The sequence below is a fragment of the Neisseria sp. HMSC073G10 genome, from assembly GCF_001812605.1.
Lineage (GTDB): Bacteria > Pseudomonadota > Gammaproteobacteria > Burkholderiales > Neisseriaceae > Neisseria > Neisseria subflava_A.
The window spans coordinates 57,672-115,342 of the sequence record NZ_KV809503.1 but is presented as its reverse complement, the minus strand read 5'-3'; the positions used below and the strand labels follow the sequence as shown (position 1 = coordinate 115,342).

Genomic DNA, 57,671 nt, shown 5'->3' with positions numbered 1-57,671 from the left:
AACGGGCATTCGTACCGCCGATATCGGCGACCAGGCGGGGATAAGCTTCAGTGTGCATAGTAGACATGGCAGTTAATTCCTTGATGATTGAGAATCAAGCTGGTCGGATATTCGGTATCGGCCCTTGTGGCAGCTTTATCAAATACTGCTTTTTTCTCTGCGCCTTGAATAGCCAAAAACACATTCGGCGTTTTGGCAATCGCACCCAAAGTCATGCTCACACGCTCATGTGGCGCGGTAACCGGCGTAGTATGAATCAATGTCGGGTCATTGGCTTCATTGATCGCAGCCTGTAATTGAGGCGCTTGAGGGAACAACGACGCCGTATGCCCGTCTGAACCCATGCCCAACACCAGCACGTCAGGTTGCTTGTAATGTTTCAATGCATAAGCAACGACAACTTCAGGTTGTAATTCAGTTTCAGACTTTCCGTCTTCAACAACAGGAATCCATGTGGCAACGGTCGCGTTATTTTTGAGCAGATATTCGCGTACCAAGCCTGTATTGCTGTCGGCATACGTGGTCGGAACAATACGCTCGTCCACCAAAGTAATGCCGACATTTTGCCAATTTAAATCTTTTTGCGACAAAGCCTCGAAAAACGCAATCGGCGAACGACCGCCGGAAACGGCCAAAACCGCATGGCCTTTCTCATTCAACGTGGCTTGCAATGCGGCGGCAACAGCATCGGCGAGAGCTTGCGCGGCAGTTGCAGCGTTTTCTTGTTCGTGCCAAACAAACATGTTTCGTCCTTTCATGGTTTCAGACGGCCTTTTGTTGGAAAACAAGGCCGTCTGAAAGAAATATTATTGCTCTTCGTGCCACTTGTTGCCGTCACGGGCCAACAGCGCGCGCGCAGCTTCAGGACCCCAAGAATGGGCTTCGTAAGCATGTGGAGGCGTTGTATTGTTCGCCCAGTTTTCCAAAATCGGCATCACATATTCCCAAGCTGCTTCGAGTTCGTCACGACGGTTGAACAAAGCGAGTTTGCCGTTAATCACATCCAGCAGCAGGCGCTCATAAGCCTCGGCACGGCGACCCTCTACGGCTGTGCCCAAGTCCACACCAATCGGTGTCACTTCGACTTTGTTGCCAGCACCCGGGGTTTTCACTTGTGTGTAAAGACGGACGGATTCGGTCGGTTGTAGTTCAATAACCAAACGATTCGGCGCAGGTTGGCTGTTGTCAAAAATATGGTTTTGCAGCGGACGGAAGTTCAACACGATTTCCGCCACTTTGTCTGCCATGCGTTTGCCGGTACGCAGGTAGAAAGGTATGCCTTTCCAACGCTCGTTTTCGATTTCGGCTTTGATGGCGACATAGGTTTCAGTGAAACTGTCTTTCGGCACATCGACTTCTTCCAGATAGCCGTTCATGCCGTTTGCTGCAACATATTGGCCGCGAATAACATTTTCGTTGACGGATTCGATGGTCAGCGGTTTCAGCGATTTGATGACTTTCACTTTCTCGTCGCGTACGGCATCGGCATCCAAGCTCGCCGGTGCTTCCATCGCAGTCATACAAAGCATTTGCATCAAGTGGTTTTGCACCATGTCGCGCAATGCGCCGGTAATGTCGTAAAACTCGCCGCGTTCTTCCACGCCCAACTGCTCGGCGATGGTCAGCTGTACACTTTCAATATATTTGTTGTTCCACAAAGGCTCGAACATCACATTGGCAAAACGCAAGGCCAGCAGGTTTTGCAGGCTTTCTTTACCTAAATAATGGTCGATGCGGTAGATTTGTTCTTCTTTGAAATAACGGGCCACATCTGTATTGATTTGCTGTGAAGAGGCCAGGTCTGTACCCAGCGGTTTTTCTAAAACCACGCGCACGTTATCGGCATTCAAACCGATTTCGGCAAGGTTTTCACAGGCTTGCGCAAAGAATTTCGGCGCAGTTGAGAGGTAGATCACGACATTCTCAGTATTCTTGCGCGCTTTTACCAAGTCGCCCAAAGCAATGAAGTCGTCTTTCTTTGTCACATCGACTTTTAAATACTCGAGACGTTGGATAAACGATGCCCACGCTTCATCAGAGAAGTTTTGTTTGACATGGATTTTAGAATTCGTTTCCACTTTGGCCAAAAAGCCGGCGGTATCCAATTCGCTGCGGCTTACGCCCAAAATACGACCCTCGGGATGAAGCAAACCGGCTACATGCGCCTGATACAGGCAAGGCAAAAGTTTACGCATTGCCAAATCGCCGGTCGCGCCAAACAACACCAAATCAAAATTTGTCTGTGTACTCATTGTTTCATCTCTCGTTGAGGAAGCTTGCTTCAAAACTTTTGGACTGTCGTCATCTATAAAAATCGATTAGAATCAAAAGCCTTTAAGCAATAAGCAGTAAAAAACCAATCGCCTGCACCAAAATTTCAAACAAGCGGGCTAATGAGTAGTAATACTACACATGGCTACACATTTTGTCTATTCTCATTTTTACAAATTGTTTGATTTAACATAAAAGTTTGATGACTTTTGCAGCCTGCCATTTTACGAATTGACCATACCTCGATTTAAATCAAATTTCTTCCACTTAGTAAATTATTTTGTAACAAAATTACAGATTTTGTACTATAATATGCGGACGCTTCGAAGAGAAAATCTTCAAATATTCAGACGGCCCATATTATTCATTCCCACAGCTCAAGGCCGTCTGAAGAAAACACCCAATACAAAAATCAGAAACGCGCAAACAAAATCCCTATCATATCGTTTAGCCAGGAGACCGCACATGAACCCCACTCCTATTCACCCGAAACTCGCCGAAATTACCGAGCGCATCATCGAGCGCAGCCGCCCGACGCGTGAAAAATATCTGGCGAAAATCCGTAGTGCCAAACAGATGGGACGCTTAGAGCGCAACCAACTCGGCTGCAGCAACTTGGCACACGGCTATGCCTCCATGCCTAAAAGCATCAAAATCGAAATGCTTCAGGAAACCGTCCCCAACTTAGGTATCATCACTGCCTACAACGACATGGTTTCCGCACACCAACCGTTTAAAGACTTCCCTGACCAAATCAAAGACGAAGCACAGAAAAACGGCGCGACCGCCCAAGTCGCCGGCGGTACGCCCGCCATGTGCGACGGTATTACCCAAGGCTATGCCGGTATGGAATTGTCGCTGTTCTCCCGTGATGTGATTGCCATGAGTACCGCTGTCGGTCTGTCTCATCAGATGTTTGACGGCAGTCTGTTTATGGGTGTGTGCGACAAAATCGTTCCGGGCTTAATGATCGGCGCTTTGTCTTTCGGCCATATTCCGGGCATCTTCGTTCCGGCAGGCCCGATGTCCAGCGGTATCGGTAATAAAGAAAAAGCCCGCACCCGCCAGCTTTTCGCCGAAGGTAAAGTCGGCCGCGACGCCTTGCTTGAAAGCGAAATGGGCTCTTACCACAGCCCGGGTACTTGTACCTTCTACGGTACCGCCAACTCCAACCAAATGATGATGGAAATGATGGGCGTGCACCTTCCTGCCGCCGCCTTTGTCCACCCATATACCGACCTGCGCGAAGCCCTGACCCGCTACGCTGCCGGACACCTCGCACGCGGCATTAAAAACGGCACCATCAAACCATTGGGCGAAATGTTGACCGAAAAATCCTTCATCAACGCCCTGATCGGTTTGATGGCAACCGGCGGCTCGACCAACCACACCATGCACCTCGTTGCTATGGCGCGTGCCGCAGGTGTGATTTTGAACTGGGACGACTTCGACGAAATTTCTTCCATCATCCCATTGCTGATCCGTGTGTATCCAAACGGCAAAGCCGATGTAAACCACTTTACCGCTGCCGGCGGCCTGCCTTTCGTTATCCGCGAATTGCTGGATGCAGGCTTATTGCACGACGATGTCGATACCGTCGTCGGACACGGTATGCGCCACTACACTAAAGAGCCTTTCCTCATCGACGGCAAACTCGAATGGCGCGAAGCCCCTGAAACCAGCGGCAACGACGACATCCTGCGCAAAGCCGACAATCCGTTCTCCCCGGACGGCGGTTTGCGCCTGATGAAAGGCAACATCGGTCGCGGCGTGATTAAAGTATCCGCCGTGCGCGAAGGCTGCCGCATTATCGAAGCACCTGCCATCGTATTCAACGACCAACGCGAAGTGTTGGCCGCATTTGAACGCGGCGAGTTGGAACGCGATTTCGTCTGCGTCGTCCGCTACCAAGGCCCGCGCGCCAACGGTATGCCCGAATTGCACAAACTGACCCCGCCTTTGGGCATCCTGCAAGACCGCGGCTTCAAAGTGGCGTTGCTGACCGACGGCCGTATGTCCGGCGCATCCGGCAAAGTTCCGGCCTCCATCCACATGACGCCCGAAGCCTTGATGGGCGGCAACATCGCCAAAATCCGTACCGGCGACCTGATCCGCTTCGACTCCGTTAGCGGCGAACTCAACGTCCTGATCAACGAAGCCGAATGGAACGCCCGCGAAGTCGAACGTATCGACTTGAGCGCGAACCAACAAGGTTGCGGCCGCGAACTCTTCGCCAACTTCCGCAGCATGACCAGCAGCGCAGAAACCGGCGCCATGAGCTTCGGCGGCGAATTTGCCTAAACCCTTTTCAGACGGCCTTTTAAAACAATCAGGCCGTCTGAAACCATGTTAACGAACCTATTACGATACAGTCCCCAACGGAGACCTAAAATGTCCAAACTGACCCCTCGTGAAATTCTGACTGCCGGCGCAGTTGTTCCGGTAATGGCGATTGACGACTTGAGTACTGCCGTCGATTTATCCCATGCCCTTGTCGAAGGCGGCATTCCCACCCTCGAAATTACCCTGCGCACCCCTGTCGGCCTCGACGCCATCCGCCTGATTGCCAAAGAAGTGCCCAACGCCATCGTCGGCGCAGGTACGGTAACCAATCCAGAACAGCTCAAAGCTGTCGAAGATGCAGGCGCAGTTTTCGCCATCAGCCCGGGTTTGCACGAATCCCTCGCCAAAGCCAGCCACAACAGCGGCATCCCCCTGATTCCCGGCGTTGCCACTCCGGGCGAAGTCCAACTGGCTTTGGAACACGGCATCGACACACTCAAACTCTTCCCCGCCGAAGTCGTTGGTGGCAAAGCTATGCTCAAGGCACTCTACGGCCCTTATGCCGACGTACGCTTCTGCCCAACCGGCGGCATCAGCCTGGCAACTGCACCCGAGTACTTGGCACTGCCTAATGTCTTGTGCGTCGGCGGCTCATGGCTGACTCCGAAAGAAGCCATCAAAAACAAAGACTGGGATACCATCACCCGTCTGGCTCGCGAAGCTGCCGCTTTGAAACCAAAAGCCTAATCAGGTTATTAAGTTAAAAGAGAAAAGGCCGTCTGAATATAATTTCAGACGGCCTTTTCTTTACTGCAAGCATACTGAATCAAGCATTATTCAGCTTAATATTTATCCTAACTGGCCGCATTAACACACAAAGATTCAATCTTACCTGCCCTCGGGAAGCGGATAGTGTAACGTCCTTTCTGATCAATTTCGGCAAAGCTGAAGCGGTTTTCAGGCGTATCACCATCAGCCCCTACTTCCAAAGCAATCCGTTTGCCTTTCGGGTCTTTCACAACGACACCGGAACTAACAGGCGCGAATGAAAGCACTAAACCGGCATCTGCCGAACTATTAAAACCATACACTTGGCCACGTTTAACCTGTAAGGGTTGGTCAATGCAGCCTGTTTCGTTCAGAGGCGGCATTTTTTCAGCAGAGGCAAATGCCGCGCTCCCTAATCCTAAGGCAACAATCAGAGAAAAGCTCAAATATTTCATATATTTCCTTTTAGAATTGAAATTTAAATACAAACAGATATTTAGTCCAGTATCCGCCTCATTCTAATTATCCTTTTCCCAACACTTTCCGTGCCGCTTCCACACCCCAATACAAAGCCTCTTCAAATACCGAATAGCTGCTTAAATCACTGTGTGCGAACAACAATCCGCCATTTCGGTTTCTGATTTTTAATAAAGCCTCATCGCTTAAATAGCCGGGTTTCGGTACACTCATGCCATGCCCGCGAACGGTAATGTCAACATGGGAAACGTGCCGCCAAAAGCCTTCGCCGTAAGCGGTAAGCAGATCTTGGGCGGCAAGCTGGAGCAGCTCCTCATCACTTGCCTCGAGTAGCTGGCGGCGGACGGCTTGTGGCGTATCGTGATTGAGCGCGGCGTAGGCGGTAAAAATCGTGCGTTCAGGACGGGCAACCCGAATAAGCTGGTTGGTCGCAACAACGTAGCCCAGCCCTTGGCTGCCGTAAACCACATTGTCCCACGCAAGTTCGCTGTTGTTTTTTTCTTTTGGGAAACTGTGCAGTTCGAAATTGGAAACCAGCCATGGCGCGTATTCGGGAATATCCAGACCAAATTGTTCTGGATGTTCAATAATGCGTGCGGCAACCATCAGCGGCATGGCAGAGATTACGTGTTGCGCGGTAACGGCAACGGTTTCCCCTTTTACATTATCACGCAACCACACTTCAATCCGGCCGTCTGAAAGCGGTTTGATTTTGACGGAGGAAGCATTAACCGAAGCAGGTTTCTCCAAACGGATACTGTTTTCAGACGGCCATTGCCAGCCTTCCTGCAAACCGGCATGACGGCGTAGGTTTTCAGAAAGATGCGCCAAACCTTCGGGCCAAGTGAGGACGGTTTCTGCATTGTTGCGGGCGGCAAAATAATGCAGTCCGGCAAAGGCAGACACTTGCCCGATACCTTGTCCATAATCGTCGCGGCAACAATAATCGAGATACCACAAAAGCTCGGGCGAGTTATAACCTTCTTGCTCAAGCCATTGTTTGAACGTCAGATTATCGAGTTTGCGCCATGTCTCATCTGCCGATGACAGCGCAATCGGAATAGCAAAAATTTTCTTACCGTCATCGCCGTAAGCCTGTTTCAGACGGCCTATCAAATCAAAAAACCGTTTGGAATCCGCATCTTCTCTCGGCAATAAATGTTCCACCCATTTATCCTGATACAAAAGGCGCGATTCGGGCGCATAAACCAAATCGGTTTCCCTAAAGCTGCCGTCCGACTGCAAGATACCGAAATCCGCCAACATCTCGCGCACATACACGCTTTCTTTCGACGGCAAAGCCAAATAATGCGCGCCACTCGGCGCTTTCAGGCCGTCTGAAGACGTATAGGCAGCATTGTTGCCATTGCGTTCAAACCCTTCTGCCAACAATACATCGCAGTGATTATGCTTCGCCAAATACCACAACGCCCCCAAACCCGCCACACCGCCGCCAAGTATCAACGTATTGCATTCATAACGACGGGTCGGCTGATTGAGCAATTCCCCGTCACGCAACAAATGCCCCAACGGTAAGCCGACACGGTTAATAGAAACCGGCGGTTTATGGTTGAGGTATTTGTAAGTCTGCCAAGAAAAAGCAGAAGCAGCGCCAAGCGCGGCGGTATAGCTGAGAAATTGACGGCGGGTTAGCATAATAAATTATTGCTTTTCAGTATTTTTTAGGAAAGCAAGTCATACACCCTTTTCTCTGTAAGATACCCATTATTTCCAAATGCCTTCATGTTATAGAACCGATAACACTTACTTAACCAGCAATAAATTAACATCTCCTGAAATATCAAATGGCGTATGCTTGGCGTTGAACTTTTGCCCCTCTTGCCAATATTGATAAAACTAAAATAAAGTCAAATCACTGCCTCTATTTACAACCGTCCAATCCACCTGTTCCGCCGCCAATTCCCTGCACAAGATTTCCTTCACTTTTTCCAATTTCATACCGCCGCAAATAAATGCGTCTATAGCAGCAAAACGGTGTTCCGGCCAAGTATGGATACTGATATGGGACTCGGCGAGCAGCAAAACGCCGGTTACGCCGCCTGCGCCGCCGAAGGTGTGGAAATGTTCGGTTAATATAGTCGCTTCTGTTGCCTGTGCGGCTGCTACCAAAGCGGTTTTCAGACGGCCTTGGTCTTTCAAAATAGCTTCGTTGCAACCGTATAAATCCAATAGACCATGATTACCGGGCATGTGGGTCATTTATGGCCTCCGGAATAGCCGCTTGAATAGCCTCCGTAGCTTCCTCCTGAATGAACTCGGCTACCGTCATCATCCAAATCAGACAAATCTGCATAATTCATCATCGTAACAAAAACAATCAAAGCCATTGCGCAAATAACATATCCCACTCGGGAAATACTCTGTTCGCCATTTTCATCTCTCTTCCGTCCGACTATAAAAAGAGCATAGACACCCCAACCGATAAGAAATATATCGAATAGTGCATCGAAGCCATTCATAAACAATGACGGAATATTGACGATAACCAAAATAGCAATCATCAGAAGTCGTAATTTTTCATCGATATCATCTGCACTCATTTTCACGGTGTAAGATGATATTTTATTGGTCAATTCAAATGCATCTGCAATTTCCCGATAAGCAATTGGGGCACTTCTAGTCCATGCCATTTCGTGACTGTTTAGTTCGGAGCCAATCTTACGGCTTTGTCCGTCTCGGTAATCGCTGTAATAGTTCAAATCACCGTTTCGGACACGCCAATAAAATGCTCCGCTGGCAATCCTGACTCGTCCGCCATAGTCATAAAGTTTGCCATAGCCTTGCGGTTGGCGGTTGCGGTCGAGGCGCGGCCAATCGTTCAAGGTTTCAGAAATATTCCAACCTTCATCAGCTTCAACCAGCCATAAGAAACCCTGAGTTGGGTTGTAAAGCAAATACTCTGTCCACTGCCCTTCTGGTGCCAATGTATGTTTGGCACCTTTGAACAAGTTATCAAATGTTTCCTGCGCATCTGTTTCTAAATATCGGATTGCGCCGATAACATGAAACTCTTTATTTTTCAGACGGCCTGTCGAGCCGACAGGCAAAGTAAACATCGTATTTTGGGACAAACGCAGATTGTTGGCGATAATAAGCTCCGCTTTATCTTTGCCGACTGCCAATTCGCTGCCGCAACTTTGACAGTTCAGATGGGAAGTCAGCCCGTTTACCCAATGAATGGATGAGCCGCAGTTAGGACAGTTTTCTGAAGTAGTACTACCTTTCAGACGGCCTGCGCTTTCTTTAATTTCATCTTCGTGGCGCGTGTTTTCCAGCTTCAAATCATCTAGGTTTACCATCCGCCCGAAGAAGGCTTCGGGTGTTTCGCTGCTGTAATCTAGCGTGATGAAAAGATTTTCGCAACGCCAGTCGGAAACCCGATTTTCTGTATCTTCTTTCAAAACAAACGGCAACTCACCCTGCGCAGCCGCATGTTTCAAGCTGATTTTGCGGACATCGGAGGCAATATAGTGCTTATCTTGAAAAGTCAGCTCGCTGAATCCGGCTCGCGTGTCTTCAAATTTCGGCGGATTATCGATTTCGACCGGCATGGTCATCACATATAAATCACCCGCCTCAGAAAGCCAACCTGCCCTGCCGTCGTCAAACAGCGCATACCATTCATTCCACGCACCATCGTCGTATTGCACCTGAAGCCGTCCGACCAAGGTAAAGCGTTGCGCGACAAATGTGCCGCTGGTTCCGATCTGCAGCGGACTAAAATCTTCCAGCAATGCGGAATCGCGGCCGGAGTCGACAACGCCGTTATCTTGCCGCACCAGCATGCTGTTGCAATAGCCGCACACCAGCGTCACGGCAGAAGCAGAATGCGCTTCGACAGGTGCGCCGCAGCTTGGGCAGTCGGTTTTGAAGAAAGGAGTTTGAGACATGGATTTGCTTTTCCAGAATGGGTTGGAGTGTTTCAGACGGCCTTAATGTTTATATCAACTGGTTTTATCAATGATTTCAGATTAGAAACAAACCAAATCGCCGAACGAACTCACTCAAATGACTCGAAAGGCCGTCTGAAACCTTTTCACAGAAGCAGCTCAACGCTTCTTTGAATGATATTTTTCAAACGGCCTTCAATTTGTCAACCAATCAACTGCTTCAACACTTCGGCCTTGGCTTTATCAAAATCTTCTTGCGAAATCAAACCGCCATCCAGCAAAGACTTGAGTTTCACCAATTTCGCCTGCGGATCTTCGGCAACCGGCTGAACATTTTGCTGAGCCTGTTGCGTATTCGGCTGCATCATGCCTGACATGGCACCCGCCATCGCCTGACCAATACCGGCACCTACGCCCAAACCTGCACCGATTCCGGCAAGTCCGCCTTCATTTTGTGCCGCAAGTGGGATGGATTCGGCGGTTTGATATTGGGTGTAGCGTCCCAAATCGCCGATAACGCCCATCGAAATTTTCTTATCCAACGCAGCCTGAATAGACGCGGGCAAGGAAATGCTTTCAACAGTGAAGTTTTCCAGCACCAAACCCAGCTTGGCAAATTCCGCGCCAAGCAATTCGCCGATTTTTTGCGACAGCAAAACTTGGTTCGCCGCCATATCCAAGAATGGGATACCGGAGCTGCCAAACGCGGCCGCCAATTGAGTGACTGCAATATTGCGCAACTGGTTTTCCAAATCTACACCGCTGTATTGCGCCGCCACGCCGCTGACTTCTTTGAAGAATTTTGCCGGATCACTGATACGGTAAGAATACATACCGAACGAACGCAGTTGCACCGCGCCAAACTCGGCATCGCGCACGGTAACAGGTTGGGACGTACCCCATTTACGTGCGAGCTGTTGTTTGGTATTGAAAAAGTAAACATCCGATTTAAACGGAGACTCAAAAAGCTTGTCCCAGTTTTTCAAGTTGGTCAGCACTGGCAGCGTTTGCGTATTGAGCGTGTAACGCCCCGGACCAAACACGTCGGCGGTCACGCCTTCATCGACAAACATCGCCATCTGCGCCTCACGCACAGTCAGGCTTGCACCGTTTTGGATCTCCTCATCGGCAATTGGAAAACGCCACATCAGCAGGCTGTCATCGGGATTCGGCCATTGAATAACGTCGATAAACTGTTTCTTGATAAAGTTGAACATCGCAGTTCCTTATTTGAAGAAGAAGGGATAACTTATGGGCAGTCAGGTCAATTTGCCTGGTTGGTCATATCGCTTATTTTATATAACTATAATGTCATACGATATTAACATTCAAAATGTCTTTATGCATGGGAATAGAGTGGGTTGCTCTATCTATTTTTAGTGTTAAATCCACTAGCCGACCCAGAAACATTAACATATCATTAAAATTCATGCAGACTCTGTTTTACACTATTTTTCTGCTTTTACCTGCGCTATATCATAAAAAAGACAAATACAGGTAGAAAATCATTAAACACCATACCAAGCGTTCACTACACCTGTTAATATTTACCAAATCCTAGAAATTCATCATGCTGTATTGTCAAATTATCACATTGGCTTTCATAAAGTAAAAGGAATTTATATGAAAAATTCTGCTCATTTCTGTTTTGCTGTGTTAGTACTCTCTGCTGCCGTAAGTACACAGGCTGCCCGCCCTGTTGAATTTACCGTTGGTAGCGAATATTACAACGAGACCTATCGCGAATACGAAAAAGATGGTAGTCGCTTAATGCAGCAAAAAGGCAACTTATGGTCTATTAATGCCGGCGTAAAATACCGCTTCAACGATCGCCATGCGGCAAAATTAGAAGGCCGTTATTCGCGCGGTAAAACAGATTACACAGGAAGCGTACAATATATAACTGAGGATTATATCGACGATTCAGCAAGTTATGGCTCAGCCACACTCAAAAATGCACCACGCCGCGCATACGATATCCGTGCCTTATACGAATATACACTCCCGATTAATGATCGCTTTAGCATTACTGCCGGAGCCGGCTTGGGACACCGTGTTCTGAGAGACTTAAGTAGTCGCATTGATCCTAATGATTATGACCGCAAAAACCGAACCACATATGCGCAAATCAATACCGGAGTAAATATCGCCCTTCCTGCAAACTTTGAGATATCTCCCCGCATTGCCTACAATCGTGCCGTGAAAGGCCGCCAATATTCTTACGAACCCGACCAGGTAGAAACCCGAATGAAACAAGGTGGCGGACAAGGTATTGAGGTTGAAGTACCTGTATCTAAAAAATTCGCTAACGGTTCTAAAATCACCCTGACCCCGTTCTATCGAGGCTGGAAAGTTAAAGATTCAAACTTCACCGTTACAGAAGACTATGGCTTCGTTCAATTTGGTTCAATTGAACCCAAAAACCGCACTCAAGAAACGGGTGTAAGATTGCAATACTCTTTCTAATTTGATGAACTTAAGTAGTTAAAATGTTTCAGACGGCCTTGTATATAACAGGCCGCCTGAATTTTTTGATGCTTTCAGAATTTCACTATAACGCCAATACCATCAGACATAAGACCTTATCAGTCAAAAAAATATACCGATAATTTTTCCAGGCAGGAGTCAGGATCAGCACATCTTTTGCTATCCAACCGACCATCAAAATCAAGTCAAGCAAGCAGCGTTCAAAATGCCGATCGAGATGGACACTGCACCAAACAGCGCGCCGACGGCGACATTGTTGCCGATAAGTTCTGGGGTAGCGTCTTTAATCATCATTGTTGCAGCGAAATAGACAAAAATCTGAATCACTGCTGCGGCAAGTCCCCACAGGATAAAATCGATGAAGCTGACGCTGTGTGCAATGCTTGAGGCAAGCGTCAGACAGAAACCGACCAACGCGCCGCCAAACGATAAGGCGCAGGCAAGGTTGCCGTTTTTAATCAGGCGCAATTCTTCGGCGGGGGTAATCCGCAGATATACGGCACCGAAAACTACAGTCATGGCGATACCTGCCAACATATATTGCAGGTACAGCAGATATTGGGACAGAGAAATACTCACGATAAGATTCCTTAGTTTGCAATAAAGTGATTATGCCATATTTTTGAAGATAAACCCTTCTGAAAATACGGCATTTTAGAAGCACTTCAGGCCGTCTGAAACAGCCTGATTTTTAATTCATGTTTTATTACGATAATTGTTGACGATTTTTGTATGTTTATGTAACTATTGCGCACTGCCATTTAATTAGAGTAAAGAGGAGAATTATGAGCATGCTCGCCACTATCCGCCCTAAAGAGCCTTTGCGCCATCTGCGCTGGTTTGACATGCTGATTGTTACCGCCATCCTGTTCGGTCAATTTGCCTACCGTTCTACTCAACTTTATATCGCCAGCCTGATGCCGCAAATAGAAACGGCCGCTGTTACCGAAGAGGCGCGCGATACTGCGGTAACCGGCGTGGCTTATTCGGAAAACATGAGCCTGCAATTGACGCTGCTTGCTATTGCTCTGATTTACCTCGTTATCCGCCGTTTCGACTTCAAACAGTTGCCAATTCGCTTTAATTTAGGCGTATTGTTTTGGACCCCTGTGATTTTTATCCTGATGGGTCTGACCGCCGATGCGGTGACTTCGTTAAGCGGCGGCTACAATTACTTCACCACTGAAATCTTCCAATACATCAAACCATTATCCATCTTCGACAAATTCGCTGCCCTTGCACCGATGGCCATCCTCTACGGCCTTTTAAACGGCTTTTACGAAGAATTCTGTTTCCTCGGCCTTTTAACCTGCGTGGAAGACAAATACAAATGGCAGGCATTGGCCTATTCGACCTTGGTGCGCATCTCCTTCCATACTTACCAAGGTATGCTTTGGGCGACCGTTATCGGCGTTGTTTTCGGCTTGATGTACTACTTCTTCTACAAATACAAAGTCAAAAACCTGCTGCCGTTTTTCCTGATTCACGCCTTGGCAGATATCTTCGGCTCCGGCTTCATCTATTTGATTTGCGCTTAAATGGCAACGGTTGTATGAATAAACAAGGCCGTCTGAAACATCATTTTTCAGACGGCCTTTTATTATCTATCGGTTTACTTAATCAAAGTAATTGCCACATCAGCATCTTCGGTTGCAACTGCCTCAATCACTGCATCGCCGCCAAACCGCAAAACCGAGCCTGCGCCGACAGTATGTTTTTCAGTCTGATTCAACGTTACGTCAAAGCTTCCTTTTCCAACGGCAAAAATCAGCGTTTTAAAACCCGGATGATCGTGCGGCTTAATCTGCTCCCCTTTCTTCATGTCTTTCTTAACGACCATGTAATTTTCGCCGCTGAAAATCTTACCGTTTTCGGAAGAAACCTCCCCCAAAGGCGCGGCAGAAACGGCAACGGAAAACAAAGCAGACAACAATACGGCAGAAATGTTGGATACTTTCATGACAAGCCTTTCTTAAAAACAGAACCCCCATTCTATAAAAACCCACTTTATTATTCAATAATAATTCTCATTTTCTGATAAAAAGGCCGTCTAAAACCCAACGATATTTTTCAGACGGCCTGATTGACCTGTATAATATTTTCTTATTAATAAAATCGCTTTACATACCCATCAAATGGAAACCGTCAGAAAAGACCCGCTCGGCTCGGCATGGATGGTTATTGCCGCGCTCGGCTTTACCGTCATGAACCTCTCCATCAAAGCCGCCTCAACGCAATTCGGCTTTTCCAGCGGCGAGCTGGTCTTTTGGCGCATGCTGGTCTCCACCCTGTTCTTAGGCATCATGGCCAAAGCGCAAGGCAACACATTTTCCACACCGCATTGGAAAATCCATCTCAACCGCAGCGTCATCGGCACGCTTGCCATGATGTGCACGTTTTATTCCGTCATGCACCTGCCGCTGGCAACAGGTGTCACGCTCAACTACACGTCCTCCATCTGGCTTGCCATTTTTTCATTTTTCATTTTAAAAGAACGAATTACGCTTTATACCCAAGCCATTTTGGTTATGGGCTTTATCGGCGTTATCCTCTTGCTCAACCCATCTTTTCAAGGCGGACAGGAATTTGCCGCGCTGGTCAGTTTGGCAGGCGGCGCCATGTCAGGCTGGGCGTATTTGCAGGTGCGCGAACTCTCGCTTTTGGGCGAACCGGGCTGGCGCGTGGTGTTTTATCTGTCGCTTACCGGCCTGATTATGGGCGCAGTCTGGAGCACCATCACAGGCTGGCATCCGCTGACCATCTCTTCCCTGCCCTATCTGGCCGGCATCGGTATCTCCGCCATGATTGCCCAACTGGCCATGACCCGCGCCTACAAAGTCGGCAAGAAATTTACCGTTGCCTCACTTTCCTACCTGACCGTCGTTTTCTCCGCCCTCTCCGGCGTACTGCTTTTCGGCGATAAAATCACTTGGCAGGAAGCTGTCGGCATGGTTATCATTGTCGCAGGCGGCGTGTTCAGCAGTTTTACTCCGGCCTCAATCAAAAAATTTCTGATGAAGCAATAATTTAACAAGGAGAACACCATGATTTCCATCCGCGAACAATCTTACGGCTTAAACGTAGCACTGTACAACGAATTCACTTTGGACGATTTCCGCCAATTGGAAGAAGCCTTGTTGGCCGCGAAACAAAAAGTCCATCTGCCCGACATCCTGTTAGATTTATCCATGCTGAAAGACTTCACCATCGATATGGCGGTCGAGCAAATCAAATTCCTCAACCAACATGAAACCGACTTCGGCCGCGTTGCCGTCATTACCGACGACATCTGGATTAAACTCGGCGCGCGCCTTTCCAGCCTCTTGACCAACCAACATCCCAAATATTTCAGCGACGCTGCCGAAGCACAGGCTTGGTTGTTGGCAAGCAATTTGAAATAAAGACAAGGCCGTCTGAACGCATTACCTGAGCAAGTTCAAAACCACTTAGGCTCAAAATCAACGGTATCACAATATTTTTCAAAGCATAAAAAAGGCCGTCTGAAACCTTGCAACCTGCAAAGTTTCAGACGGCCTTTCATCGTTTTTATTCAAAAACTTACATCACATCCAACACATCAATGCCCAATAATTCCAAGCCTTGTTTCAGCGTGTCGCCGGTCAGCTTCGCCAGTTGCAGGCGGCTGTTGCGGGTTGCGCCTTCTGATTTCAAAATCGGGCAGGCTTCGTAGAAGCGGCTGAACAAGGTAGCGATTTGGTAGAGGTAGGCAGCGAGGTAGTGCGGATACGCAGTATCTGCCACGCTTTGCAGTACGTCTTCAAATTTCAGCAGCTCGGTGGCCAGTTGTTTTTCCAAAGGTTCGGTCAAAACGGTTGGCGCATTTGCGTCCCATTCGCCTGCTTTGCGGAACACGCTTTGTACGCGTGTGTAGGCGTATTGCAGGTAGGGGGCGGTATTGCCTTCAAACGAAAGCATGGCATCCCAGTCGAACACATAATCGCTGGTTCGGTTTTTGCTCAAGTCTGCGTATTTGACCGCACCGATGCCGACGGTTTTGCCGATTTTACCTGCTTCGTCTGTGCCCAATTCAGGATTTTTCTCTTTCACCAAAGCTGTGGCACGTTCAACGGCTTCGGTCAGCAGGTCAACCAGTTTTACGGTGTCGCCGCTGCGTGTTTTGAACGGTTTGCCGTCTTTGCCCATCATGGTACCGAAGCCGATAAACTCGGCTTTTACATCTTCCGGCAGATAGCCTGCTTTGCGGGAAGTGGTAAAGAGTTGCTCAAAGTGCAGGGCTTGGCGGTGGTCGACGACGTACAGCAGGCGCTCGGCATGAAGCGTGCCGACGCGGTAGCGCAAACACGCCAAGTCGGTGGAAGCATAAAGGAAGCCGCCGCCTTGTTTTTGTACGATAAATGCGGCAGGTTCGCCTTCTTTGTTTTTGAACTCGTCCAAGAACACGACTTTTGCGCCGTCGTCTTCGACTGCCAAACCTTTTTCGACCAAATCATCTACCACAGGCTGCAAATCGTCGTTGTATTTAGATTCGCCTGCCACGTCTTCAGGGCGCAGTTTCAAGCCCAGCGTGTCGTAAACGGCTTGGGCGTGCGAGAGTGAAATATCGACAAACTGTTTCCACAATGCCAATACGGTTTCATCGCCGCCTTGCAGCTTCACAACGTATTCGCGTGCAGTGTCGGCAAAGGCAGGATCTTCGTCAAAGCGTACTTTGGCGGCGCGGTAAAACTGCTCCAAATCCGCCAGCTCAAACGCGGCATTGTCTTTTTGCTGCTCAACCAAATAAGCGACCAACATGCCGAACTGCGTACCCCAGTCGCCGACGTGGTTTTGGCGGATAACGGTGTTGCCCATAAATTCCAATACGCGCGAAATGCTGTCACCGATGATGCTGGAACGCAGGTGGCCGACATGCATTTCTTTGGCCAGATTAGGCGAAGAATAGTCGATAACGACGGTTTGCGGTTTGTCGGTTTTCGCTACGCCGAAACGCGCGTCGTTCAAGGCTGTCTGAATGTTTTGAGCGAGAAATTCAGGACGCAGGCGCAGGTTGATAAAGCCCGGGCCGGCGACTTCCGCGCTTTCAATCACGGCGTTGTCGGCCAATGTTTCGGCCACTTTTTGCGCCAACTCGCGCGGATTTTGTTTGGTTTTTTTCGCCGCACCCATCACGCCGTTGATTTGGAAATCGCCGAAGTCGGGATTTTTCGCCGCCTGCAATACGACGGGGCTGTCGGACAAACCGGCAGCGGCAAAGGCTGCTTGGGCTTCACGTTCGACGGTTTGGTATAAATTCATGTTGTCGGTCTCTATCAATTCAAATCAGGCGGTATTTTAAAAGAATTTCGGGCTTTAAAACAGGGCAAGCTGCAATACTTTTCCAGCGGCTTGTTATATGATTGCATTCTGATTCAACGATTTTGCTGTAAAGGCCGTCTGAAAGGAAAAGCCATGAACCCCAAAAATACGCTTTGTCTGATTGTCGATATTCAAGAACGCCTGTTGCCCGCCCTCTCCGGCGCGGACGAAATGTTGGAACGCTGCCGCCTGCTGATTCAAGGTTTGACGGCTTTGGACGTACCCTTTGCCGTAACCGAACAATATCCGAAAGGTTTGGGCAACACTGTGTCCGCCGTATCGCTGCTGTTGCCCGAAGGCACGCCTGTTGTCGAGAAAACCCGATTCTCGGCGTTTTTGCCCGAAATTCAGGAAATCTTACGCAAAAACGACATCAAAAACGTCATTTTAGTAGGTGCGGAAGCTCATATCTGTATGCTTCAGACGGCCTTGGATTTGAAGGCGCAAGGTTACGCCGTATCCCTGCCTTTTGAATGCACCGCCTCGCGCACAACGGCCAACCGCGACAATGGGTTGGCGCAACTGAGCCGTCAGGGCATTATCATTTCCAATGTCGAAAGTATTTTGTTCCAACTGCTTGGCGATGCCAAACATCCGGCTTTTAAGACTATCTCCAAACTGATTCAATAAAAGGCCGTCCGAAATGCAATACACCATCCGCCCTGCCCTGCGCCAAGACTTGCCCGCCATCGTCGATATTTACAACAGCACCGTGGCCACGCGCCAATCCACGGCCGATTTGTCGCCGACCACGGTTGCCGAACGCGAAATGTGGTTTGCCGCGCACACGGACAAACGCCCGATTTACGCCCTTTACGATGCCGACGGCACCGTATTGGCCTGGGGCAGTTTCAGCGATTACCATCCGCGCTACGCCTACCACATCAGCGCGGAAGTCAGCGTTTATGTCCGCCACGATATGCGCGGCGCAGGCGTGGGCAAAATCCTGTTGCGGCACATGCTCGAACGCGCGCCGTCCTTAGACATCCGCAACGTCATCGCGCTTGTGTTCGGCCACAACTATCCGAGCATGAACCTGTTTCACCGTTTCGGTTTTGAAGAATGGGGGCGGCTGCCGCAAGTCTGCGATTTGGACACCATGTTGGCAGACGTGGTGATTTTGGGCAAAAGGATTGTGGATTGATGACGACAAAGGCCGTCTGAAAACTGAATTCAGACGGCCTTTTTTACGGCAAAACCTTTATTCCGGTTTCTTCGCCAGCATGGTAACGAATTTGAACTGAATCGGATTGCCGAATTCGTCTTTCGCGTGCATCGAGCCCAGCTCTTCCTTGTATTCCACCAATTCCCAATCTTTATAGTATTCGCGCAGTTCACCCTCTCCAAACTTGAACGGGAACGGCATCGGGCAAGGGAAATCTTCCGTATCCATCGCAGACACGATCAGGTTGTAGCCGCCGGGGTTGGTGTGTTCCTTCATATTGGCAATCACGTCAGGAACGTAACGCGGCATCAGGAACATAAACACCACGGTCGCCACCATATAATCGAAGTTTTCCTGAATATTGGCGGCGTTGAGGTCGTATTCAAACGCGCGGACATTCAACTCTTCGATACGCGCCAGCTCTTCCACGTTTTGAACCGCGTTCGGATTATTATCGACAGCGGTAACGTCAAAACCTTTCAAACCCAAATACAGCGCATTGCGGCCCTGACCGCAGCCCATATCCAAAACCTTGCCGACGGGCACAATGCCTTCAGAGGCGCGGACGGCCGAATGTGTCGCGCTCATGCCGTATTTCTTATTGAAATAGTCTGCCGCCTCGCAGTAAAACGACAGTTGGATTTCCGTGTCTTGCGTTTGCGGCGCGATAAAGTGCCATGCTTGCGGATGGATAATCCAATCGCCACTTTCAGGCGTCAGCTCGTGCGTGGCCGTAATATTGCCCGCTTCGTCCAATTCATTGAAGTTCAGACGGCCTTGGAGGACATTGAGGCAGCCCCAAGTACCGGCGGCGGTATTGTGTTTGGACAACAAAGCTTCGGGAATCTCGTCCGCCATCCACACCGGCATCTGTTTGTAACAAAACAATTCTTGCTGTTCGCTCATCATGTTTCCTTTCTATTTTGACGGTTTCAACACAGCTTCTGCCAAGGCTTTCTGAATGGCAATCACGCTCTTGTCGCTTTTAAATTGCAAGGTTTCGGTCGGCGCTTCGCCGGAAGAAACCCAAATCTTCAGCTCGGCATCCAAATCGAAATGACCCGAGGTTTCCACCGAAAAGCGCGAGACGGAACGGTACGGAATCGAACGGTAAGACACTTTCTTGCCGGTCAAACCCTGTTTATCCACCAACACCAGCCGATATTCGGTAAACACAATCAAATCGCGCACCAGGCTGAATGCCATTTTTACCTGTTCGCCATCAATCAGGATATTCGCCAAATCGCGTTCCACCGCATCGGCGTCTTTTTGCGAAGCATTGCCCAAAAGGCCACTGAACAATCCCATATCTGCCTGCTTTCTATACGAGTGATAAGTGCAGGGTATTTTACACGCGCAAACCGTATTTGCCGATATTTCAGACGGCCTTATGTTATGATACCGCCTTATTCGACAAAGACATGCCCATGGATAAACCCGTTTACCTCTATACCGACGGCGCATGCAAAGGCAACCCCGGCGCAGGCGGCTGGGGAGTATTTATGCGCTACGGCACACACGAAAAAGAATTGTTCGGCGGCGAAGTGGAAACCACCAACAACCGCATGGAGCTGACCGCCGTCATCGAAGGCCTGAAATCCTTAAAACGCCGCTGCCAAGTCGTTATCTGCACCGACTCGCAATACGTCAAAAACGGCATGGAAAGCTGGATACACGGTTGGAAAAAAAACGGCTGGAAAACCGCCGCCAAAAAACCGGTTAAAAACGATGATTTATGGAAAGAACTGGACAATCTGGTTCAACAACACGATGTCCGCTGGACGTGGGTAAAAGGCCATGCCGGACACCCTGAAAACGAAAAAGCTGACGAGCTTGCCAATCAAGGGGCGGCAAAATTTTTATAACACTTCAGCCATAACGGTCCTAAAACATCTCAAGCCGCTATTTTGGATTGCCATCATTGCATTGATTTGTATGACGCCCATAGCGCTTATGTTCGCCTATTCGCCCTTTCATGATGTCAATGATTTTTTTCGCTTTGGCTTGTGTGATCACGTTAAGAGTGCCGAAGAATGTGCCGACTGAATCACGCCCTCCTATTTATTTTGGTGGTTTATACCTAAACCGTGGCTTTTCGCATTCATATCTCTGACTGCCATTTACCTCGTTCTAAAAATCCTGATTGAAATCATCCGATTCCTATTCAGACTGAGAAAGAAAAAACCATGACCTGCCCCATCTGCACTGCCGACAACGAAGACATTTTGCTGCAAACGCTAAACCTGCGCGTTATCGCCGTCCACAACGAAGCCGGCGCACCCGCATTCTGCCGCGTTATTTGGAATAACCATGTTTCCGAGATGACCGACCTTTCCTCTGCCGAACGCAACGAAATCATGGAAATGGTGTATCAGGTTGAAGCCGCAATGCGCCAAGTCTTCCACCCGGCCAAAATCAATTTGGCCAGCCTCGGCAATGTTGTGCCCCACCTGCATTGGCACGTCATCGCCCGCTTTGAAAACGATGCCAACTTCCCCGCGCCGATTTGGGCCGCGCCCGTACGCGAACACGGCATGACCTTGCCCGAAAATTGGCCGCAACAAATCAAAAACTTAATTGCTTAAACTTTCAGACGGCCTGTAAGGTCCGACACGCCAAGTTCAGGCCGTCTGAACATATAACGAAAGGAAAACCTCAATGAACTCCACCACGCGCCGCCATTTCCTGCGTACCTGCTCTGCCGCGGCAGGCGCAGGGTTGTTGCAAGCCTGCGGCACAGGCACGACCACCACGCCGCAAACTAAAACCACATCTACCACCGCGAAAGCCAAAACCGTGCAACCTAAGCAATCCCATCCGCCACGTTCCGGCGACAACCTCCTGCGCGTTGTTGCGCCGTCAGGCTTCGCCGAAGACCCCAACCGCGTAACCACCGGCCTGACCCGCCTCTACAATGCAGGCTTTACCGTGACCAACCAACAGGCAGGCAGCCGCCGTTACCAACGCTTTGCCGGCAGCGACGCCCAACGTGCCGCCGACTTCCAAGACGTTGCCAGCGGTCGTGTCGAAACGCCCAAAGTCTTGATGGGCCTGCGCGGCGGCTACGGCGCGGCACGCATCCTGCCGCAAATCGACTTTGCCTCACTCGGCGCCAGAATGCGCGAACGCGGCACATTGTTCTTCGGTTTCAGCGACGTGTGCGCCGTCCAACTCGCCCTGTTGGCCAAAGGCAATATGATGAGCTTTGCAGGCCCGATGGTGTATAGCGAATTCGGCAAAGCAGACCCCAGCGTCTTTACCATGGATTCCTTTATCCGCAGCACGACCAACAACGTCAACATCGTTGATGTCCCAACCATCCAACGTGCTGATGTCAACGTAGAAGGCACATTGTGGGGCGGCAACCTCAGCGTGCTCGCCTCCCTCGCCGGCACGCCCTACATGCCCGACATTCAAGGCGGCATCCTCTTTATCGAAGACGTCAGCGAGCAACCCTACCGCATCGAGCGCATGCTCAATACGCTTTATCTGTCAGGTGTTTTGCAAAAACAACGCGCCATCATCTTCGGCGATTTCCGCATGGGCACCATCCGCGACGTGTACGACTCCAGCTACGACTTCTCCGCCGTCGTCAACCACATTTCGCGCACCGCCAAGATTCCTGTGTTGACCGGCTTCCCATTCGGCCACATCACCAACAAAACCACTTTCCCGTTGGGCGCGCATGCCAAAGTCCGCAGTACCGGCAACGGCGGTTATTCCGTAACCTTCAGCGGCTACCCGACGCTGAACCCGTCAGCGCTGACACTCGACAGCCTGCTGCCGCCTCCTGTTCCGACTTACGACAGCACCATCTACCGCGACAGCATCACTGAAGAAGTGACCGAATAAGGCTTGTTCAAATAAAAAGGCCGTCTGAAACCCAGTTTCAGACGGCCTTTTTATATCTTCATCTTAACCGTAACGTCGTTGGAAATCTTTCATAAAGTCAGCCAACGCGTTCACACCTTCAAGCGGCATCGCATTGTAAATGCTGGCACGCATACCGCCGACGGTTTTATAACCCTTGAGCAGGCACAAGCCCTGCAATTCGGCTTCCAACACAAAGCGGCGATCCAAGTCTTCGCTTGCAGTTTTGAAGACCACGTTCATTTTGGAGCGCGCATCAGGATGGATATCGTTGATGTAAAAACCGCCGCTGCCGTCTATCGTCTCATACAAGGTTTGCGCCTTTATTCGATTGACCGCTTCAATTTTTTTCACACCGCCCTGCGTTTGCAGCCAGCGGAACACCAAGCCCGACATATAAATCGCATAAGTGGAAGGCGTGTTGTACATACCGTCGCGGTTGATGTGCGAACGGTAGTTGAACACATCGGGAATATCGTTCGGACAACGCTCCAGCAAATCCTCGCGGATAATGACCACGGTCGCACCGGCAGGGCCGATATTTTTTTGTGCGCCGGCATAAATCAAGCCGTAGTCGGACACATTAAACTCACGCGACAAAATCTCGCTCGACATATCGCACACCAGCGGCGGCAGGCCGTCTGAAAGTTTGGGAACGTTTTGATACTGCAAGCCGTTTACGGTTTCATTAATCGCAAAATGAACAAACGCGGAATTCGGGTTGACATCCCAATCCTCCACAGCAGGCAGGTTTTTATAGGCATATTGCTCGCCGCCATGCGCGGTCAAACGGATTTCGGCATTGCTCAAACGGCTCATCTGTTCATAGGCAATACGGCTCCAGTTGCCCGTTACCACCGCATCGGCAGTCGCAAAACCGTGCGCCAAATTCATGGCTACCATATTAAATTGCGTGGTCGCACCGCCCTGTAAAAACAGGATTTTATAGTTGGACGGAATATTCAAAAGCTGGCGCAAGTCTTGTTCGGCATGATGCAGAATACTCAAAAACATATCCGAACGGTGGCTCATCGCCATCACGGGAAAACCCGTACCGTTGTAGTCGAGCATTTCCTGTTGCGCGGTACGCAATACGGCTTCCGGCAATACGGCAGGACCTGCGGAAAAATTGTAAATCGGGTGTGCGGACATGGCGGCCTTCTTTCTTATTCGGTGGGTATGAAGAAATTGTAGAACCGCCTTGCACATTGTGCAAGCACGAAAAATCTGGAAATACAAGGCCGTCTGAAAATAAAGCAATACCAATTATTTGTTTTTCAAAACAATTTCATAAGTACTATATCAAAACTTGTCAACAATTTCCTTTTCAGACGGTCTCACCCCTATCCTTCCATTTACGCAATCACTTCAAAAAATCCACGCCAAATCAACACTTTTCTTTTATCTTGAAAACAGTTATAATAGGCCAATTTTTCAAATCACACGAAAAATGGCCGCGCGGCCATTTTTTTGTTTATGTACTTCTGGAGAAGCATGGATATTCAAAGCATTCTTGATAAAACCCTGCCCGGCTTGGGCTACGAGCTGGTCGATTTCGAACTGACCGCACAAGGCGATTTACGCGTTTTCATCGATAAAGAAGGCGGCATCACCGTCGAAGACTGCGCCACTGTCAGCAACCATCTGAGCCGCGTGTTTATGGTTGAAGACATCGACTACAAACGTTTGGAAATCTCCAGCCCTGGCCTTGACCGTCCGCTGAAAAAAGCCGCCGACTTCGTGCGCTTTGCCGGCCAGAACGCCAAAATCAAAACACGCCTGCCGATTGATGGTCAGAAAAACTTCATCGGCCGCATCGAATCTTGCGAAAACGACATTGTTACCGTCTCTTTCGACGGCAAAACTGCCCAAATCGAATTGAGCAACATCGACAAAGCCCGTTTGCGCCCCGAATTTAAATTTTAAAAACCGATTACTTGGAGATTCTAGAAAATGAGTCGCGAAATGTTACAGCTGGCCGAAGCGCTGGCAAGTGAAAAAAACGTTGAAACGGAAGTCGTATTCAAAGCCCTTGAATTCGCCCTCTCTACTGCTGCCAAGAAAAAAGCCGACCGCGAGCACATGGACGTGCGCGTCGAAATCGACCGCGATACCGGCGAATACCAAACCTTCCGCCGCTGGCTGATTGTTGCCGATGAAGACTACACCTACCCCGACGTAGAAAAAACCATCGAGGAAATCCAAGAAGAAATTCCCGGCACAACCATCCAAATCGGCGAATACTACGAAGAGCAGCTGCCAAACGAAGGCTTCGGCCGCCAAGCAGCTCAAACTGCCAAACAAATCATTCTGCAACGCATCCGCGATGCAGAGCGCGAGCAAAACCTGAACGAGTTCCTCGCTTCTAAAGAAGACATCGTTTCCGGTACGGTAAAACGTGTCGAGCGCCACGGCATCATCGTTGAAGTCGTCGCGGGCAAACTTGACGCCCTGATTCCGCGCGAAGAAATGATTCCGCGCGAAAACTTCCGCAGCGGCGACCGCATCCGCGCCCTCTTCCTGCGTGTGGACGAAATCGGCAATACCGGCCGCAAACAAGTCATTTTGAGCCGTACCAGCGGCGACTTCTTGGCCAAACTCTACGCCAACGAAGTACCTGAAATTGCAGACGGCCTGTTGGAAATCCGCGAAGTAGCACGCGATCCAGGCCAACGCGCCAAAGTTGCCGTTAAGGCCAACGACCAACGCATCGACCCGCAAGGTACTTGTATCGGCGTGCGCGGTTCCCGTGTTAACGCTGTGAGCAACGAATTGTCCGGCGAACGCATCGACATCGTATTATGGTCTCCTGAGCCGGCCCAATTCGTGATGAATGCGCTGTCTCCTGCCGAAGTGAGCCGCATCGTGATTGACGAAGACAAACACGCCGTTGATGTAATTGTTGATGAAAACCAACTGGCGCTGGCCATTGGCCGCGGCGGTCAAAACGTCCGTTTGGCTTCCATCCTGACAGGCTGGCAGCTGAACATTATGACCGTTGAAGAAGCCGACGAGCGCAATGCCGCCGAAGACGCGGTTATCCGCAACCTCTTCACCACCCACTTGAACATCGACGACGAAACCGCCGATATCTTGGTGGAAGAAGGCTTTGCCACATTGGAAGAAGTTGCTTACGTTCCAGCGGCAGAATTGCTCTCGATTGACGGCTTTGACGAAGAAATCGTTGAAACCCTGCGCAATCGCGCACGCGATGCGATCCTGACCATTACCATCGCCGCAGAAGAAAAACTGGGGGAAGTGTCTGAAGACATGCGCAATCTGAACGGCGTAGATTCCGATATGTTGCGCAAACTGGCCGAAGCCGGCGTTACCCAACGCGATGATCTGGCCGAATTGTCTGTTGACGAATTGGTCGAAATTACCGGTGTTGACGAAGAAGAAGCCAAAAAAGTGATTTTGGCTGCACGCGAACACTGGTTTACTGAAGAAAACAACTAAGGGGGTACTGAATGAGTAATACAACCGTAGCGCAATTTGCCGCCGAACTAAACCGCCCCGTCGATGATTTGCTTAAACAATTGAAAGAAGCCGGGGTCAACAAAAACAGCGGTAATGACAGCATAACCACTGACGACAAACAACTGTTGACTGCTTACCTGCAAAAGAAAAACGGCAGCAACAGCGGCACCATCAGCATCCGCCGCAAAAAAACCGAAGTCAGCACCGTTGACGGCGTAAAAGTGGAAACTCGCCGCCGCAGCCGTGCCGTTACCATTCCTTCTTCCGAAGAGTTGGCAGCGGAAGCCAAAGCCAAAGTAGCAGCGGAAAACCAAAAAGCCGAAGCAGAAAAAGCAGCCGCCCAAGCTGCCGAAGAAAAAGCCAAAGCTGAAGCAGAAGCTGCCGCAAAAGCTGAAGCCCGTGCCAAAGCAGAGGCCGAAGCAGCCAGACTGAAAGCAGCCAAAGCCGCACCCAAAGCGGAAGGCAAACCTGCCGAAGCAAAAAAAGAAGAAGCCAAACCGGTTGAAACCGTAGAAGCTAAGACCGAAGCTAAAGTAGACAACAAGCCGTCTGAAAAATCCGTTGAAGCTGAAAAACCAGCCGAAGCCAAAAAACCTGCCAAAGCCAAACAAGACAAAGGCGGAAAAGGCAAAGAAACGAAAAAGGCAGCCAAACCTGCCGCTCCTGCCGTACCGCAACCTGTCGTCAGCGTGGAAGAACAGGCTCAACGCGATGAAGAAGCCCGTCGTGCCGCTGCCCTGCGTGCGCATCAAGAAGCCTTGTTGAAAGAAAAACAAGAGCGTCAAGCGCGTCGCGAAGCCATAAAACAACAGGCTGAGAAAGACTCAAAACCTACGAAAGAAGCCAGATCAGGCGAACGCAATAAACCTGCCGAGAAAGCCAAAGCAGCATCCGGCGAAGGCAAATCCGAACACAACGCGCGCGGTAAAAAAGAAGACCGTCGTGAGCGTGATGAAGACATTCAAGGCCGCAATACTAAAGGCAAAGGCGGCAAAGGTGGTCGCGACCGCAACAATACACGCACTGGCGACGACGAGCGCGTACGCGGCGGCAAAAAAGGCAAAAAACTCAAACTTGAGCCAAACCAACACGCCTTCCAAGCACCAACCGAACCTGTCGTACATGAAGTTTTGGTACCTGAAACCATTACCGTTGCCGACTTGGCACACAAAATGGCCGTTAAAGGCGTCGAAGTGGTTAAAGCCCTGATGAAAATGGGCATGATGGTAACCATCAACCAATCTATCGACCAAGACACTGCCCTGATTGTCGTGGAAGAACTCGGCCACATCGGCAAACCTGCCGCAGCCGACGACCCTGAAGCATTCTTGGATGAAGGCGTTGAAGCAGTAGAAGCCGAAGCATTGCCGCGTCCTCCGGTTGTTACCGTAATGGGTCACGTTGACCACGGTAAAACTTCCCTGCTGGACTACATCCGCCGCGCCAAAGTGGTACAAGGCGAAGCGGGTGGCATTACCCAACACATCGGTGCATACCACGTTGAAACCCCACGCGGCGTGATTACCTTCTTGGATACTCCGGGTCACGAAGCGTTTACCGCCATGCGTGCGCGCGGTGCGAAAGCAACCGATATCGTGATTCTTGTGGTTGCAGCCGACGACGGCGTGATGCCGCAAACCATCGAGGCGATTGCCCACGCTAAAGCTGCGGGCGTACCGATGGTGGTTGCCGTCAACAAAATCGATAAAGAAGCTGCCAACCCAGAACGTATCCGCCAAGAGCTGACTGCGCACGAAGTCGTGCCTGACGAATGGGGCGGCGATGTACAGTTCATCGACGTTTCTGCTAAAAAAGGCCTGAACATCGATGCATTGCTCGAAGCCGTCTTGCTCGAAGCTGAAGTTTTGGAACTGACTGCCCCAGTCGATGCACCTGCCAAAGGTATCATCGTAGAGGCACGTTTGGACAAAGGCCGTGGCGCAGTTGCCACATTGCTGGTTCAAAGCGGTACACTGAAAAAAGGCGATATGCTGCTGGCCGGTACTGCATTCGGTAAAATCCGTGCAATGGTTGACGAAAACGGCAAAGCCATCAATGAAGCCGGTCCGTCTATCCCTGTCGAAATCCTCGGCTTGTCCGACGTACCGAACGCAGGCGAAGATGCAATGGTATTGGCCGACGAGAAAAAAGCGCGCGAAATCGCCCTCTTCCGTCAAGGCAAATACCGCGACGTGCGCTTGGCCAAACAACAGGCCGCAAAACTGGAAAACATGTTCAACAACATGGGCGAAAACCAAGCCCAATCCTTGTCTGTCATCATCAAAGCAGACGTACAAGGTTCTTACGAAGCTTTGGCGGGCAGCCTGAAAAAACTGTCCACTGACGAAGTGAAAGTGAACGTGTTGCACAGCGGCGTTGGCGGCATTACCGAATCTGATGTCAACTTGGCCATCGCTTCCGGCGCATTCATCATCGGCTTTAACGTCCGTGCAGATGCTTCCGCACGCAAACTGGCTGAGAATGAAAACGTGGAAATCCGTTACTACAACATCATTTACGATGCCATCGACGATGTGAAAGCCGCCATGAGCGGTATGCTCTCTCCGGAAGAGAAAGAGCAAGTAACCGGTACGGTCGAAATCCGTCAGGTTATCTCCGTTTCCAAAGTCGGCAACATTGCAGGCTGTATGGTTACCGACGGTGTGGTCAAACGCGATTCCCATGTCCGCCTCATCCGCAACAACGTGGTTATCCATACCGGTGAGCTGTCTTCTTTGAAACGCTACAAAGACGACGTCAAAGAAGTCCGCATGGGCTTCGAGTGTGGTCTGATGCTCAAAGGCTACAACGAGATTATGGAAGGCGACCAACTCGAATGTTTCGACATCGTCGAAGTTGCCCGTACTCTGTAATCAGACAGGCCGTCTGAAAAATCAGAAGCAGGTTTTGCAATGCGAAACCTGCTTCTTTTTTCAGACGGCCTTTTTACAACCATTCATAGTTTGAAACTATGAAAATTGATGTGTGGTATATAAGAAACAAAACAGCCATACAAGGCAAAGCCATTTAGCAAAGGAATAGACGGCAGACAAAGCCTGATAAAGCTCTCTATATATTGTCATATCTTAACGTTTCTGTTGTTTTTATCAAATTTCGGCACTAGTATATACAGCCTAAACACAATACAAATTAAGCAATACCGGCCATATGCCGGATACGTTTACTTCCTTGTTACTCTCATCAATATCTAAAGAAAATATCATGACAATCGAAAAAGCAATGCGCACCTCCAATGCGCAATTTGAATTACGACATTTAGAGCAATTACAACCTTCCTTCCTTGAACAAGTAACGACAGGCACGTCGGAAGATGACGTTTATTATGTAACCCTCAGTGACGATACAATCATTGAAAACCCAAATGGCGGCGATGATACGGTTTGCAGCAACGTCAGCTATACCCTTCCAAACCACGTTAAAAACCTTGTTTTGACCGGTACAGCCAACATTTTCGGTGCTGGCAACAACAGCAACAACATCCTCATCGGCAATGAAGGCCGCAACCGCCTCAACAGCGGGCGCGGTGACGACATCGTTTACGGCGGTGGCGGCAACGATGTTATCAATGGGGGCGAAGGCAACGACCTTCTTTTCGGCGAAACAGGCAATGACATCCTCAACGGCGAAGCAGGCAACGATGTGCTTGAAGGTGGCGAAGGCGACGATACCTACCTCTTCTCTGACAAAAGCGAGCAAGACACCATCATCGATAATCAAGGCCACAACAGCATCCGCTTTCATACTGATCTGAGCCTTAACGATTTAACCGTTGAAGTCCAAAACAACGAAACCGATGGTAAAGACTGGGTGATTGCCGTAAAAAACAGCAACGCCGTTTTAACCATCAAAAACCAATACACTCAAAACGGTACAACACCGGCAGTCTCCCACTTCATCATTGGCACACAAAAACTGGATGTAAACAACTTTGCCAAATATTTCGATATTTCCCTGGCTGAGCATACCGAAATCGGTCAGACCATCGATGGCAGCGACGACAATGACTACCTGATCGGCACATCCGGCGATGATATGATCGACGGCAAAGCCGATGCCGACATTATGGAAGGTGGGGACGGCAATGACACTTACTACGTTGATGATGTAAAAGACGTGGTGATTGAACAGGCTGGTGGCGGCGAAGATACCGTATTCAGCAGCATTTCCCATACTGCCGCTACCCACGTCGAAAATGTTACCCTGACCGGCTCAGCCAATATTTTTGCCGCCGGCAACAACAGCAATAACATCCTGACCGGTAACGAAGGCCGCAACCGCCTCAATAGCGGACGCGGTGATGATACCGTTTACGGCATGGGTGGCAACGACAACCTCAATGGCGGCGAGGGCAATGATTATCTGGATGGCGGCAACGGCAACGATGTCATCAACGGTGATACAGGCAACGACATTTTGGTGGGCGGCAACGGTAAAGACATTCTGAAAGGCGGCGCCGGAAACGATACCTATATCTACGGCGACAACGATACCATTATCGACAACCAAGGAATCAATACCCTCAAGTTTTCAGACGGCCTGAACAATGCCAAGCTCAACCTGAAGACCATTCATAACGATGATGGCAGCCAAAGCTGGGAAATTACTTCCGAACAAGGTTCTGCCCTGATTCAAAACCAAATCGGTGCGGATGGCAGCATTTCTATCGACCGCTTCCAGTTTAACGACCAAACTTACACTGCCACTCAGTTCCAACAAGCCTTTCAACCTGTGAAAGCTGAAACCATTAAATTTGCCGGTACTGACGGCGATGACACTTTGCATGGTAATGCAGCCAACAATGAAATCGACGGCGGCAACGACGGCCATGACACCCTCTATGGCCACGACGGCGATGACATCTTGCGCGAACACAGTGAAACCTATTACAGCACTGAGCCAGATTCCGACGATAAACTCTACGGCGGCAACGGTAACGACAAACTCTATGCCCATGTAGGCGCAGACTTACTCGACGGCGGCGCAGGCAATGATTATCTGGAAGGCGGCGAACACAACGATACCTATGTTTTCGGAAAGGGTTACGGTCACGACACCATTTTTGACTTCAACTTCGGTTTTGATAGCGAGGCAAGCCTACACAGACTCAACGCTAATGTCGTTAAATTTTCCGGCGGCATTACCCTTGACGACCTCGAAATTACCGTTAAAAAAGGTTACGACAAAACCAGTATTGCCAACATGCCTGACAGCAACAAATTTGTATCCAATCCCCTGTTGGATGGCGATACTTGGCATATCCGCATTAAAGGCACAGACGATGTTTTGACTATCAAAAACCAAAGCGGTATTTATGGTGCGATTTCTGAATTTCAGTTTGACGGCAATACCTCATACAGCACGGGCGAGCTAATCAACCACTTCAAACTACCTATCCCGCACATGATCGGCAACACAAACGTCGTCCAATACACCGGCCAACCCGTTGAAGAACTCAACCGTGATGTGTACAACAACTTTAACCACACCATCCACGCCGATAGCGACAACAGCGATTTAGATTTGTCGCGTTACACTTCTGTTGTCGAATACAGGGGCAATCGCAGCGATGAAACCATTACTTTGGGTCGAGGCATCAACATCGTCGATACAGCCAGCGGCAACGATACCATTACCGACCCGGGTGCCGAAAACACCGTTATCATGTTTGGTAGAAACAGCGGCAATGATACCTTTAATCCGTATGGTGGCAGCGATACCCAAGTCCTTTTCAAAGAAGGGCTGACGCTGAAAGATTTACAGTTGAAAACCGGCGATGATTGGGTCTTAACCATCAAAGATACAGGCGACACCCTGACCATCCATGACATTGCCAACAATAATGTCGACAGCTTTGTATTCGGAAACGGTAAGAGCTACACCGCCGACGAAATCAACAAAGCACTGATTACTGAAAATACACAAAACAACGGTATCCTGTAAAACTCAAAGGCCGTCTGAAACCTTAATTCAGACGGCCTTTGTCCTTTGCTGATTTATTTATCGTTCTGCTATATAATTATTCTCATTCGAATTCACAAGAAAGAATAAAAATGGATGCCTTAAATCTCCTCACCACGCGTCGCTCTTCCAAAAAACTGACTGCTCCGGCACCCAATGCCGAGCAACTGGAACAAATGCTGCAAGCGGCAACACAAGTACCCGATCACGGCAATATGCGCCCTTACCGCTTTACTGTAATTCAAAGCGAAGCCGGTTTGCAACGTTTCCGCGAGCTTTTGAGCAAGACCGTTACCGAACTCAACTTCGGCGATGATGCCATGAAAAAAGCCGAACGCGTCGGCAACATGGCGCCTATGATTATCGGCGTTACATTCACGCCGAACCGTGAAGTGGCAAAACCCAAACCTGAATGGGAACAAATGTTGACTGCCGGCTGCGCCGCCTATGCTTTACAACTGGCTGCTTCTGCTCAAGGCTTCGACAATGTTTGGATTACGGGCATGTGGGTCAACAGCCCATTGTTGCGCGAAGCATTTGAGTGTACCTACAAAGACAAAATCATTGGCCTGATGATGATTGGTTCGCCGACCGAAGAAGGAAGCGGCCCGAAAAATACCAACTTAGAATGTTTTACAACTTATTGGTAAAGCCTGAAAATACTAAGGCCGTCTGAAAAACCTGATTTAATGGTTTTCAGACGGCCTTTTTATGTCTCTTGTCAAAATATCAAGCAGGATTCATAAACGCTTCAACTTCTTCCAAAGAAATATCTGCCGTTGCACCATGACGTGAAGCAACCAACGCTCCCAGTGCACAAGCAAAAGCAATGGCTTCTTGAGGAGGCGCATTGTTCAACAGTTTGTAAGTCAAACCGCCAAGGAAGCTGTCGCCGGAGCCGACGGTATCCACCACTTTGACACGGAAACCGCAATGACGGTATAACTCGCCGTTCTTATACAAAACCGCGCCATGGCTGCCCAAAGTCACGCAAAGGATTTTGACGCCGGTCAGCTCAACGAGGTAGCTGATATTTTGCTCGATACTGTGATAAGGAGAACCGTAAGCCGCAGCCAACTCATACAGCTCATCATCATTGAGTTTGACCATATCAGACTGTTTCATGGTCTCCAGCAAGCGGGTAATATCGTAATGTGGCTTACGCAGATTAACGTCAAAAATTTTGAATTTGGCTTCTTTCAGCAAAACTGCCAAGCTTTTACGCGAAACTTCATCACGGGTTGCCAAGCTGCCAAAAACGAAAGCATCGGATTCTGCTACACGTTTGATTGCCGCATCATCAACCGCAATCCTGTCCCACGCGCAAGGATAAACAATCTCATAAGACGCGCTGCCACACTTGTCCAAGTGTACTTTCACCAAGCTGGTCGCACATTCGTGACAAACCTGCAAATAATCAGTGTTGACGTTTTTGCTTTGAATCTGGCGTAGCAATTCTTCGCCATCGGCATCATCGCCGCGACGGCTGATAATGGCAGTATCGATACCCAAAGACTGCAAACGAACGGTAACATTCAGGGGTGCACCACCCAATACCTTTCCGTTTGGAAAATCGTCCCACAGCACTTCGCCGAAACTGGTTACTTTCATTCTTAACCTTCCTTATTTGAGGTTGATTGGCAGGGTCTGCACACCCGACAGATTTTTTGCAAATCATGTACTTGTAGTAAAACTCCAGCATCGGGGGCAAAAGTATTATGTTTTAAAATATTGGGACTGACAAGCAATTAAGGGCATATCAGACAATAAACTTGATTCATCACAAAATTATATTGTCCCTATTTTTTCTTTTTCTTTCACATTTATCCCCTCTCATTTCATTAAAACAAAATATTCTGAAATTTAAATACAAAAGGCCGTCTGAAAACTGATTCAATCAATTTTCAGACGGCCTTTATCGCAGCATTGCAGCGATTAAACTACAACTTCTTCTTTTTTCTTCACTTCTTTGGCAATGTTCTCACGACTCAAGCCAAACATCAGCAAGAGCGGGCTGGCAACCAATACGGAAGAGTAAATACCGAACACAATACCGATGGTCAGCGCCATAGAGAAACCGTGCAAGGCTGCACCGCCGAACACCAGCATAGAAACAACCATTGCCTCGGTCGAACCGTGGGTAATGATGGTACGGCTCATGGTTGCGGTAATCGCGTTGTCGATGACTTCCGGCACAGTGTGGCCACGCATATGCGGCTTACGGAAGTTTTCACGAATACGGTCAAACACCACCACGGATTCGTTCACGGAATAACCCAAAACCGCCAAAATACCTGCCAAGACAGTCAGAGAGAATTCCCATTGGAAGAAGGCGAAACAGCCGAGAATAATCACGATATCGTGCATATTCGCAATAATCGCGGACACTGCAAAACGCCACTCAAAACGCATGGACAAGTAAATAATAATACCTGCCACCACGAATCCCAATGCCATCAAACCATTGGTAACCAATTCTTCACCAACCTGAGGGCCGATAAATTCGACTTGGCGCAAGGTAACGTCAGGATTATCTTTTTTCAGCAAATCCATTACTTGGTTGGACAGCTGGGCTGACGTTACGCCTTCTTTGTTCGGCAGGCGAATCATGATGTGCTTGTTCGTACCCAATGCCTGAACCTGTACATCACCCATTTTCAGCGTATCGAGGCGTTCGCGTGTTTTATTAACATCCACGCCCTGCTGATATTGGACTTCCATCACCGTACCGCCGGTAAATTCGACGGAGAAATTCAGGCCTTTGGTTACCAAAAAGAACACGGCGGCGATAAACGTAACCAACGAAATAAAGGTCGTCAGTTTGCCGTAGCTCATAAACGGAATATCGCGTTTGATTTTAAATAATTCCATGTTTTACTCCTTGCCTTCTGCCATTTCAGCTTTCGGCTTCCATACCGCACCAATGGAAATATTCCGCAATTTGCGACGGCGGCCGTACCACAGGTTGACCAAAGCACGGAACACGACCACAGACGAGTACATCGAGGTCAGAATACCGATACAGTGCACAACAGCAAAACCACGTACCGGGCCGGAACCGAATACCAACAAAGCGATACCAGCAATCAGAGAGGTCAAGTTAGAGTCGACAATGGTTGCCCAAGCATGTTGGAAACCGAGGTTGATGGCCTGTTGAGGTGGTATGCCTCCGCGTAATTCTTCACGGATACGCTCGTTAATCAATACGTTAGAGTCAATCGCCATACCCAATGTCAATGCCAACGCGGCAATACCCGGCAGGGTCAGCGTTGCCTGCATGGCAGACAAAATACCTACCAAGAACAAGATATTGGTACTCAAAGCGATGGTAGAGAAGAAACCCATCAGGCGGTAGTAAACCACCATAAACGCAGCAACAGCGGCAAAGCCCCACAAAGTGGAATTGAAACCTTTTTCAATGTTTTCTTTACCTAAAGACGGACCGATGGTACGTTCTTCAACAATTTGCATAGGCGCAGCCAGCGAGCCGGCACGCAGCAACAATGAAGTATCGTTGGCTTCGGCAGTTGTCATGCTGCCGGAAATTTCTACACGACCACCGGTAATGGCGGAGCGGATGACAGGCGCGGTCACGACTTCGGATTTACCTTGGTCGATCAACACCATAGCCATACGTTTACCCACATTGGCCGAAGTCAATTCGCCAAAAATGCTGCCACCTGCGCTGTCCAAGCTCAGGCTCACGGCAGGCGCACCCATTTGGTCAAAGCTAGGTTGCGCGTCGTTGATGTTGTCGCCGGTCAATTCAACTTGTTTGTTGACCAAAATAGTTTCCGGATGATCGCCACCGCTTGACAGTAACTCATAACCAGTCGGTACATTACCGTTTAAGGCTTCTTGAAGTTTAATCGGATCGTCTTCCACCATGCGTACTTCCAAAGTCGCGGTACGACCGATAATGTCTTTGGCTTTGGCAGTATCTTGCACGCCCGGCAGCTGTACAACAATGCGGTCAAGACCGGATTGTTGGATAACCGGTTCTGCCACACCCAATTCGTTCACACGGTTGTGCAAAGTGTTGATGTTTTGTTTCACTGCATCAGAGCGTACTTTATTGATCGCCTCTTCAGACAGAGTCAGCACAATATTGTTGCCGTCCGCAAGCAAAGTGGCTTCAGGAAACATCTTTTGCAACTGAGGCAAGGCCTTTTGTACATCGGCGGCATCTTGCAGAGGCACAGTCAGACCATTTTCAGCCTGATGCACCGTACCGGTACGGATTTTTTCGCGGCGCAATTCGCGGCGGATGTCGCCGGCGTAACGTTCAAACGTTTTCTGCATCGCGGCTTTCATGTCCACCTGCATGGTGAAATGCACGCCGCCACGCAAGTCCAAACCCAAGAACATCGGATTGGCTTTAATTTTCGCCATCCACTCAGGACTGTCCGCCAAAAGGTTGAGCGCGGTAATATAGCCTTCGCCCAAAGTGTTTTCAATGACATCACGCGCTTTCAGTTGCGTTTCAGTATCTTTAAAACGCACTTTCAGCGAGTTATCGACAATGAACATACCGTCAGTCTGAATACCTGCGCTTTGCAACGCAGAAGACACTTTAGACTGGGTTTGCTCATTGATAACGATGGCTTGTCGGTTGGTTGATACCTGTACGGCAGGCGTTTCACCGAAAAGGTTGGGCAGCGAATAAACAGCCGCAACCACAATCGTGAACGCAATCAGCAGGTATTTCCATAAAGGATAACGGTTCATGGTAAACCTTTGCTTTATTTATAAAGGCAAACAGCCGCACTCGGAAAATGAGGCGGCTTTTCGCAAAAAAACGGATTATTCGGCTTTCGCGGCAATCGCGTTGCGTTCCACTTCTACTTCGATTCTCGCACCTTGGCCGATGTCGACAGTGTAGAATTGCTCGCCGACTTTGGTCACGCGGCCTTTGAAACCTGCAGCCAAAACGACTTTATCGCCTACTTTCAAAGCAGCCAGCATAGCTTGATGTGCTTTGAATTTCTTTTGTTGAGGACGCATAATCAGGAAGTAAAACACCACCATAATCAACAGTAAAGGGGCAAATTGAGCCACAGCTTGATTCATAATATATCCGTTCTTTTGAGTTTTAAGATAAAGTAAAAAACTGCATACAGTCCAAAACGCAGTTGGTCGGACTGTAAAATTGAGCTATTCTAAAGGCCGTCTGAAAAATTTCCAAGCATTTCCGTATTTATTAACCATATTTAGCAGTCCGTGCGACTCGTTCGATACACACTTTCCATGCTTAAAAAAATCATTTGGCGCGTGCGTACCCTGCTGCGTCGACTACTCGGCAAAAATGCCCGCACCGTATGGATTTCCCATCCGATATTTCTGCAGCACCAGCCGGGACCCAACCATCCCGACAGGCCCAAACGCATCAGCGCCATTCAAACCGCCTTAAAACAAGAAGGCATTTGGCGTCGCCTGCAAACCGCCGAAGCACCGGAAATCAAAGATGCGCAGCTGGCATTGGTCCACTCGCGCAACTATCTGCACGAGTTGGAAGCCGCCCAGCCGCTCCCCGGTAAAATCCACCGTATCGACGACGATACGGTCATCTGCCACGACTCCCTCCAAGCCGCCCGTTTTGCGGCCGGAGCCGTTGTTAAAGCAGTCGATATGGTGATGCACAAAAAGGCCTGGCATGCTTTTTGCGCCATCCGCCCACCCGGCCACCATGCCCACAGCAACAGCGCCGGCGGATTCTGCCTCGTCAACAACACTGCCGCCGGCGTGATGCACGCCATTGCCCAATACCGCCTGCAACGCATCGCCGTCATCGATTTCGACGCCCACTTCGGCGACGGTACGGCGGAGATTCTCCGAGACGATCCGCGCGTGATGTTTTTCAACCTGTTTGAAACCGACATCTTCCCCTTCCCGGAGGCGGAACAATACGCCGGCAGCAAAAATATGCTGCATACGCCCCTCAAACCGGGCACAGGCAGCCGTATCTTCCGTACGACCATCCGTGAACAATGGCTGCCCAAGCTGGAAGCTTTCCGCCCCGAGTTGGTGTTGCTTTCAGCTGGTTTTGACGGGCACAAACAAGACGAAACAGGCCGTCTGAACCTGCATGAAGCCGATTTTGCCTGGCTGACGCACAAAATCGTCCAAGCAACGGCAAGCTGTCAGGGGCGTGTCGTTTCCGTACTGGAAGGCGGCTATACCTTGAAATCCATGTCCAAATCCGCCGCCGCCCACATCCGCGTATTAGCAGGCTTGAGCAAGGCCGATTACGTCATCGCCTACCAAAAGCATTTGAAGCGCGGCAAAAGTAACAATCCTACGCAATAACGCATTTAAACTATCGACCCCAGGCCGTCTGAAAACATATTATCCGTTTCAGACGGCCTTTTCTTCATTTACAATTTACACACCTTAATTTGAGCGAAGACAAACCATTTTCATATTATCAGTAGTAAAATAACAAAAATAAAACGTACAAATAAAAAATAGTTCATACACCTCACTGCTACCCTTTTCCCAATTGACCGTCTTTTTCAGACGGCCTCCACAAAAAAAGGAGCGTTACAATGAAAGCAGCACGTTTTTACAACAAAGGCGACATCCGCATCGAAGACATTCCCGAGCCAACCGTCGCTCCGGGTACTGTCGGCATTAATGTTGCGTGGTGCGGTATCTGCGGTACCGACCTGCACGAATTCATGGAAGGCCCGATTTTCATTCCACCTTGCGGCCATCCACACCCAATCTCCGGCGAGTCTGCGCCAGTTACCATGGGTCACGAGTTCTCCGGCGTGGTTTATGCCGTAGGCGAAGGCGTGGACGACATCAAAGTCGGCCAACACGTTGTCGTTGAACCCTACATCATCCGCGACGACGTACCGACCGGCGAAGGCAGCAACTACCACCTCTCCAAAGACATGAACTTCATCGGCTTGGGTGGCTGCGGTGGCGGCTTGTCTGAAAAAATCGCCGTCAAACGCCGTTGGGTACACCCTATTTCCGACAAAATCCCATTGGACCAAGCTGCTTTGATTGAGCCTCTGTCTGTCGGCCACCATGCTTATGTACGCAGTGGCGCGAAAGAAGGCGATGTCGCATTGGTCGGCGGCGCAGGCCCAATCGGTTTGCTGTTGGCTGCCGTACTGAAAGCCAAAGGCATCAAAGTCATCATCACCGAATTGAGCAAAGCACGTAAAGACAAAGCACGCGAAGCCGGTGTGGCCGACTACATCCTCGACCCGTCCGAAGTCGATGTCGTTGAAGAAGTGAAAAAACTGACCAACGGCGAAGGCGTAGATGTCGCATTCGAATGCACCAGCGTCAACAAAGTACTGGACACCATGGTCGAAGCGTGCCGTCCGACTGCGAAAGTCGTCATCGTATCCATTTGGAGCCACCCCGCTACCATCAACGTCCACAGCGTTGTGATGAAAGAGCTGGACGTGCGCGGCACCATTGCCTACTGCAACGACCACGCAGAAACCATCAAATTGGTTGAAGAAGGTAAAATCAACCTTGAGCCTTTCATTACCCAACGCATCAAACTGGACGAATTGATTTCCGAAGGCTTCGAGCGCTTGATCCACAACAACGAATCCGCAGTAAAAATCATTGTCAATCCTAATCTTCAATCCTAAAGCTTAAAGAATAAACAGGCCGTCTGAAACTTTTCAGACGGCCTGTGTACTTGATAAATTCCCGAATGGCCCAATCCTCTGCCAACCATTCACTTATCAAGAGCAAAATCTCATGAATCCAAAATACGCCCCACTCTTTCAAACATACACCCTCAATAACGGCGTAACCATCAAAAACCGCCTTGTCGTCGCCCCCATGACCCATTTCGGCTCACAAGCCGACGGTTTGATCAGCGACCAAGAGCGTACCTTCCTCAGCAACCGCGCAGGCGATATGGGCTTGTTTATCACTGCCGCCACTTTGGTTCAAAAAGACGGCAAAGCCTTTCACGGCCAACCTGAAGCCACAGGCGAACACTGCCTCGACAGCCTGAAAGAAACTGCACAAATCCTGCAACAACAAGGCGCAAAAGCGATTTTGCAAATCCATCACGGCGGTGCCAAAGCCATTGATGACCTTTTGGACGGTCTCGACAAAATCAGCGCTTCCGCCAGCGAAGCTGAACACGCACGCGAAGCGACCGCAGAAGAAGTTGAAGCACTCATCGCCTCTTATGCGCAAGCCGCCGATTTGGCACTTCGTGCCGGTTTTGACGGCGTGGAAATCCACGGTGCGAACGGCTATCTGATCCAACAGTTTTACTCTGCCCAAAGCAACCGCCGCAACGACCAATGGGGCGGCAGCTTGGAAAACAGAATGCGCTTCCCTCTGGCCGTGATCGATGCCGTGGTTGCCGTCCGTGAAAAACACCAGCGCAACGACTTCATCATCGGCTACCGCTTCTCCCCCGAAGAGCCGGGCGACGACGGCTTAACCATGACCGAAACCGGCGCACTGATTGACGCATTGGTACAAAAACCGCTGCAATATCTGCACGTTTCCTTGTGGGAATTTGATAAAAAAATCCGTCGCGGCGGCGATGCCGCCCAAACCCGTATGCAGTTTATCCACGAACGCATCAACGGCAAACTGCCGCTTATCGGCGTGGGCAACCTGTTTACCGCCGACCAAATTTTGGCCGCCTATGAAACCGGCTGGGCAGAATTTATCGCATTGGGCAAAACCGTAATGATTAATCCGCACATCGCCACGCAAATCCGTGAAGGCCGCGAAGATGAAATCGAAACGCAACTCGATCCGACGCGCGCCGACCATTACGGCCTCCCAGACACCTTGTGGGGATTTGCCTCCAGCGGTACGCAATCATGGCTGCCGCCGGTAAAAGGCGCAGAATGGAAACCGATGGATATTTAATCATCGATTCATAAACAAAGGCCGTCTGAAACTTTTCAGACGGCCTTTGTTTGGGTACAAACATTGAATTATCAAGCATTTTTTTGTACAATTCCGCATCTTTCAATCTATTGCAGGGCGTGTTGCACACGCCCTTATTTTAGCCTGTTTTCCAACACCCATATCCTTCAGGCCGTCTGAAAAAGCGGCCTGAAACTTTTTGCAAAGAAAACCATGTCCCAAGAAATCCTCGACCAAGTGCGCCGCCGCCGCACGTTTGCCATCATCTCCCACCCCGACGCGGGTAAAACCACGCTGACTGAAAAACTCTTGCTGTTTTCAGGTGCGATTCAGAGCGCGGGTACGGTAAAAGGCAAGAAAACCGGCAAATTCGCCACCTCAGACTGGATGGACATCGAGAAGCAGCGCGGCATTTCCGTGGCCTCGTCTGTAATGCAGTTCGACTACAAAGACCATACTGTCAACCTCTTGGACACGCCGGGACACCAAGACTTCTCCGAAGATACCTACCGCGTATTGACCGCCGTCGACAGCGCCTTGATGGTCATCGACGCGGCAAAAGGCGTGGAAGCGCAAACCATCAAACTCTTGAACGTCTGCCGCCTACGTAATACGCCGATTGTAACGTTCATGAACAAATACGACCGCGAAGTGCGCGATTCGCTGGAACTCTTGGACGAAGTAGAAAACATCCTGCAAATCCGCTGCGCGCCCGTTACTTGGCCGATCGGCATGGGCAAGAACTTCAAAGGCGTGTACCACATCCTGAACGATGAAATCTATCTCTTCGACGCCGGCGGCGAACGTCTGCCACACGAGTTCGACATCATCAAAGGCATCGACAATCCCGAATTGGAACAACGCTTTCCATTGGAAATCCAGCAGTTGCGCGACGAAATCGAATTGGTACAGGCGGCTTCCAACGAGTTTAATCTCGACGAATTCCTCGCCGGCGAACTCACGCCCGTGTTCTTCGGCTCGGCGATTAACAACTTCGGTATTCAGGAAATCCTCAATTCATTGATTGAATGGGCGCCTGCGCCGAAACCGCGCGACGCGACCGTACGCATGGTCGAACCGGACGAGCCGAAGTTCTCCGGATTTATCTTCAAAATCCAAGCCAATATGGACCCGAAACACCGCGACCGCATCGCCTTCTTGCGCGTCTGCTCCGGCAAATTCGAGCGCGGCATGAAAATGAAACACCTGCGCATCAACCGCGAAATCGCCGCCTCCAGCGTGGTAACCTTCATGTCGCACGACCGTGAGCTGGTGGAAGAAGCCTACGCCGGCGACATCATCGGTATCCCGAACCACGGCAACATCCAAATCGGTGACAGCTTCTCCGAAGGCGAACAACTGGCGTTCACCGGCATCCCATTCTTCGCGCCGGAACTGTTCCGCAGTGTGCGTATCAAAAACCCGCTGAAAATCAAGCAACTGCAAAAAGGTTTGCAACAGCTTGGCGAAGAAGGCGCGGTACAGGTTTTCAAACCGATGAGCGGCGCGGATTTGATTTTGGGCGCGGTCGGCGTATTGCAGTTTGAAGTCGTTACCTCGCGCCTCGCCAATGAATACGGCGTAGAAGCCGTGTTCGACAGCGCATCCATCTGGTCGGCGCGCTGGGTATCGTGCGAAGACAAGAAAAAGCTGGCAGAATTTGAAAAAGCCAATGCAGGCAATTTGTCGATAGACGCAGGCGGCAACCTCGCCTACCTCGCGCCTAACCGTGTCAACCTGAATCTGACACAAGAACGCTGGCCGGACATCGTGTTCCACGAAACACGCGAGCATTCGGTTAAACTGTAAAACGCAAAGGCCGTCTGAAACATTCAGACGGCCTTTTTTTCATTCGATATCAACCCAATAAATCCCAAGCAAACTTCCCAATGGTCAGGCACAGCAGCAACATAAATCCGTAACGCAGCTCAAATATTGTCTTATTTTAGCTTTTAGTACCTCACCAAACATTTTCGGAATAAATGTTTACTTTAACCTTAGGTCAAAGTTTATAATTTGTGCTCCTTCAGTTATCACATAGGCGAAAAACATGAAAAAACTTATGACTTTTATCACACTTAGCGCTGTTGCAATTTCAAATTATGCCCAAGCTAATGAACAATCGCATCAAGCACACATGAATATGCCAATGTCGACAGATTCTGCAATGCAACAAGAATTAATGCAAGGTATGAATCAAATGAATCAAGACATGATGGCAGCTGCGCAATATAAAGATCCTGATGTTGCTTTTGCAGCAGGTATGTTGCCACACCATATTGGCGCAGTAAAAATGGCGGAAGTTGAATTAAAATACGGAAAGGATCCTGAGATGCGTAAGCTTGCTGAGGATATTATTAACGCACAACAAGCGGAAATTGAACAAATGCAAAAATGGCTTAAAGCACACAACAAAAAAAGCTCCGTAAAATGATCTGACCCCAAAAGTTAGACTGATTTAGTTCAAGGACTGAGTTCTGTAATTCACAGAGCTCAGTCCTTTTAGTTTCCCCTGAATGCGCTCATGGTTGTAATAATGAATGTACTCATGAATCGTTTTTTCCAGTTGTTAGAACGTCTCAAATCATTTACCGTAATAACATTCCATTTTTAATCGTCCAATTGATGACCTTTGCCGAAGCGTTGGCCGCTAAAAAATCATAGCCGTAAAAGCGGACGAACACAAAAGCCAGCAGGCTGCCCGTCCCCGGCCCGAACACGCCGTCGTAAAACCCGATTAATGCGCCGAAAAACAAGCCCCATAAGGTTTCACGGCGCGTCAGCTTTTCAGTGCGCGCCGTCTGCCCCAAGTCTTTTTTCAAAAAAGTGTACAGGCACATGGCAATCATGGTGACCAACATTGCCGGTTTCATGTATTGCACAGGAAAATACACCACCGTTTTCGCGCCCAAATATGAAGCGGCAAATGCCAACGCCGCGGCAGGCAGCAGCATTTTCCACGGCACGGGGATTCGGCGCAGATATTGCCCCGTCGCGGTCAACGTGCCGCAGCAGGAAGCAAATTTATTGACACCCATCACCGAGGCCACAGGCATGGTATTTGGCAATAGGTTGAACAATCCGGGAATCTGCAACAGCCCGCCGCCGCCAACCGCCGCATCCATCAGCCCTGCGGCAAAGCCGACCAACACCAGATAATAAAAAAACGAATCTGCAAACATAATGTCCATCTCTAAAAAGCAAAGCGATTTTGCGCGTGTTTACCTGTTCTGACAACCTACAAGGCCGTCTGAAAAACAAGGAACGATATTCTGTTTTCAGACGGCCTTTCTTTTTAAATTCAGCCACTCAAATTGCAGCTTAAAAACTTTTCCATTAAAATGCCGCCCCTTATCTTTCCTACACACAACACATTTTATGGAACATTCCACTCCAACCAAACGCACAGCCCACGATCGAATGGACATCTTCGCGCATTTCATTTTCGCCAGCCGCTGGCTGCAACTGCCGATTTATATAGGCTTGATTATCGCCCAAGTCATTTATGCCTGTAAGTTCCTCAAATCCTTGTGGCACTTGGTATCCAATTTCAGCATCATGGATGAAAACACCATCATGATCGCCGTATTGAACCTGATTGATGTCGTGATGATTGCCAACCTGCTGACCATGGTCATTGTCGGCGGCTACGAGACCTTCGTTTCCCGCCTCCGAGTTGACGAGCATCCCGACCAGCCCGAATGGCTCAGCCATGTCAATGCTTCGGTTTTGAAGGTTAAGCTATCGATGTCCATCATCAGCATTTCCTCCATCCATCTGCTGCAAACCTTCCTCAACGCCGCCAATCTGTCGGAAAAACAAATCATGTGGCAATGTATTACCCACATCTGTTTCCTGATTTCCGCGCTTGCCATGGCTTTAACGGACAAAATCGTGTACAGCACGACGCATAAAGCGCATTGATAAAAAGCAATCAAAAGGCCGTCTGAAATGTTTCAGACGGCCTTTTATTATTTGGCAATGTTTACAGCTTATTGCTTACGCTTGTCCCACCAAGCAAACAAGTTACCCAAAACCGTTCCCGATACGGAGTGCCAAACGCAGGCAACGGCGGCGGCAACGGCAGACTCGGCATTACCGGGGAAGAATTTGGCGCTCAAACCAGTCGCAAGTCCGGCGTTTTGTACGCCGACTTCGATGGCAAGGGTGCGTTTTTTAGCGGTGTTCATGCCGGTCAGCGCGCCACTGTAATAGCCGAGGATGTAGCCACCGATGTTGTGGGCAGCGATGGCAAGTACCATCACGAAGGCGGATTCGGCGAAACGGTGACCGTGAACGGCAGCAACGCCGCCGACGATGCAAGCAAACGCGACAACGGCAACGGCAGGCATAATCGCTCGCACGTCTTCAAACCAATATTTTTGATGCAGTAATATATTGGCGGCAGAGCCGATAACAACGGGCAACAGGGTAACGAGCAACATAAATTTGAACATGCCCCAGCCGTCCATTTCGACGGTTTGACCGACCAAATAAGTCATCCACAGCGGCGTCATCACAGGAGCGAGGACGGTGGAAACCGTGGTCATGCCGACCGAAAAGGCGACATCGCCTTTAGCCAAAAAACTCATGATATTGGACGAAACGCCGCCCGGGCAGGTGCCGACCAAAACCAAACCCAGCGTCAATCCGGGCGAGAGGTCAAAGGCTCTGGCAATACCGATAGCGAGCAGGGGCATAATCGTGTATTGGGCGATTGCGCCGATAAAAATATCGAGCGGACGTTGTGCCAGAATTTGATAATCTTCTTTACCCAAAGTCATGCCCATGCCGAGCATGATGATGCCGAGTACGACGACTTGCGTATCGCCTTTTACCCACGAAAAAGTGGCAGGTTCGATAAAGGCGATAATGGAGGCAAGGACGATAATCAAGGCGGTGAAGCGGGTCATTTGCCGACTGATAGCGGTCAGAAAGTTCATGTTTTTACTCCTTTGTATGTTTTTATCATGACAATAATTACCATAATTTAACACATGTTAACCCTTATGCGCAATTACAGTAACGAAACAGGAAATCCATCATCCAATAATGTTTAAAAACAAACCACACTGACTCCACCCAATATCAACACAAAGGCCGTCTGAAACTTTTCAGACGGCCTTGTTTTATCCGTTCGTTATCGATTTATTCGATATTTTGAACCTGTTCGCGCATTTGTTCGATTAAGACTTTCAGTTCAACCGAAGCTTGCGTGCATTCGGCAGCGATGGCCTTACTGCCCAAAGTGTTGGCTTCACGGTTCAACTCTTGCATCAAGAAATCCAAACGTTTGCCTGCGCTGCCCTTGCCTTCGGTAACGATGCGACGCACTTCGGCGATATGGGTGCGCAAACGGCTGAATTCCTCATCCACATCGGATTTTTGGATGAATAAAGCAAATTCCTGTTGCAAACGGTCGTTGTCGATATTGCCGACGGCTTCTGCCAAACGGGCTTTGACTTTGTCCATATGCGCCTGCAGCAGGCTTGGGAACAGTTCGTTCAAAGCATCCACAATCTCTTCCATGCCGTCCAGACGTTGCAGCAGGTGTTCGCCCAGTTTTTTGCCTTCGCGTTTGCGGGCGGCTGTAAACTCTTTCAACGCGCCGGTCAATAAATCTTTGACACCTTTCGCCAAGGCCTCGGAGTCTTCGCTCTGGCCTGCCAAAACGCCGGGAAAACGCAAAACATCGGCCACGCTCAATTTGGCAAAATCATGTTCCTTGCGCCAAGTTTTGTTCAAATGCGCCAGTTGGGCAACCAAATCCTGATTGACTTCCAAAGTCTGGCCGCCCAAAGCCGCATCTTGCAGCTGAACACGGCATTCCAGTTTACCGCGCGCCACAGCCGAGGCAATCTGTTCGCGCAATGCGCCTTCCAAATAGCGCAACTCTTCCGGCATACGGAATTGGACATCCAAATAACGATGGTTGACCGCGCGGATTTCCAAATTAATCCGTTTGCCTCCGCATTCGCCTGCGGCATTGGCAAAGCCGGTCATGCTGTGGATTTGAATAGTTCGTCTTGTAGCCATGGTTTTACTCCGTTTCCAAATACGAGTGAAAGTATGGACACTATAACACACCCGACCGACGATTTTCAGACGGCCTTTGATGCCAAATTCCTCTATAATTCAAGGCAACCTATTTTTCATTCCGCCCCAAAGGATCATCATGAGCGACTACACCCGCACCGGCCGCACCGCCGACAGCCTGCGCGACATCAAAATTACCCCCAATTTCCTCCCCCACGCTGACGGCTCCTGCCTTATCGAGTGTGGCAACACCAAAGTGATTTGCACCGCCTCCATCGACGAAAATGTCCCACCGTTCCTGCGCGGTAAAGAACAAGGCTGGGTGACGGCCGAATACGGCATGTTGCCTGCTTCCACCGCCTCCCGTATGCGCCGCGAGGCCGCCGCGGGCAAACAGTCCGGTCGCACACAAGAAATCCAACGCCTGATCGGCCGCTCGCTGCGTGCCGTCGTCGATATGGAAAAACTCGGCGAACGCCAAATCCTGATTGACTGCGACGTCATCCAAGCCGACGGCGGCACGCGTACCGCCTCCATTACCGGTGCCTACGTTGCCCTGCAAATCGCCGTGGACAAACTCCTTTCAGACGGCCTTATCAGCGAAAATCCGATCCGTGAAGCCGTTGCCGCCGTTTCTGCCGGTGTGGTGGGTGGTGTACCGCTTTTAGACTTGGACTATCCCGAAGATTCAGGATGTGACAGCGACGTTAACATCATCATGACCGCATCCGGCAAAATCATCGAAATCCAAGGCACAGCCGAAGGCGCACCGTTTAGCATCGAAGAATTGGGCAAGCTGATTGCCTTGGCGCATAAAGGCATTGCCGAATTGGTTCAACACCAGCAGGCCGCCCTTTTGGCCCGATAATCAGCAAGGCCGTCTGAAAACTTTCAGACGGCCTTTTTTAACCAAACCCCTTTATGCGTATTTACTCAAAAAAGCGCGTCCCATCCTTGAATTTCATGTAAAAAATAGTAATAATAACCCTTTTTCCAGCAAACCAAGCTGCCCGACAACCCCCACAAGAAAGCACGAAACATGGCGTTAATCGTACATAAATACGGCGGCACATCAGTAGGCTCGCCCGAACGCATCAAAAACGTAGCCAAACGTGTCGCCAAAGCCCGCGCCGAAGGACACGACATCGTAGTCGTCGTATCCGCCATGAGCGGCGAAACCAACCGACTGGTCGCACTGGCGCACGAAATGCAAGAACATCCCGATCCGCGCGAACTTGACGTCGTTCTCGCTACCGGCGAACAAGTAACCATCGGCCTGCTGGCCATGGCCCTGAAAGACATCGGTGTTGACGCCAAGAGCTACACCGGCTGGCAAGTCGCCCTCCAAACTGACACTTCCCACACCAAAGCCCGCATCGAAAACATCGACGGCGAAAAAATGCGTGCCGATTTGGCCGCCGGTAAAGTCGTTATCGTAGCCGGCTTCCAAGGCATCAGCAGCGAAGGCAATATCTCAACCCTAGGCCGCGGCGGTTCGGATACCTCCGCCGTTGCCATCGCCGCAGCCCTCAAAGCCGACGAATGCCAAATTTACACCGACGTGGACGGCGTTTACACCACCGACCCGCGCGTCGTACCCGAAGCGCGCCGCATGGACACGATCACTTTTGAAGAAATGATCGAACTGGCCAGCCTCGGTTCAAAAATCTTACAAATCCGCTCCGTAGAATTCGCCGGAAAATACAAAGTGCGCCTGCGCGTACTCAGCAGCCTGCAAGATGGCGGCAACGGCACCCTGATTACCTTTGAAGAGGACGACAACATGGAAAGAGCAGCCGTAACTGGTATCGCATTCGACAAAAACCAAGCACGCATCAACGTACGCGGCGTACCTGACAAACCCGGCGTTGCCTACCAAATCCTCGGCGCAGTTGCCGATGCCAACATCGAAGTCGACATGATCATCCAAAATGTCGGCAGTGAAGGCACAACCGACTTCTCCTTCACCGTTCCACGCGGCGACTACAAACAAACCATTGAACTGCTGCAACAACGCCAAGACAGCATCGGCGCCGCTTACATCGACGGCGACGACACCGTATGCAAAGTCTCCGCAGTCGGCTTGGGCATGCGTTCACACGTCGGCGTAGCTGCCAAAATCTTCCGCACCCTCGCAGAAGAAGGCATCAACATCCAAATGATTTCAACTTCCGAAATCAAAGTATCCGTCCTGATTGACGAAAAATACATGGAACTGGCCACCCGCGTTCTGCATAAAGCATTCGACTTAGGCAACTAATTCCAGCCAATCAAAAGGCCGTCTGAAACTTTATTGTTTCAGACGGCCTTTTTTATTAAAACCTTGCTGTTTCAAAACTCAATCCTTTCCTTCTCTCGAAAAATGCTCAATCTCAAATCCGCTCTGACGATAAGCTCGGAAACGGTCTCGGGCTTCGGCCAAATCTTCTAAGCTGTTGCCCACAATTTCAAGGATACGGTTTGGAATGGCCGGGGCTTGGCTCCAAAAATCGGCAGACAGGTTTAAAACCGTGCAATCCTGCGGAATATTCGGCAATGCATTTCCAAACGCAAGCAATACCGGCGTTTCAGACGGCATGGGGTCGGTAGGCAGCCAAACTTCATGCGGAATAAAGCTTTCGGGAATCTGCTGCCATAAATCAACGTCTAGTTGCTGCATGGCCGCAACAGAATCCGACCACACCAAAATCTGCCCGCCATCGCGTATGGCGCGCGCAATCAGGCGGCAGGCAAAGGCGGCCGGCTGGGCAACGTGTGTATAAAAAGTGGCTTTAGGCATGGCGTATTCTTTCGTTTGAGCAATGGATTAGCCGGTTTCAGACGGCCTTTTTGGTTTTCAATAATCTCAAGGCATTGCCCAACACCAGCAGCGAGCTGAAACTCATGCCGAGCGCGGCGATCCACGGGGTAACGTAACCAAACACGGCCAGCGGAACGGCAACCAGATTGTATGCGCTCGCCCAAGTCAGGTTTTGGCGGATGATTTGATGGGTGCGGCGTGCCTGTTTCATCATCACGGGCAAAACGTTCAAATCATCATTGAGCAAAACCACATCCGCACCATCTCGCGCCACATCAGCACTCGTGGCCACGGCAGCCGACACATCGGCTTGGGCAAGGACGGGGGCATCGTTGATCCCGTCGCCGATCATCATGACTTTACGTCCTTGTTTTTGCAGATTTTCTACATAAGCCAGCTTGTCTTCCGGCGTGGCTTCGGCACGATAGGCATCCAAACCCAGCTCTTGCGCAACTTGGGCTACGGCAGCTTGACGGTCGCCGCTTAAAAGGTGCAGACGGATACCGTGCTGTTTCAGGTTTTGCAACATTTCAGCGGCGCCGTCTTTGATTTGGTCTTCCAGTAAAAAGGCCGTCTGAAAACCGCTTTGATTGCCCAAGAAAATAATGCCGCCTGTGTGGTCGATATGGGCAAATGCTTCAGGCAGATTGCCGGCAATTTCCGAAACAAACGCCGCTTTACCCAAAGCCCAAACTTGGGTTTCGCCATCCAATTCGATTTGCGCGCTGACGCCGTGTCCGATACGGTTGACCCGTTGCCGCACTTTCACATCAAGCGCGGATACAGGGCCGTCTGAAAGCGTATGGTTCAAAATGGCACGGGCGATGGGGTGTTCGGATTGCTGTTCCAATGCTTGGGCGATAGCAAGGGCTTGGACTTCGTTCAGACGGCCTGCGGACAACATACGGCTGACGGAAAGCTGCCCTTTGGTCAACGTACCGGTTTTATCGAACACGACATCGTCAATTTGAGCAAGCGTTTCCAAGCTTTGTTTGCCACTGATGAGAATGCCGTCTTTGGCAAGCGCACCGGTAGAAGCAGCCAGTGCGGTCGGAGTGGCAAGCGATAAGGCACACGGACAGGTAATGACCAGCAGGGCAACGGTAATCCACAGAGCAGTGTGCGCATCGGCATACCACGCCCAGCCGATAAAAACGGGAATAGCAAGCAAGAGCTCGCCAAACACAAAACTGGACGCGTATTTTTCGGCCAATTCGGCGGCACGCGGTTTTTGCGCCAGCGCACGGTCGAGCAGTTTGACGATATGGGACAGGCGCGTGTTGCCGCCGGTATGGTCGGTGCGGATGATTAAAGGGCTGCTGGTGTTAAGCGTGCCGGCGGTTACTTTTTCAGACGGCCTTTTGACAATCGGCAAACTTTCGCCGGTCAACATGGCTTCGTTAACTTCGCTTTCGCCGGACAAAACCGTACCGTCCACCGGAATGACTTCGCCAGGCTTCACAACAATCGTATCGCCGATATTGAGGCGGACGACTGCGGCTTCCTCGATGACTTCGCTTTCCGGATAAGACGGCAAACGGTGGCAGAATGCCGGAACCAGTTTGACCAACCGCTCCGCCGCATCGCCTGCTTTGCGTCGGGCAATCTGTTCCATAAAACGCCCGCCCAACAGGAAAAACAGCAGCATGGCGATAGATTCAAAATACATGCCCTGCCCTGCGTTGGTAGCCAAGCTGTAAATACCGGCGATAAAGGTCATCACAATGGCAATGGCAATTGGCGTATCCATGCCGACACGGCGGTTTTTCCAGTCGCGCCAGGCGCCGCGGTAAAACGGCAACGCGCTGTAAAACACAACGGGCAACACCATCAAAAAGCCGCCCCAATGCAGGATTTCCAAATAAAGCGGCTCGATGTCGCCACCGTAAAAATAAGTCGGCAGGGCAAACATCATCGTCTGCATCATACCCAGACCGGCCACGGCCAATCTGACGATAAACTGTTTGCGTTCCTTCTGCGCCTGCACTTCGATTTTTTGCGCATCATAAGGCGCGGCGGTATAACCAGTTTGGCGGATTTTCAGCAAAATGTCCGACAATTCAATGTGGGCGCTGTCCCACACCACTCGGCAGCGGTGGGTACTGTAATTCAAATCCACGCGCACTACGCCCTTCATACGCAACAACTGCTGTTCAATCAGCCACACACACGCGGCGCAGGTAATGCCGCCCAGCATCAACACCGCCTCGCGCTCATCCCCAACGCCAACCTCGACAAAATCAGCCTGCACTTCGGGCAAATCATATAGTTTTAATTGCGACAACACTTCCGGTGGCGGCAATTCGGATTTTTCCGCGTCTGCGGTACGCTGTTTATAATAATTGCCCAAACCTGCATCGATAATACTCTGCGCCACTGCTTGGCAACCGGCGCAACAGGTTTCGTGTTCTTCGTCTTCAAAACGAACCGTCAAATGCAGATGATCCGGGACTTCAAGTCCGCAATGAAAGCAGTTTTTTTGGGGATGTGTGGAAGATGTCATAATGTGTTCGATTTATTTTTCAGACGGCCTGAAACAATCGTTTCAGGGTGTTACATTTTAGCAAAAAGCGTTTTTCCGCCTCATTTCATTTACTTTTGAATCAATAGACTGTCGAATTTTATAAAAAACATGGAAAACAAAGTATTGACCGTTTATCAAATGATGAACGGTAATATATAAATACCGTTTATCTTTAAAAACTTCCGATTATTTTAATGTAAAAATGGAACTTTTTTAAAAATCCTAATACATTTTTTATTGACCTCAATCCATTTAAGCAGCATACTTTAGGCATTCCGCAAAGACGGAAATAAAAAACACACATTTACTTATAAAACTAACTTATTGGGAAACCTCACCATGATTGATCGCCTTATGCCTATCTTCGCCGTTATCGGCATTTTGTCCAGCACCGTATACCTGAGCCTCGCCGCTTGGATGCTTTACGAAAGCGTGTTCAAAAAGAAAAGCCCTCTGTCGGCATAATCCTCGGATTTAAAATTTTACGGTAAGGCCGTCTGAACATTCAGACGGCCTTGTTTCATTCCATACTATCAAGCACTTGGCTGTACGGCCAATTCAATCATCGCTTCGCGCAAACCGTCCAAGCCCAAACTTTCGGCAACAGAAACATTCACGCCGACGGCATGCCCGGAGTTGTCGCGCAAAATGCCTGCTTCACGCATACCTGACGGCAGCAAATCGATTTTGTTGTACACCACCAATTGCGGAATTTCATGCGCGCCGATTTCTTCCAAGACTTCGTTGACATCGTCCATCTGCCGTTCAAAATCGGTATTGGACGCATCAACAACGTGCAGTAGCACATCCGCCATCGCCGTCTCTTCCAAAGTAGCGGAAAACGCCGACACCAGCTTGTGCGGCAAATCGCGGACGAAGCCGACGGTATCGGTCAAAATCACGCTCGCCTCGTGCGACAGAAAAAGCCGACGCGCAGTGGTATCCAAAGTGGCAAACAATTGGTCTTTCGCCAATACGTCCGCTTTGGTCAGGCGGTTGAACAGGCTGGATTTTCCGGCATTGGTATAGCCGACAATGGCAAAGGTTTTCAGACGGCCGCTCATGCGCGATTTGCGGCGCGTGGCGCGTTGTTTGCGGACATCGGCAAGCTGTTTTTTCAATGCCGTGATTTTTTGTCCGATTAAACGGCGGTCGGTTTCCAACTGGGTTTCGCCCGGCCCTTTCAAGCCGATACCGCCCTTCTGACTTTGCAGGTGTCCATAACCGCGTACCAGCCGTCCGCTCAAATGGTTCAACTGAGCCAGCTCCACCTGCAACTTACCTTCCTGCGATTGGGCGCGTTTGGCAAAAATCGCCAAAATCAAACCCACTCTGTCGAGGACGCGGCATTGAAGCTCTTTCTCCAGATTACGCTCTTGTGTCGGCGTGAGTTCGTGGTTAAACACGACCAGCCCGACATCATGCTGCTTGACCACTGCCGCCAATTCTTCCGCCTTACCCGTACCGACAAACAAAGCCGGATGCGGTTTGTCGCGGCGTGAAGTTTCGATAGAAACCAAATCGCCTCCGGCCGCGCTCACCAATTCTGCCGCTTCGGTCAAGGCCGTCTGAAAGCCGCGCTCGCGCGTTTCATTTGCGCCAGAATAGTCCGCCGTCAGCATTACGCCGACCAAGAGGACGCGTTCGGGCTGCTCCAAAGATTTATCGACGGAAAACAGATTGCGCTTGCTCAAAAAATTTCCTTTCAGACGGCCTTATGGCTGGGTCAAAGTGCTAATTAACGGTTTTTCAAAATATCGGCAAAATATTCGGTCACTTCTGCCAAACGTCCGCCTTGCGCGGCATAAGGCTGCATTACGGCCACCAGCTGCTCCAACACTTCGCGCGTTTCGGTTTGCGCGTGTTCGCGGTAGAGCCACATATTTTGCATGGTCACCGTGGTCAATGCCTCGCGTACATTAAGCAAGAGCAAGTGGCGGCAAGATTCATAGCCTTGGCGCAAATCGCCGGCCGCATAGGCGGTAACCGACAATTCATAGTCGATGTCCAACTGATAAACATTGCTTTGGACAAAAAGAATATCGTCGTTCGGGAAAGGAATGCGTTTCGCCATCAGGCCAATCGCATGGGAAATGCGGTATTTTCCTTCCTGACGCAGCATGGTTTGCGCGAGGTAGAGACACTCGGCACGGTGCGGGTTGTAATCGTAGCCTGCCAACCAAGTCGCCAAGGCTTCATCGCGTTTGCCCATTAATTTATAGCACTCGCCCAGCTGTTGGTAAGAAACCGTTACTTCCTCGATCCAACCGCCCAACTCGATGCGTTTTTTAAACCATTCGCTCGCACGCTCGGGCATATCAGAATCCCAATAAGAGCGTGCCGCATAAAAGGCGTAACGCGGTTTCAGGTCTTCATCTTCAGGGCTGTAAAACGCTTTTTCCAAAGAAACCGCGTCAAGCAGATATTTATTCGCCATATTGCTGCGTGCGCCGAAACGGCCGCTGAGAACCGTATAGTCACCATGAAGCGTGGCTTCGCTGGTATCTTGTTTGTCGGTTTCGATAAACTCGTGCAACACGCCGCGCCAGTAGAATGTACCGTCATTGCGCAACAACAGCGGACGATAATAAACCACGCTGCCCATGGCATTTCTCATGCGGAGGCGGTAACGGTCGGCGGTCAGCTCGGGCAATTCCAATTTACCTTCAAAGCGGTCGTCCGCATCAAAAATCAACACGTAATCGGTTTTGTCTTTTGCGTGTTTCAACGCTTGATTGCGGTTGTATGCAAAATTTTGCCAACCATCATGATGAATCTCGCCTGCGATGCCCTTTGCATCGAAAAAGCGGCGGATCACGCCGGCGGTATCATCGGTCGAGCCGGTGTCGCTGATGACATAGTAGTCAAGTTTGATGTGGTCGGTGATGTTGGCCAGTGTTTCTTCGATGATTGCCGCTTCGTTTTTAACAATCATATTCAAGCAGATGGTTTGGGACATTTTCAATAGCCGCATTGGTTTGGAAAGGTATTATTTTACTTTAGCATTTTGTTTTTTGCACACAAAATACTCAGGCCGTCTGAAGATTGCCTTTCAGACGGCCTGAAGTTGATTTTGCCTTATCTTTTTTCCTGACGACGTATCAGATACACCGCCAACAGTGCAAACAAAACCGTCGGCAATGCGCCTGCCAAAAACGGCGGCACGCCGTACAACTGGCTGGTAAAGCCGAAGAGCCGTCCGGCAAAGTGGAACAGCAAACCGAGACAGATACCGCCGAAAAGTTTCAAGCCCATATTGCCGTGGCGCGTCGTTTGCGGCGTAAAGGCGAAGGCAACAAGCGCCATCACCCATGCGGCAACGGGATACACCAGCTTGCGCCACCATGCGATGGCATAGACTTGGGTATTTTGGTTGTTTTTTTCCAGATGGTCGATGTAGGTGGTCAATTCGCCGACAGACATTTGGTCGGGCTTGACGAGCAATACATCCATCAGGTTGCGTTTGACGGAAATCGGCCAGTTTTCTTCAGTGGCAGTAGAAACTTCGACTTTATCTTCTCCCAATATACTGCGGCGGATATTTTTCAGCTGCCAGCTACCGTCTGGATTCAAAACGGCAGATTCGGCTTCCGCCGCTTGGGTCAATTCGTTTTTATCGTTGCGCTGCCAAATTTTGATGCCCAAAAGCGTATGGTCGGGCAACATTTCGCGCACGTTGATGATACTGTTTTTTTCTTTCAGCCAAAGGCCGGTATTGCCGGTACTGATTTTGCCGTTAATAGCGGCGGCTTTGATGTTTTCGGCTTTTTGGCTCAGCGTGGGCGCAACCCATTCGCCAAGCGCAACGGTGGCAATGGCGAAAATCAGTCCGAACTGCGACAGAATCAACAGCAGCTTTTTGGTGCTCATGCCGCTGGCTTTGATAACGGTCAGCTCGCTGCCGGAAGCCAGTTGGCTGAGGGAAATCAGGCCGCCGATCAAAACGGCGAGCGGCATCAGTTCATATGCGCGCGCAGGCATCTGCATTAAAACATACTGCCCCAACTTTGCGCCGTTATAGCTGCCTTTTCCAAGATCGCCAACTTCGTTGATGATTTCAAAAAAGCTGTACAAAGCGAGGAAGGCAAGGAGGGCATAAACCGCCATAACCGCCATTTGACGGATGATGTAACGTGAAATCAGGTTCATTTTCCGCCTTTCAATGTCAGACTTTTGGCAACCGCCTGCCAGAAGGGTTGGCTAGGCATACTGCGCACGCGCAGCAGGACGACGGCAATCACGAACATGATGATGTGCATAGGCAGCAGTCCGAGCCAGAAATGGATTTTGCCGTCTTCCACAGCATTGCGCAGGAAGGTCAGCCCGTTTTGGTAAACCAAAAACAAACCGATGGCAATCAGGATATTGTAGGTATGGCCGCTGCGCGGATTGAAATAGGAAAGCGGCACGGCAAGCAGGCAGAGCAGAAGGACACTGACGGTCAAGGAAATACGCCACATCAATTCCGCCTGGTGTTGGGGGTTGCTGCTGCCAATCAGTTGGGCGGTCGGAATGGTACGGCGGTGTGATACAGGGTCGATGAGTTTGGGCGTGGTGCTGATAATCAGGCTGAGGTGTTGGAAAGAAACGCGGTTGTAGTCGGCTTTGCCGGGCGTACCGCTGTAACGGTAGCCGTCGCGCAATTCAAGCGTGCGTTTGTTGTCGGTCAGCGAAAAATTGCCCTCTTTGGCAAAAACGATGTTGTCGTTGCCGTTTTTGTCCTGCTCGCGCAGGAACAGGTTTTTCATGATGCCGGATTCAGTATCGAAGGTTTCAACAAAATAAACCCTGCCGTTGCGCTTACCCAAGCTATTGAACTCGCCGGCTTCCACCAAAGACAACTCCTGCTTCTGCTTCAAAATTTCAGCATATTCGCGGCTGCGCAACTCTGCCCACGGCATTACCCAAAGCTGCATGACGGCAATCAAAATGGCAAACGGCACGGCAAACTGCATGACCGGGCGTATCCATTGTTTCAATGCCAATCCGCAAGAGAGCCAAACCGACATCTCGCTGTCGCGCCAGTAGCGGGTCAATACGGTCAACGTACTGATAAATGCGGTCAACACCAGCAAAAGCGGGGTCATGCCGATTACCCAGAAGCCGACTAAGGCCAACACGGCATCGATGGCGACACGCCCGTCGGCTGCGCGGCCAAGCAGGTTGATGGCCTGCGTGGACACCAATACCGCCAAGAGGACGACAAAGATGCCGACGGCGGTAAAGGAAAGTTCTTTAATAAAGTTTCTTTGGTAAATCATAAGATTGAGCGTGGTATACGGTTTATGGGAAACCTATATTTATTAATAAGGCTTCAGACGGCATGACACAAATGGAGTACAATGATTTTCATCTGTTCGGACGGTTGGTCACAGGCCGTCTGAACAACCGACAACCGTTCCAATCAGGAGA

51 protein-coding genes and 2 pseudogenes (1 of these 53 only partly in view) are annotated in these 57,671 nt (G+C 49.9%); 25 read left to right on the top strand and 28 right to left on the bottom strand.

Annotated features, from left to right (window positions below; genetic code table 11):
- From HMPREF2865_RS03050 to zwf, 3 genes are all read right to left on the bottom strand, one after another.
- Positions 1-67, bottom strand: partial view of a glucokinase gene (locus HMPREF2865_RS03050; protein ID WP_070461367.1) — the start only. It extends 914 nt beyond the left edge of the window; 67 of the gene's 981 nt are visible here — the first part of the coding sequence; it begins with the start codon at positions 65-67; its stop codon lies beyond the left edge, outside the window.
- The gene (gene pgl, locus HMPREF2865_RS03045; RefSeq protein WP_070645526.1) at positions 48-743 is read right to left on the bottom strand and encodes a 6-phosphogluconolactonase; all 696 of its coding nucleotides are present in this window, start codon (positions 741-743) and stop codon (positions 48-50) included. The genes HMPREF2865_RS03050 and pgl overlap by 20 nt, the downstream gene beginning before the upstream one ends.
- 63 nt (positions 744-806) lie before the next feature.
- Positions 807-2,252 (bottom strand): glucose-6-phosphate dehydrogenase, encoded by a 1,446-nt coding sequence (gene zwf / locus HMPREF2865_RS03040; protein ID WP_070645524.1) that lies wholly within the window; start codon positions 2,250-2,252, stop codon positions 807-809.
- A gap of 484 nt (positions 2,253-2,736) precedes the next feature.
- Here zwf and edd point away from each other — a divergent pair, with 484 nt between their 5' ends.
- Positions 2,737-4,572 carry a phosphogluconate dehydratase gene (gene edd, locus HMPREF2865_RS03035; RefSeq protein ID WP_070645522.1) on the top strand — a complete coding sequence of 612 codons (1,836 nt, stop codon included), beginning with the start codon at positions 2,737-2,739 and terminating at the stop codon, positions 4,570-4,572.
- A gap of 90 nt (positions 4,573-4,662) precedes the next feature.
- A complete protein-coding gene (locus HMPREF2865_RS03030; RefSeq protein WP_003745733.1) occupies positions 4,663-5,301 on the top strand; it encodes a bifunctional 4-hydroxy-2-oxoglutarate aldolase/2-dehydro-3-deoxy-phosphogluconate aldolase in 639 nt (212 codons plus the stop codon).
- 107 nt (positions 5,302-5,408) lie between these two features.
- Here HMPREF2865_RS03030 and HMPREF2865_RS03025 read toward each other — a convergent pair whose 3' ends face one another.
- The 5 genes from HMPREF2865_RS03025 to HMPREF2865_RS03005 all read right to left on the bottom strand — a co-directional run bounded on the left by HMPREF2865_RS03025 (position 5,409) and on the right by HMPREF2865_RS03005 (position 10,927).
- On the bottom strand, positions 5,409-5,777 hold the full coding sequence (locus tag HMPREF2865_RS03025) for a hypothetical protein (RefSeq protein WP_070645520.1): 369 nt from the start codon (positions 5,775-5,777) through the stop codon (positions 5,409-5,411).
- Between the two features lie 67 nt (positions 5,778-5,844).
- Positions 5,845-7,455 carry an NAD(P)-binding protein gene (locus tag HMPREF2865_RS03020; RefSeq protein ID WP_070645518.1) on the bottom strand — a complete coding sequence of 537 codons (1,611 nt, stop codon included), beginning with the start codon at positions 7,453-7,455 and terminating at the stop codon, positions 5,845-5,847.
- A 201-nt stretch (positions 7,456-7,656) separates the two neighbouring features.
- Complete coding sequence (gene speD / locus HMPREF2865_RS03015) at positions 7,657-8,019, bottom strand: adenosylmethionine decarboxylase (protein WP_070645516.1); 363 nt, start codon at positions 8,017-8,019, stop codon at positions 7,657-7,659.
- Positions 8,016-9,710: a DUF4178 domain-containing protein gene (locus tag HMPREF2865_RS03010; protein WP_070645513.1), complete on the bottom strand. Its 1,695-nt coding sequence runs from the start codon at positions 9,708-9,710 to the stop codon at positions 8,016-8,018. The genes speD and HMPREF2865_RS03010 overlap by 4 nt, the downstream gene beginning before the upstream one ends.
- A 203-nt stretch (positions 9,711-9,913) precedes the next feature.
- Positions 9,914-10,927, bottom strand: a complete 1,014-nt coding sequence (locus HMPREF2865_RS03005) for an SPFH domain-containing protein (protein ID WP_070645511.1) — start codon at positions 10,925-10,927, stop codon at positions 9,914-9,916.
- Positions 10,928-11,333: 406 nt separating this feature from the next.
- On the opposite strand from HMPREF2865_RS03005, the gene HMPREF2865_RS03000 reads away from it, so the two are divergent.
- Positions 11,334-12,176: an outer membrane beta-barrel protein gene (locus HMPREF2865_RS03000; RefSeq protein WP_070645509.1), complete on the top strand. Its 843-nt coding sequence runs from the start codon at positions 11,334-11,336 to the stop codon at positions 12,174-12,176.
- A gap of 201 nt (positions 12,177-12,377) precedes the next feature.
- Here HMPREF2865_RS03000 and HMPREF2865_RS02995 read toward each other — a convergent pair whose 3' ends face one another.
- A complete protein-coding gene (locus HMPREF2865_RS02995) occupies positions 12,378-12,776 on the bottom strand; it encodes a DUF350 domain-containing protein (RefSeq protein ID WP_210389033.1) in 399 nt (132 codons plus the stop codon).
- Positions 12,777-12,982: 206 nt separating this feature from the next.
- On the opposite strand from HMPREF2865_RS02995, the gene HMPREF2865_RS02990 reads away from it, so the two are divergent.
- Positions 12,983-13,735, top strand: a complete 753-nt coding sequence (locus tag HMPREF2865_RS02990; protein ID WP_070645507.1) for a CPBP family glutamic-type intramembrane protease — start codon at positions 12,983-12,985, stop codon at positions 13,733-13,735.
- 74 nt (positions 13,736-13,809) lie between these two features.
- Here HMPREF2865_RS02990 and HMPREF2865_RS02985 read toward each other — a convergent pair whose 3' ends face one another.
- Positions 13,810-14,157, bottom strand: a complete 348-nt coding sequence (locus HMPREF2865_RS02985; protein WP_003686176.1) for a cupin domain-containing protein — start codon at positions 14,155-14,157, stop codon at positions 13,810-13,812.
- 175 nt (positions 14,158-14,332) lie between these two features.
- On the opposite strand from HMPREF2865_RS02985, the gene HMPREF2865_RS02980 reads away from it, so the two are divergent.
- On the top strand, positions 14,333-15,223 hold the full coding sequence (locus HMPREF2865_RS02980) for a DMT family transporter (RefSeq protein WP_070645504.1): 891 nt from the start codon (positions 14,333-14,335) through the stop codon (positions 15,221-15,223).
- A gap of 18 nt (positions 15,224-15,241) precedes the next feature.
- A complete protein-coding gene (locus HMPREF2865_RS02975; protein ID WP_003678720.1) occupies positions 15,242-15,598 on the top strand; it encodes a SpoIIAA family protein in 357 nt (118 codons plus the stop codon).
- A 157-nt stretch (positions 15,599-15,755) separates the two neighbouring features.
- On the opposite strand, the gene argS is transcribed toward HMPREF2865_RS02975, so the two are convergent.
- Positions 15,756-17,474 carry an arginine--tRNA ligase gene (argS, locus tag HMPREF2865_RS02970; protein ID WP_070645502.1) on the bottom strand — a complete coding sequence of 573 codons (1,719 nt, stop codon included), beginning with the start codon at positions 17,472-17,474 and terminating at the stop codon, positions 15,756-15,758.
- Between the two features lie 153 nt (positions 17,475-17,627).
- On the opposite strand from argS, the gene HMPREF2865_RS02965 reads away from it, so the two are divergent.
- Both HMPREF2865_RS02965 and HMPREF2865_RS02960 read left to right on the top strand, forming a co-directional pair.
- Positions 17,628-18,164: an isochorismatase family protein gene (locus tag HMPREF2865_RS02965; RefSeq protein WP_036473210.1), complete on the top strand. Its 537-nt coding sequence runs from the start codon at positions 17,628-17,630 to the stop codon at positions 18,162-18,164.
- A gap of 13 nt (positions 18,165-18,177) precedes the next feature.
- Entirely contained in the window at positions 18,178-18,678 is a 501-nt protein-coding gene (locus HMPREF2865_RS02960; protein ID WP_070645500.1) for a GNAT family N-acetyltransferase, read from the top strand.
- Between the two features lie 57 nt (positions 18,679-18,735).
- Here HMPREF2865_RS02960 and tehB read toward each other — a convergent pair whose 3' ends face one another.
- Positions 18,736-19,605: an SAM-dependent methyltransferase TehB gene (tehB, locus tag HMPREF2865_RS02955; RefSeq protein ID WP_070645498.1), complete on the bottom strand. Its 870-nt coding sequence runs from the start codon at positions 19,603-19,605 to the stop codon at positions 18,736-18,738.
- A gap of 12 nt (positions 19,606-19,617) precedes the next feature.
- Positions 19,618-20,007 carry a PH domain-containing protein gene (locus HMPREF2865_RS02950; RefSeq protein WP_003678731.1) on the bottom strand — a complete coding sequence of 130 codons (390 nt, stop codon included), beginning with the start codon at positions 20,005-20,007 and terminating at the stop codon, positions 19,618-19,620.
- A gap of 119 nt (positions 20,008-20,126) precedes the next feature.
- Between HMPREF2865_RS02950 and rnhA the strand changes: the two genes are divergently transcribed.
- The 3 genes from rnhA to HMPREF2865_RS02935 all read left to right on the top strand — a co-directional run bounded on the left by rnhA (position 20,127) and on the right by HMPREF2865_RS02935 (position 22,551).
- Positions 20,127-20,564, top strand: a complete 438-nt coding sequence (rnhA, locus tag HMPREF2865_RS02945; protein ID WP_070645496.1) for a ribonuclease HI — start codon at positions 20,127-20,129, stop codon at positions 20,562-20,564.
- Positions 20,565-20,885: 321 nt separating this feature from the next.
- Positions 20,886-21,284 carry an HIT family protein gene (locus HMPREF2865_RS02940; RefSeq protein ID WP_070645494.1) on the top strand — a complete coding sequence of 133 codons (399 nt, stop codon included), beginning with the start codon at positions 20,886-20,888 and terminating at the stop codon, positions 21,282-21,284.
- Positions 21,285-21,357: 73 nt separating this feature from the next.
- Positions 21,358-22,551, top strand: coding sequence for an LD-carboxypeptidase (locus tag HMPREF2865_RS02935; RefSeq protein WP_070645491.1), 1,194 nt, complete (start codon positions 21,358-21,360; stop codon positions 22,549-22,551).
- Between the two features lie 63 nt (positions 22,552-22,614).
- On the opposite strand, the gene serC is transcribed toward HMPREF2865_RS02935, so the two are convergent.
- Positions 22,615-23,721: a phosphoserine transaminase gene (gene serC, locus HMPREF2865_RS02930; protein ID WP_070645489.1), complete on the bottom strand. Its 1,107-nt coding sequence runs from the start codon at positions 23,719-23,721 to the stop codon at positions 22,615-22,617.
- Positions 23,722-24,063: 342 nt separating this feature from the next.
- Here serC and rimP point away from each other — a divergent pair, with 342 nt between their 5' ends.
- From rimP to HMPREF2865_RS02905, 5 genes are all read left to right on the top strand, one after another.
- Entirely contained in the window at positions 24,064-24,495 is a 432-nt protein-coding gene (gene rimP, locus HMPREF2865_RS02925; RefSeq protein WP_003685973.1) for a ribosome maturation factor RimP, read from the top strand.
- Positions 24,496-24,522: 27 nt separating this feature from the next.
- Entirely contained in the window at positions 24,523-26,028 is a 1,506-nt protein-coding gene (gene nusA, locus HMPREF2865_RS02920; protein WP_070645487.1) for a transcription termination factor NusA, read from the top strand.
- A gap of 11 nt (positions 26,029-26,039) precedes the next feature.
- Positions 26,040-28,922, top strand: a complete 2,883-nt coding sequence (infB, locus tag HMPREF2865_RS02915) for a translation initiation factor IF-2 (protein ID WP_070645485.1) — start codon at positions 26,040-26,042, stop codon at positions 28,920-28,922.
- A gap of 349 nt (positions 28,923-29,271) precedes the next feature.
- Positions 29,272-32,010: a calcium-binding protein gene (locus HMPREF2865_RS02910; protein WP_070645483.1), complete on the top strand. Its 2,739-nt coding sequence runs from the start codon at positions 29,272-29,274 to the stop codon at positions 32,008-32,010.
- Positions 32,011-32,120: 110 nt separating this feature from the next.
- A complete protein-coding gene (locus HMPREF2865_RS02905; RefSeq protein WP_070645481.1) occupies positions 32,121-32,678 on the top strand; it encodes a nitroreductase family protein in 558 nt (185 codons plus the stop codon).
- Between the two features lie 79 nt (positions 32,679-32,757).
- Here the strand turns inward: HMPREF2865_RS02905 and HMPREF2865_RS02900 are convergent, their stop codons facing one another.
- The 4 genes from HMPREF2865_RS02900 to yajC all read right to left on the bottom strand — a co-directional run bounded on the left by HMPREF2865_RS02900 (position 32,758) and on the right by yajC (position 37,098).
- Entirely contained in the window at positions 32,758-33,639 is an 882-nt protein-coding gene (locus tag HMPREF2865_RS02900) for a carbohydrate kinase family protein (protein WP_070645479.1), read from the bottom strand.
- Between the two features lie 324 nt (positions 33,640-33,963).
- Entirely contained in the window at positions 33,964-34,899 is a 936-nt protein-coding gene (gene secF / locus HMPREF2865_RS02895; protein ID WP_003686183.1) for a protein translocase subunit SecF, read from the bottom strand.
- Between the two features lie 3 nt (positions 34,900-34,902).
- The gene (gene secD, locus HMPREF2865_RS02890) at positions 34,903-36,756 is read right to left on the bottom strand and encodes a protein translocase subunit SecD (RefSeq protein ID WP_070461343.1); all 1,854 of its coding nucleotides are present in this window, start codon (positions 36,754-36,756) and stop codon (positions 34,903-34,905) included.
- Between the two features lie 75 nt (positions 36,757-36,831).
- On the bottom strand, positions 36,832-37,098 hold the full coding sequence (gene yajC, locus HMPREF2865_RS02885; protein WP_003678762.1) for a preprotein translocase subunit YajC: 267 nt from the start codon (positions 37,096-37,098) through the stop codon (positions 36,832-36,834).
- 177 nt (positions 37,099-37,275) lie between these two features.
- Here yajC and HMPREF2865_RS02880 point away from each other — a divergent pair, with 177 nt between their 5' ends.
- From HMPREF2865_RS02880 to HMPREF2865_RS02860, 5 genes are all read left to right on the top strand, one after another.
- A complete protein-coding gene (locus HMPREF2865_RS02880) occupies positions 37,276-38,334 on the top strand; it encodes a histone deacetylase family protein (protein ID WP_070645477.1) in 1,059 nt (352 codons plus the stop codon).
- Between the two features lie 239 nt (positions 38,335-38,573).
- Entirely contained in the window at positions 38,574-39,644 is a 1,071-nt protein-coding gene (locus tag HMPREF2865_RS02875) for a 2,3-butanediol dehydrogenase (protein ID WP_070645476.1), read from the top strand.
- Between the two features lie 112 nt (positions 39,645-39,756).
- On the top strand, positions 39,757-40,899 hold the full coding sequence (locus tag HMPREF2865_RS02870; protein ID WP_070645474.1) for an NADH-dependent flavin oxidoreductase: 1,143 nt from the start codon (positions 39,757-39,759) through the stop codon (positions 40,897-40,899).
- Between the two features lie 213 nt (positions 40,900-41,112).
- Positions 41,113-42,708 carry a peptide chain release factor 3 gene (locus tag HMPREF2865_RS02865; RefSeq protein WP_070645472.1) on the top strand — a complete coding sequence of 532 codons (1,596 nt, stop codon included), beginning with the start codon at positions 41,113-41,115 and terminating at the stop codon, positions 42,706-42,708.
- Between the two features lie 241 nt (positions 42,709-42,949).
- Positions 42,950-43,333 carry a CopM family metallochaperone gene (locus HMPREF2865_RS02860; protein ID WP_070504502.1) on the top strand — a complete coding sequence of 128 codons (384 nt, stop codon included), beginning with the start codon at positions 42,950-42,952 and terminating at the stop codon, positions 43,331-43,333.
- Positions 43,334-43,357: 24 nt separating this feature from the next.
- On the opposite strand, the pseudogene HMPREF2865_RS11505 reads toward HMPREF2865_RS02860, so the two are convergent.
- A pseudogene (locus tag HMPREF2865_RS11505) lies at positions 43,358-43,519 on the bottom strand (IS3 family transposase); the annotation flags it as partial.
- A 1-nt stretch (position 43,520) separates the two neighbouring features.
- Positions 43,521-44,081 (bottom strand): annotated as a pseudogene (locus HMPREF2865_RS02855) (TSUP family transporter); the annotation flags it as partial.
- A 196-nt stretch (positions 44,082-44,277) separates the two neighbouring features.
- Between HMPREF2865_RS02855 and HMPREF2865_RS02850 the strand changes: the two are divergent.
- Complete coding sequence (locus HMPREF2865_RS02850) at positions 44,278-44,823, top strand: TIGR00645 family protein (protein WP_070504505.1); 546 nt, start codon at positions 44,278-44,280, stop codon at positions 44,821-44,823.
- A gap of 68 nt (positions 44,824-44,891) precedes the next feature.
- Here HMPREF2865_RS02850 and HMPREF2865_RS02845 read toward each other — a convergent pair whose 3' ends face one another.
- Complete coding sequence (locus tag HMPREF2865_RS02845) at positions 44,892-45,842, bottom strand: bile acid:sodium symporter family protein (protein ID WP_070504508.1); 951 nt, start codon at positions 45,840-45,842, stop codon at positions 44,892-44,894.
- Between the two features lie 205 nt (positions 45,843-46,047).
- Positions 46,048-46,935 (bottom strand): YicC/YloC family endoribonuclease, encoded by an 888-nt coding sequence (locus HMPREF2865_RS02840; RefSeq protein ID WP_249967608.1) that lies wholly within the window; start codon positions 46,933-46,935, stop codon positions 46,048-46,050.
- A 139-nt stretch (positions 46,936-47,074) separates the two neighbouring features.
- Here HMPREF2865_RS02840 and rph point away from each other — a divergent pair, with 139 nt between their 5' ends.
- Complete coding sequence (gene rph / locus HMPREF2865_RS02835) at positions 47,075-47,803, top strand: ribonuclease PH (RefSeq protein ID WP_070504511.1); 729 nt, start codon at positions 47,075-47,077, stop codon at positions 47,801-47,803.
- A gap of 171 nt (positions 47,804-47,974) precedes the next feature.
- Entirely contained in the window at positions 47,975-49,195 is a 1,221-nt protein-coding gene (locus tag HMPREF2865_RS02830) for an aspartate kinase (RefSeq protein ID WP_070645470.1), read from the top strand.
- A 78-nt stretch (positions 49,196-49,273) separates the two neighbouring features.
- Here HMPREF2865_RS02830 and HMPREF2865_RS02825 read toward each other — a convergent pair whose 3' ends face one another.
- Together HMPREF2865_RS02825 and HMPREF2865_RS02820 are read right to left on the bottom strand one after the other, a co-directional pair.
- Positions 49,274-49,714 carry a DNA polymerase III subunit chi gene (locus HMPREF2865_RS02825; protein WP_070645468.1) on the bottom strand — a complete coding sequence of 147 codons (441 nt, stop codon included), beginning with the start codon at positions 49,712-49,714 and terminating at the stop codon, positions 49,274-49,276.
- Positions 49,715-49,751: 37 nt separating this feature from the next.
- On the bottom strand, positions 49,752-52,238 hold the full coding sequence (locus HMPREF2865_RS02820; protein WP_070645466.1) for a heavy metal translocating P-type ATPase: 2,487 nt from the start codon (positions 52,236-52,238) through the stop codon (positions 49,752-49,754).
- A gap of 360 nt (positions 52,239-52,598) precedes the next feature.
- Here HMPREF2865_RS02820 and HMPREF2865_RS12320 point away from each other — a divergent pair, with 360 nt between their 5' ends.
- Positions 52,599-52,724, top strand: coding sequence for a hypothetical protein (locus HMPREF2865_RS12320; RefSeq protein ID WP_003678791.1), 126 nt, complete (start codon positions 52,599-52,601; stop codon positions 52,722-52,724).
- 68 nt (positions 52,725-52,792) lie between these two features.
- Here the strand turns inward: HMPREF2865_RS12320 and hflX are convergent, their stop codons facing one another.
- From hflX to lptF, 4 genes are all read right to left on the bottom strand, one after another.
- Positions 52,793-53,953, bottom strand: a complete 1,161-nt coding sequence (hflX, locus tag HMPREF2865_RS02815; protein WP_070461337.1) for a GTPase HflX — start codon at positions 53,951-53,953, stop codon at positions 52,793-52,795.
- Between the two features lie 44 nt (positions 53,954-53,997).
- Complete coding sequence (locus tag HMPREF2865_RS02810; RefSeq protein WP_283120626.1) at positions 53,998-55,218, bottom strand: glycosyltransferase; 1,221 nt, start codon at positions 55,216-55,218, stop codon at positions 53,998-54,000.
- Positions 55,219-55,337: 119 nt separating this feature from the next.
- On the bottom strand, positions 55,338-56,408 hold the full coding sequence (gene lptG / locus HMPREF2865_RS02805) for an LPS export ABC transporter permease LptG (protein ID WP_070645464.1): 1,071 nt from the start codon (positions 56,406-56,408) through the stop codon (positions 55,338-55,340).
- A complete protein-coding gene (gene lptF, locus HMPREF2865_RS02800) occupies positions 56,405-57,520 on the bottom strand; it encodes an LPS export ABC transporter permease LptF (protein ID WP_004519285.1) in 1,116 nt (371 codons plus the stop codon). Before lptF ends, lptG begins: the two co-directional genes overlap by 4 nt.
- Positions 57,521-57,671: the final 151 nt, after the last annotated feature.

Bases quoted from the DNA above. Each gene is read 5' to 3' on its own strand.
- pgl (WP_070645526.1), bottom strand. From the start codon at position 743: ATGTTTGTTTGGCACGAACAAGAAAACGCTGCAACTGCCGCGCAAGCT.
- zwf (WP_070645524.1), bottom strand. From the start codon at position 2,252: ATGAGTACACAGACAAATTTTGATTTGGTGTTGTTTGGCGCGACCGGC.
- edd (WP_070645522.1), top strand. From the start codon at position 2,737: ATGAACCCCACTCCTATTCACCCGAAACTCGCCGAAATTACCGAGCGC.
- HMPREF2865_RS03030 (WP_003745733.1), top strand. From the start codon at position 4,663: ATGTCCAAACTGACCCCTCGTGAAATTCTGACTGCCGGCGCAGTTGTT.
- HMPREF2865_RS03025 (WP_070645520.1), bottom strand. From the start codon at position 5,777: ATGAAATATTTGAGCTTTTCTCTGATTGTTGCCTTAGGATTAGGGAGC.
- HMPREF2865_RS03020 (WP_070645518.1), bottom strand. From the start codon at position 7,455: ATGCTAACCCGCCGTCAATTTCTCAGCTATACCGCCGCGCTTGGCGCT.
- speD (WP_070645516.1), bottom strand. From the start codon at position 8,019: ATGACCCACATGCCCGGTAATCATGGTCTATTGGATTTATACGGTTGC.
- HMPREF2865_RS03010 (WP_070645513.1), bottom strand. From the start codon at position 9,710: ATGTCTCAAACTCCTTTCTTCAAAACCGACTGCCCAAGCTGCGGCGCA.
- HMPREF2865_RS03005 (WP_070645511.1), bottom strand. From the start codon at position 10,927: ATGTTCAACTTTATCAAGAAACAGTTTATCGACGTTATTCAATGGCCG.
- HMPREF2865_RS03000 (WP_070645509.1), top strand. From the start codon at position 11,334: ATGAAAAATTCTGCTCATTTCTGTTTTGCTGTGTTAGTACTCTCTGCT.
- HMPREF2865_RS02990 (WP_070645507.1), top strand. From the start codon at position 12,983: ATGAGCATGCTCGCCACTATCCGCCCTAAAGAGCCTTTGCGCCATCTG.
- HMPREF2865_RS02985 (WP_003686176.1), bottom strand. From the start codon at position 14,157: ATGAAAGTATCCAACATTTCTGCCGTATTGTTGTCTGCTTTGTTTTCC.
- HMPREF2865_RS02980 (WP_070645504.1), top strand. From the start codon at position 14,333: ATGGAAACCGTCAGAAAAGACCCGCTCGGCTCGGCATGGATGGTTATT.
- HMPREF2865_RS02975 (WP_003678720.1), top strand. From the start codon at position 15,242: ATGATTTCCATCCGCGAACAATCTTACGGCTTAAACGTAGCACTGTAC.
- argS (WP_070645502.1), bottom strand. From the start codon at position 17,474: ATGAATTTATACCAAACCGTCGAACGTGAAGCCCAAGCAGCCTTTGCC.
- HMPREF2865_RS02965 (WP_036473210.1), top strand. From the start codon at position 17,628: ATGAACCCCAAAAATACGCTTTGTCTGATTGTCGATATTCAAGAACGC.
- HMPREF2865_RS02960 (WP_070645500.1), top strand. From the start codon at position 18,178: ATGCAATACACCATCCGCCCTGCCCTGCGCCAAGACTTGCCCGCCATC.
- tehB (WP_070645498.1), bottom strand. From the start codon at position 19,605: ATGAGCGAACAGCAAGAATTGTTTTGTTACAAACAGATGCCGGTGTGG.
- HMPREF2865_RS02950 (WP_003678731.1), bottom strand. From the start codon at position 20,007: ATGGGATTGTTCAGTGGCCTTTTGGGCAATGCTTCGCAAAAAGACGCC.
- rnhA (WP_070645496.1), top strand. From the start codon at position 20,127: ATGGATAAACCCGTTTACCTCTATACCGACGGCGCATGCAAAGGCAAC.
- HMPREF2865_RS02940 (WP_070645494.1), top strand. From the start codon at position 20,886: ATGACCTGCCCCATCTGCACTGCCGACAACGAAGACATTTTGCTGCAA.
- HMPREF2865_RS02935 (WP_070645491.1), top strand. From the start codon at position 21,358: ATGAACTCCACCACGCGCCGCCATTTCCTGCGTACCTGCTCTGCCGCG.
- serC (WP_070645489.1), bottom strand. From the start codon at position 23,721: ATGTCCGCACACCCGATTTACAATTTTTCCGCAGGTCCTGCCGTATTG.
- rimP (WP_003685973.1), top strand. From the start codon at position 24,064: ATGGATATTCAAAGCATTCTTGATAAAACCCTGCCCGGCTTGGGCTAC.
- nusA (WP_070645487.1), top strand. From the start codon at position 24,523: ATGAGTCGCGAAATGTTACAGCTGGCCGAAGCGCTGGCAAGTGAAAAA.
- infB (WP_070645485.1), top strand. From the start codon at position 26,040: ATGAGTAATACAACCGTAGCGCAATTTGCCGCCGAACTAAACCGCCCC.
- HMPREF2865_RS02910 (WP_070645483.1), top strand. From the start codon at position 29,272: ATGACAATCGAAAAAGCAATGCGCACCTCCAATGCGCAATTTGAATTA.
- HMPREF2865_RS02905 (WP_070645481.1), top strand. From the start codon at position 32,121: ATGGATGCCTTAAATCTCCTCACCACGCGTCGCTCTTCCAAAAAACTG.
- HMPREF2865_RS02900 (WP_070645479.1), bottom strand. From the start codon at position 33,639: ATGAAAGTAACCAGTTTCGGCGAAGTGCTGTGGGACGATTTTCCAAAC.
- secF (WP_003686183.1), bottom strand. From the start codon at position 34,899: ATGGAATTATTTAAAATCAAACGCGATATTCCGTTTATGAGCTACGGC.
- secD (WP_070461343.1), bottom strand. From the start codon at position 36,756: ATGAACCGTTATCCTTTATGGAAATACCTGCTGATTGCGTTCACGATT.
- yajC (WP_003678762.1), bottom strand. From the start codon at position 37,098: ATGAATCAAGCTGTGGCTCAATTTGCCCCTTTACTGTTGATTATGGTG.
- HMPREF2865_RS02880 (WP_070645477.1), top strand. From the start codon at position 37,276: ATGCTTAAAAAAATCATTTGGCGCGTGCGTACCCTGCTGCGTCGACTA.
- HMPREF2865_RS02875 (WP_070645476.1), top strand. From the start codon at position 38,574: ATGAAAGCAGCACGTTTTTACAACAAAGGCGACATCCGCATCGAAGAC.
- HMPREF2865_RS02870 (WP_070645474.1), top strand. From the start codon at position 39,757: ATGAATCCAAAATACGCCCCACTCTTTCAAACATACACCCTCAATAAC.
- HMPREF2865_RS02865 (WP_070645472.1), top strand. From the start codon at position 41,113: ATGTCCCAAGAAATCCTCGACCAAGTGCGCCGCCGCCGCACGTTTGCC.
- HMPREF2865_RS02860 (WP_070504502.1), top strand. From the start codon at position 42,950: ATGAAAAAACTTATGACTTTTATCACACTTAGCGCTGTTGCAATTTCA.
- HMPREF2865_RS02850 (WP_070504505.1), top strand. From the start codon at position 44,278: ATGGAACATTCCACTCCAACCAAACGCACAGCCCACGATCGAATGGAC.
- HMPREF2865_RS02845 (WP_070504508.1), bottom strand. From the start codon at position 45,842: ATGAACTTTCTGACCGCTATCAGTCGGCAAATGACCCGCTTCACCGCC.
- HMPREF2865_RS02840 (WP_249967608.1), bottom strand. From the start codon at position 46,935: ATGGCTACAAGACGAACTATTCAAATCCACAGCATGACCGGCTTTGCC.
- rph (WP_070504511.1), top strand. From the start codon at position 47,075: ATGAGCGACTACACCCGCACCGGCCGCACCGCCGACAGCCTGCGCGAC.
- HMPREF2865_RS02830 (WP_070645470.1), top strand. From the start codon at position 47,975: ATGGCGTTAATCGTACATAAATACGGCGGCACATCAGTAGGCTCGCCC.
- HMPREF2865_RS02825 (WP_070645468.1), bottom strand. From the start codon at position 49,714: ATGCCTAAAGCCACTTTTTATACACACGTTGCCCAGCCGGCCGCCTTT.
- HMPREF2865_RS02820 (WP_070645466.1), bottom strand. From the start codon at position 52,238: ATGACATCTTCCACACATCCCCAAAAAAACTGCTTTCATTGCGGACTT.
- HMPREF2865_RS12320 (WP_003678791.1), top strand. From the start codon at position 52,599: ATGATTGATCGCCTTATGCCTATCTTCGCCGTTATCGGCATTTTGTCC.
- HMPREF2865_RS02810 (WP_283120626.1), bottom strand. From the start codon at position 55,218: ATGTCCCAAACCATCTGCTTGAATATGATTGTTAAAAACGAAGCGGCA.
- lptG (WP_070645464.1), bottom strand. From the start codon at position 56,408: ATGAACCTGATTTCACGTTACATCATCCGTCAAATGGCGGTTATGGCG.
- lptF (WP_004519285.1), bottom strand. From the start codon at position 57,520: ATGATTTACCAAAGAAACTTTATTAAAGAACTTTCCTTTACCGCCGTC.